At 34.4% G+C, this 57,671-nt stretch carries 56 protein-coding genes, 1 pseudogene and 3 riboswitches (1 of these 60 running past the window's edge); of the genes and pseudogenes, 42 read left to right on the forward strand and 15 right to left on the reverse strand.

All coding sequences use genetic code 11. The annotated features are described in order from the left end of the window. Nucleotides 1–136 precede the first annotated feature (136 nt). Nucleotides 137–910 carry a TerC family protein gene (locus FDO66_RS15280; protein WP_141433527.1) on the forward strand — a complete coding sequence of 258 codons (774 nt, stop codon included), beginning with the start codon at nucleotides 137–139 and terminating at the stop codon, nucleotides 908–910. Nucleotides 911–1,141: 231 nt separating this feature from the next. After that, the gene (locus FDO66_RS15285) at nucleotides 1,142–1,552 is read left to right on the forward strand and encodes a hypothetical protein (protein WP_141433528.1); all 411 of its coding nucleotides are present in this window, start codon (nucleotides 1,142–1,144) and stop codon (nucleotides 1,550–1,552) included. 81 nt (nucleotides 1,553–1,633) lie between these two features. Here FDO66_RS15285 and FDO66_RS15290 read toward each other — a convergent pair whose 3' ends face one another. Continuing rightward, entirely contained in the window at nucleotides 1,634–1,825 is a 192-nt protein-coding gene (locus tag FDO66_RS15290; RefSeq protein ID WP_181444599.1) for a hypothetical protein, read from the reverse strand. Nucleotides 1,826–2,173: 348 nt separating this feature from the next. Here FDO66_RS15290 and FDO66_RS21305 point away from each other — a divergent pair. The 7 genes and pseudogenes from FDO66_RS21305 to FDO66_RS15320 form a co-directional block, all read left to right on the forward strand. Then, a pseudogene (locus tag FDO66_RS21305) lies at nucleotides 2,174–2,248 on the forward strand (hypothetical protein); the annotation flags it as partial. Nucleotides 2,249–2,612: 364 nt separating this feature from the next. Continuing rightward, nucleotides 2,613–3,884 (forward strand): cation:dicarboxylate symporter family transporter, encoded by a 1,272-nt coding sequence (locus tag FDO66_RS15295; protein WP_141433530.1) that lies wholly within the window; start codon nucleotides 2,613–2,615, stop codon nucleotides 3,882–3,884. A 24-nt stretch (nucleotides 3,885–3,908) separates the two neighbouring features. Beyond that, on the forward strand, nucleotides 3,909–5,348 hold the full coding sequence (gene aspA / locus FDO66_RS15300; protein ID WP_141433531.1) for an aspartate ammonia-lyase: 1,440 nt from the start codon (nucleotides 3,909–3,911) through the stop codon (nucleotides 5,346–5,348). 106 nt (nucleotides 5,349–5,454) lie between these two features. Beyond that, entirely contained in the window at nucleotides 5,455–6,756 is a 1,302-nt protein-coding gene (locus FDO66_RS15305; protein WP_141433532.1) for an ATP-binding protein, read from the forward strand. Between the two features lie 4 nt (nucleotides 6,757–6,760). Then, nucleotides 6,761–7,693 carry a response regulator gene (locus FDO66_RS15310; protein ID WP_141433533.1) on the forward strand — a complete coding sequence of 311 codons (933 nt, stop codon included), beginning with the start codon at nucleotides 6,761–6,763 and terminating at the stop codon, nucleotides 7,691–7,693. A 222-nt stretch (nucleotides 7,694–7,915) separates the two neighbouring features. After that, nucleotides 7,916–9,358 (forward strand): NAD(P)H-hydrate dehydratase, encoded by a 1,443-nt coding sequence (locus FDO66_RS15315; protein WP_141433534.1) that lies wholly within the window; start codon nucleotides 7,916–7,918, stop codon nucleotides 9,356–9,358. Nucleotides 9,359–9,778: 420 nt separating this feature from the next. Then, nucleotides 9,779–11,074: a coiled-coil domain-containing protein gene (locus FDO66_RS15320; protein WP_141433535.1), complete on the forward strand. Its 1,296-nt coding sequence runs from the start codon at nucleotides 9,779–9,781 to the stop codon at nucleotides 11,072–11,074. 228 nt (nucleotides 11,075–11,302) lie between these two features. Here the strand turns inward: FDO66_RS15320 and FDO66_RS15325 are convergent, their stop codons facing one another. Together FDO66_RS15325 and FDO66_RS15330 are read right to left on the reverse strand one after the other, a co-directional pair. Further along, entirely contained in the window at nucleotides 11,303–12,265 is a 963-nt protein-coding gene (locus FDO66_RS15325; protein ID WP_141433536.1) for a D-2-hydroxyacid dehydrogenase, read from the reverse strand. Between the two features lie 208 nt (nucleotides 12,266–12,473). Beyond that, on the reverse strand, nucleotides 12,474–13,382 hold the full coding sequence (locus tag FDO66_RS15330) for a MerR family transcriptional regulator (protein ID WP_258535746.1): 909 nt from the start codon (nucleotides 13,380–13,382) through the stop codon (nucleotides 12,474–12,476). 320 nt (nucleotides 13,383–13,702) lie between these two features. On the opposite strand from FDO66_RS15330, the gene FDO66_RS15335 reads away from it, so the two are divergent. From FDO66_RS15335 to FDO66_RS15345, 3 genes are all read left to right on the forward strand, one after another. Then, entirely contained in the window at nucleotides 13,703–16,210 is a 2,508-nt protein-coding gene (locus FDO66_RS15335) for an SH3 domain-containing protein (protein WP_141433537.1), read from the forward strand. A 442-nt stretch (nucleotides 16,211–16,652) separates the two neighbouring features. After that, entirely contained in the window at nucleotides 16,653–17,102 is a 450-nt protein-coding gene (locus FDO66_RS15340) for a hypothetical protein (protein ID WP_258535747.1), read from the forward strand. 290 nt (nucleotides 17,103–17,392) lie between these two features. Then, a complete protein-coding gene (locus FDO66_RS15345; protein ID WP_141433539.1) occupies nucleotides 17,393–18,025 on the forward strand; it encodes an HAD-IIIA family hydrolase in 633 nt (210 codons plus the stop codon). Between the two features lie 66 nt (nucleotides 18,026–18,091). On the opposite strand, the gene FDO66_RS15350 is transcribed toward FDO66_RS15345, so the two are convergent. Next, nucleotides 18,092–18,715 carry a LysE family translocator gene (locus FDO66_RS15350; protein WP_141433540.1) on the reverse strand — a complete coding sequence of 208 codons (624 nt, stop codon included), beginning with the start codon at nucleotides 18,713–18,715 and terminating at the stop codon, nucleotides 18,092–18,094. A 214-nt stretch (nucleotides 18,716–18,929) separates the two neighbouring features. On the opposite strand from FDO66_RS15350, the gene FDO66_RS15355 reads away from it, so the two are divergent. The 8 genes from FDO66_RS15355 to FDO66_RS15390 all read left to right on the forward strand — a co-directional run bounded on the left by FDO66_RS15355 (nucleotide 18,930) and on the right by FDO66_RS15390 (nucleotide 25,561). Further along, nucleotides 18,930–19,337, forward strand: coding sequence for a GntR family transcriptional regulator (locus FDO66_RS15355; RefSeq protein WP_141433541.1), 408 nt, complete (start codon nucleotides 18,930–18,932; stop codon nucleotides 19,335–19,337). After that, nucleotides 19,312–20,214: an ABC transporter ATP-binding protein gene (locus FDO66_RS15360; protein WP_141433542.1), complete on the forward strand. Its 903-nt coding sequence runs from the start codon at nucleotides 19,312–19,314 to the stop codon at nucleotides 20,212–20,214. The genes FDO66_RS15355 and FDO66_RS15360 overlap by 26 nt, the downstream gene beginning before the upstream one ends. Continuing rightward, on the forward strand, nucleotides 20,186–22,147 hold the full coding sequence (locus FDO66_RS15365) for a DUF6449 domain-containing protein (RefSeq protein ID WP_141433543.1): 1,962 nt from the start codon (nucleotides 20,186–20,188) through the stop codon (nucleotides 22,145–22,147). Before FDO66_RS15360 ends, FDO66_RS15365 begins: the two co-directional genes overlap by 29 nt. 19 nt (nucleotides 22,148–22,166) lie before the next feature. Continuing rightward, nucleotides 22,167–22,394: a hypothetical protein gene (locus FDO66_RS15370; RefSeq protein WP_141433544.1), complete on the forward strand. Its 228-nt coding sequence runs from the start codon at nucleotides 22,167–22,169 to the stop codon at nucleotides 22,392–22,394. Nucleotides 22,395–22,504: 110 nt separating this feature from the next. Then, a riboswitch (SAM riboswitch) is annotated at nucleotides 22,505–22,611 on the forward strand. Nucleotides 22,612–22,738: 127 nt separating this feature from the next. Continuing rightward, nucleotides 22,739–22,900, forward strand: coding sequence for a Fur-regulated basic protein FbpA (locus FDO66_RS15375; RefSeq protein WP_258535748.1), 162 nt, complete (start codon nucleotides 22,739–22,741; stop codon nucleotides 22,898–22,900). Between the two features lie 25 nt (nucleotides 22,901–22,925). After that, nucleotides 22,926–23,759 (forward strand): alpha/beta hydrolase family protein, encoded by an 834-nt coding sequence (locus tag FDO66_RS15380; protein WP_141433546.1) that lies wholly within the window; start codon nucleotides 22,926–22,928, stop codon nucleotides 23,757–23,759. A gap of 156 nt (nucleotides 23,760–23,915) precedes the next feature. Continuing rightward, the gene (locus FDO66_RS15385; protein ID WP_141433547.1) at nucleotides 23,916–24,680 is read left to right on the forward strand and encodes a DeoR/GlpR family DNA-binding transcription regulator; all 765 of its coding nucleotides are present in this window, start codon (nucleotides 23,916–23,918) and stop codon (nucleotides 24,678–24,680) included. 11 nt (nucleotides 24,681–24,691) lie between these two features. Further along, the gene (locus tag FDO66_RS15390) at nucleotides 24,692–25,561 is read left to right on the forward strand and encodes a Cof-type HAD-IIB family hydrolase (RefSeq protein ID WP_141433548.1); all 870 of its coding nucleotides are present in this window, start codon (nucleotides 24,692–24,694) and stop codon (nucleotides 25,559–25,561) included. Between the two features lie 54 nt (nucleotides 25,562–25,615). On the opposite strand, the gene FDO66_RS15395 is transcribed toward FDO66_RS15390, so the two are convergent. Beyond that, nucleotides 25,616–25,816 (reverse strand): hypothetical protein, encoded by a 201-nt coding sequence (locus FDO66_RS15395; protein ID WP_141433549.1) that lies wholly within the window; start codon nucleotides 25,814–25,816, stop codon nucleotides 25,616–25,618. Between the two features lie 174 nt (nucleotides 25,817–25,990). Between FDO66_RS15395 and FDO66_RS15400 the strand changes: the two genes are divergently transcribed. The 3 genes from FDO66_RS15400 to thiT all read left to right on the forward strand — a co-directional run bounded on the left by FDO66_RS15400 (nucleotide 25,991) and on the right by thiT (nucleotide 28,619). Continuing rightward, the gene (locus FDO66_RS15400; RefSeq protein WP_141433618.1) at nucleotides 25,991–26,578 is read left to right on the forward strand and encodes a lysophospholipid acyltransferase family protein; all 588 of its coding nucleotides are present in this window, start codon (nucleotides 25,991–25,993) and stop codon (nucleotides 26,576–26,578) included. Between the two features lie 161 nt (nucleotides 26,579–26,739). Continuing rightward, complete coding sequence (locus tag FDO66_RS15405; RefSeq protein ID WP_141433550.1) at nucleotides 26,740–27,750, forward strand: DUF4003 family protein; 1,011 nt, start codon at nucleotides 26,740–26,742, stop codon at nucleotides 27,748–27,750. Between the two features lie 91 nt (nucleotides 27,751–27,841). After that, nucleotides 27,842–27,943: riboswitch (TPP riboswitch) on the forward strand. A 73-nt stretch (nucleotides 27,944–28,016) separates the two neighbouring features. Beyond that, entirely contained in the window at nucleotides 28,017–28,619 is a 603-nt protein-coding gene (gene thiT / locus FDO66_RS15410; protein WP_141433551.1) for an energy-coupled thiamine transporter ThiT, read from the forward strand. 50 nt (nucleotides 28,620–28,669) lie between these two features. Here thiT and FDO66_RS15415 read toward each other — a convergent pair whose 3' ends face one another. Beyond that, entirely contained in the window at nucleotides 28,670–29,458 is a 789-nt protein-coding gene (locus FDO66_RS15415; protein ID WP_181444601.1) for a thermonuclease family protein, read from the reverse strand. 182 nt (nucleotides 29,459–29,640) lie between these two features. On the opposite strand from FDO66_RS15415, the gene FDO66_RS15420 reads away from it, so the two are divergent. The 3 genes from FDO66_RS15420 (at nucleotide 29,641) to FDO66_RS15430 (ending at nucleotide 31,750) form a co-directional block, all read left to right on the forward strand. Further along, nucleotides 29,641–30,789, forward strand: a complete 1,149-nt coding sequence (locus FDO66_RS15420) for an acyl-CoA dehydrogenase family protein (protein WP_258535749.1) — start codon at nucleotides 29,641–29,643, stop codon at nucleotides 30,787–30,789. 107 nt (nucleotides 30,790–30,896) lie between these two features. Beyond that, nucleotides 30,897–31,076, forward strand: coding sequence for a hypothetical protein (locus tag FDO66_RS20930; protein ID WP_181444602.1), 180 nt, complete (start codon nucleotides 30,897–30,899; stop codon nucleotides 31,074–31,076). Nucleotides 31,077–31,219: 143 nt separating this feature from the next. Further along, nucleotides 31,220–31,750 (forward strand): YfiT family bacillithiol transferase, encoded by a 531-nt coding sequence (locus tag FDO66_RS15430; protein WP_141433553.1) that lies wholly within the window; start codon nucleotides 31,220–31,222, stop codon nucleotides 31,748–31,750. A 102-nt stretch (nucleotides 31,751–31,852) separates the two neighbouring features. Here FDO66_RS15430 and FDO66_RS15435 read toward each other — a convergent pair whose 3' ends face one another. From FDO66_RS15435 to FDO66_RS15445, 3 genes are all read right to left on the reverse strand, one after another. Beyond that, complete coding sequence (locus FDO66_RS15435; RefSeq protein WP_141433554.1) at nucleotides 31,853–32,713, reverse strand: DUF421 domain-containing protein; 861 nt, start codon at nucleotides 32,711–32,713, stop codon at nucleotides 31,853–31,855. A gap of 17 nt (nucleotides 32,714–32,730) precedes the next feature. Further along, a complete protein-coding gene (locus FDO66_RS15440) occupies nucleotides 32,731–32,937 on the reverse strand; it encodes a DUF1657 domain-containing protein (RefSeq protein WP_141433555.1) in 207 nt (68 codons plus the stop codon). A 71-nt stretch (nucleotides 32,938–33,008) separates the two neighbouring features. Then, nucleotides 33,009–33,212, reverse strand: coding sequence for a DUF1657 domain-containing protein (locus FDO66_RS15445; protein ID WP_141433556.1), 204 nt, complete (start codon nucleotides 33,210–33,212; stop codon nucleotides 33,009–33,011). A gap of 243 nt (nucleotides 33,213–33,455) precedes the next feature. On the opposite strand from FDO66_RS15445, the gene FDO66_RS15450 reads away from it, so the two are divergent. From FDO66_RS15450 to hxlB, 9 genes are all read left to right on the forward strand, one after another. Next, nucleotides 33,456–34,013, forward strand: a complete 558-nt coding sequence (locus FDO66_RS15450; protein WP_141433557.1) for a GNAT family N-acetyltransferase — start codon at nucleotides 33,456–33,458, stop codon at nucleotides 34,011–34,013. A gap of 272 nt (nucleotides 34,014–34,285) precedes the next feature. Next, on the forward strand, nucleotides 34,286–34,861 hold the full coding sequence (locus FDO66_RS15455) for a hypothetical protein (protein WP_141433558.1): 576 nt from the start codon (nucleotides 34,286–34,288) through the stop codon (nucleotides 34,859–34,861). Nucleotides 34,862–35,086: 225 nt separating this feature from the next. Next, nucleotides 35,087–35,869: a sugar phosphate isomerase/epimerase family protein gene (locus tag FDO66_RS15460; RefSeq protein WP_141433559.1), complete on the forward strand. Its 783-nt coding sequence runs from the start codon at nucleotides 35,087–35,089 to the stop codon at nucleotides 35,867–35,869. Continuing rightward, nucleotides 35,851–36,810 carry a sugar kinase gene (locus FDO66_RS15465; RefSeq protein WP_141433560.1) on the forward strand — a complete coding sequence of 320 codons (960 nt, stop codon included), beginning with the start codon at nucleotides 35,851–35,853 and terminating at the stop codon, nucleotides 36,808–36,810. Before FDO66_RS15460 ends, FDO66_RS15465 begins: the two co-directional genes overlap by 19 nt. Nucleotide 36,811: 1 nt before the next feature. Beyond that, the gene (locus FDO66_RS15470) at nucleotides 36,812–38,095 is read left to right on the forward strand and encodes an MFS transporter (RefSeq protein WP_141433561.1); all 1,284 of its coding nucleotides are present in this window, start codon (nucleotides 36,812–36,814) and stop codon (nucleotides 38,093–38,095) included. Between the two features lie 57 nt (nucleotides 38,096–38,152). Next, complete coding sequence (locus FDO66_RS15475; RefSeq protein WP_141433562.1) at nucleotides 38,153–38,815, forward strand: bifunctional 4-hydroxy-2-oxoglutarate aldolase/2-dehydro-3-deoxy-phosphogluconate aldolase; 663 nt, start codon at nucleotides 38,153–38,155, stop codon at nucleotides 38,813–38,815. 76 nt (nucleotides 38,816–38,891) lie between these two features. Further along, on the forward strand, nucleotides 38,892–39,890 hold the full coding sequence (locus tag FDO66_RS15480; protein ID WP_141433563.1) for a LacI family DNA-binding transcriptional regulator: 999 nt from the start codon (nucleotides 38,892–38,894) through the stop codon (nucleotides 39,888–39,890). Nucleotides 39,891–40,033: 143 nt separating this feature from the next. Beyond that, complete coding sequence (gene hxlA, locus FDO66_RS15485) at nucleotides 40,034–40,687, forward strand: 3-hexulose-6-phosphate synthase (RefSeq protein ID WP_141433564.1); 654 nt, start codon at nucleotides 40,034–40,036, stop codon at nucleotides 40,685–40,687. Next, a complete protein-coding gene (gene hxlB, locus FDO66_RS15490) occupies nucleotides 40,674–41,222 on the forward strand; it encodes a 6-phospho-3-hexuloisomerase (RefSeq protein WP_141433565.1) in 549 nt (182 codons plus the stop codon). The genes hxlA and hxlB overlap by 14 nt, the downstream gene beginning before the upstream one ends. 361 nt (nucleotides 41,223–41,583) lie before the next feature. On the opposite strand, the gene metH is transcribed toward hxlB, so the two are convergent. From metH to FDO66_RS15510, 4 genes are read right to left on the reverse strand one after another with little or no spacing between them, the layout of a single operon-like run. Further along, nucleotides 41,584–45,033 carry a methionine synthase gene (gene metH, locus FDO66_RS15495; protein ID WP_141433566.1) on the reverse strand — a complete coding sequence of 1,150 codons (3,450 nt, stop codon included), beginning with the start codon at nucleotides 45,031–45,033 and terminating at the stop codon, nucleotides 41,584–41,586. After that, nucleotides 45,026–46,879 (reverse strand): bifunctional homocysteine S-methyltransferase/methylenetetrahydrofolate reductase, encoded by a 1,854-nt coding sequence (locus FDO66_RS15500; protein ID WP_395939793.1) that lies wholly within the window; start codon nucleotides 46,877–46,879, stop codon nucleotides 45,026–45,028. The genes metH and FDO66_RS15500 overlap by 8 nt, the downstream gene beginning before the upstream one ends. Nucleotides 46,880–46,884: 5 nt before the next feature. Further along, nucleotides 46,885–48,060: a cystathionine beta-lyase gene (gene metC, locus FDO66_RS15505; RefSeq protein ID WP_141433568.1), complete on the reverse strand. Its 1,176-nt coding sequence runs from the start codon at nucleotides 48,058–48,060 to the stop codon at nucleotides 46,885–46,887. Next, nucleotides 48,057–49,169, reverse strand: a complete 1,113-nt coding sequence (locus tag FDO66_RS15510) for a methionine biosynthesis PLP-dependent protein (protein WP_141433569.1) — start codon at nucleotides 49,167–49,169, stop codon at nucleotides 48,057–48,059. The genes metC and FDO66_RS15510 overlap by 4 nt, the downstream gene beginning before the upstream one ends. Nucleotides 49,170–49,398: 229 nt before the next feature. Further along, a riboswitch (SAM riboswitch) is annotated at nucleotides 49,399–49,517 on the reverse strand. Nucleotides 49,518–50,066: 549 nt separating this feature from the next. Between FDO66_RS15510 and FDO66_RS15515 the strand changes: the two genes are divergently transcribed. Together FDO66_RS15515 and sucB are read left to right on the forward strand one after the other, a co-directional pair. Beyond that, entirely contained in the window at nucleotides 50,067–52,865 is a 2,799-nt protein-coding gene (locus FDO66_RS15515; protein ID WP_141433570.1) for a 2-oxoglutarate dehydrogenase E1 component, read from the forward strand. A gap of 208 nt (nucleotides 52,866–53,073) precedes the next feature. Then, on the forward strand, nucleotides 53,074–54,303 hold the full coding sequence (gene sucB / locus FDO66_RS15520; protein ID WP_141433571.1) for a dihydrolipoyllysine-residue succinyltransferase: 1,230 nt from the start codon (nucleotides 53,074–53,076) through the stop codon (nucleotides 54,301–54,303). 117 nt (nucleotides 54,304–54,420) lie between these two features. Here sucB and sda read toward each other — a convergent pair whose 3' ends face one another. After that, nucleotides 54,421–54,552 carry a sporulation histidine kinase inhibitor Sda gene (gene sda, locus FDO66_RS15525; RefSeq protein WP_141433572.1) on the reverse strand — a complete coding sequence of 44 codons (132 nt, stop codon included), beginning with the start codon at nucleotides 54,550–54,552 and terminating at the stop codon, nucleotides 54,421–54,423. Nucleotides 54,553–54,890: 338 nt separating this feature from the next. On the opposite strand from sda, the gene FDO66_RS20935 reads away from it, so the two are divergent. From FDO66_RS20935 to crcB (FDO66_RS15545), 5 genes are all read left to right on the forward strand, one after another. Continuing rightward, complete coding sequence (locus tag FDO66_RS20935) at nucleotides 54,891–55,046, forward strand: hypothetical protein (RefSeq protein WP_181444603.1); 156 nt, start codon at nucleotides 54,891–54,893, stop codon at nucleotides 55,044–55,046. A gap of 134 nt (nucleotides 55,047–55,180) precedes the next feature. Continuing rightward, the gene (locus FDO66_RS15530) at nucleotides 55,181–55,585 is read left to right on the forward strand and encodes a gamma-glutamylcyclotransferase family protein (RefSeq protein ID WP_141433573.1); all 405 of its coding nucleotides are present in this window, start codon (nucleotides 55,181–55,183) and stop codon (nucleotides 55,583–55,585) included. A gap of 76 nt (nucleotides 55,586–55,661) precedes the next feature. Next, complete coding sequence (locus tag FDO66_RS15535) at nucleotides 55,662–55,865, forward strand: DUF6501 family protein (protein WP_141433574.1); 204 nt, start codon at nucleotides 55,662–55,664, stop codon at nucleotides 55,863–55,865. Nucleotides 55,866–56,024: 159 nt separating this feature from the next. After that, the gene (crcB, locus tag FDO66_RS15540; RefSeq protein WP_181444604.1) at nucleotides 56,025–56,429 is read left to right on the forward strand and encodes a fluoride efflux transporter CrcB; all 405 of its coding nucleotides are present in this window, start codon (nucleotides 56,025–56,027) and stop codon (nucleotides 56,427–56,429) included. Further along, nucleotides 56,416–56,781 (forward strand): fluoride efflux transporter CrcB, encoded by a 366-nt coding sequence (gene crcB, locus FDO66_RS15545; RefSeq protein ID WP_141433620.1) that lies wholly within the window; start codon nucleotides 56,416–56,418, stop codon nucleotides 56,779–56,781. The genes crcB (FDO66_RS15540) and crcB (FDO66_RS15545) overlap by 14 nt, the downstream gene beginning before the upstream one ends. A 118-nt stretch (nucleotides 56,782–56,899) precedes the next feature. Here crcB (FDO66_RS15545) and yidC read toward each other — a convergent pair whose 3' ends face one another. Further along, a protein-coding gene (yidC, locus tag FDO66_RS15550; protein WP_141433576.1) for a membrane protein insertase YidC crosses the window boundary here: on the reverse strand, nucleotides 56,900–57,671 show its 3' portion. The gene runs 14 nt beyond the window's last position; only the last 772 of its 786 coding nucleotides appear in the window; its start codon lies beyond the right edge, outside the window; the stop codon is at nucleotides 56,900–56,902.

The raw sequence follows: 57,671 nt of genomic DNA on the forward strand, positions 1-57,671 counted from the left end.
GGGATAAAACCTTTAAAATTAATTTGGAGATTCAACAAAATTTTCTGGTATTAAAAAAATAACTAAAGGAGGTGAGTACTGGTCATTTTATGTTTTGTTATGAATTGTTATATTTTAATATGACCAGGACGAATATATGGATATTCTTCAACAAATTTTATCAACTTATGCTGCCTTTTTTGATTGGAAAATGTGGATAGAAGTTTTATCTGATCCTGTATCATGGGGATTTATTGGTACTTTGATCATTTTAGAAGGTTTATTATCAGCGGACAATGCGCTTGTATTAGCTGTAATGGTAAAGGACCTTCCTCAAAATCAAAGAAAAAAAGCATTGACATATGGGCTGTTTGGAGCCTTTTTTTTTCGATTCCTATTTATCGGAATTGGAATGTTCCTCATCAAATTTTGGTGGCTTAAAGCTTTAGGTGCTATCTATTTGATTTGGCTTGTCGTGAAGCATTTTTGGCTTGGTGAGGATGAAGATGAAATGAAGGAATTGAAAAAAGACAATTGGTTTATTCGTACCTTTGGTTTATTTTGGGCAACGGTCCTATCAGTAGAATTAATGGATGTCGCTTTCTCAGTTGATAGTATTTTGGCTTCCTTTGCAGTTTCAGAAAAAGTCTGGATTTTACTTATCGGTGGAATGCTTGGAATCATTATGATGAGAACGGTAGCTAGATTTTTCTTAATTTTGATTGATAAAGTTCCAGAGCTTGAAAACACAGCGTTTATATTAATTGCGATTATTGCGATTAAGATGTTCATGAGTGTCTTAGGATTTGAATTAAATCATTTTATATTCTTCGGAATTATATTGGCATCTTTTCTATGTACGTTTGTTGTTCATTACTTTCATTTGCACAAAAAATCACTTAAAGAGATTGCAGCATCTAAGGATCGTTAACTTACCCTTAACCAAATAACAGAATATAAATATAAAAGTGACCTTAAAGGGGCTGCGAGCCTCTTTAGGTCACTTTTTTTCTATACGTATTAAGGAGATCGGATTTATTTGACAATGATAATCATTTTCATTTATTATAAAACACATATAATAACCTCATTTAAAAAGGAACACATGGAAAATACCTTAATTCAAAATCTACAGATAAAAAATATCAATTGGAGGATTCAAATGAATCAAAAGTTTATATTATTAAGCAATTATCAATATCAAATGGAATGCACTTGTACGAATCCAGAGCATATTCTAGTTATTCAGCTAAACAAATGGGATACTTTAACTCTTTCAAAAGGGAAAAAATATATCGATGGCATTGGCTGGTGTTACTCAGTAGTAATTAATCGTGATCGTCAGCTTTATATGTTTAGCCTTGAAGTTGATCAACTTTATTTGGATGGAGTTATTTGTTCCAAGACAGATCTGCTTTTAAAAATCAATTATGCAACGTATAAAGTAAATCAATCTCTAGATCATAAGGATAAAGCTTTATTTAAACTATATGCAGAAGAATTAGAACAATTAAAGGAGATTGAGGAGATATCAAATTGTAAGTATTCTATAATTTCTTACGAATATATGTAAGAGAAATAAAAAGAAGGAGGCTATTTACAGATACAGCCTCCTTCCTTTCATTAATTGAAGCGACGGACTACGTAAAGAAATTTATTTACTACCAAAAAATGCTGCATCCGCATCTTTTTTTACGTGAACGTTGTCTTTGGCACCCGCAGCCTCCTCTACAAGGACTGCTTTCGTTGCGCCATACTTTACGATTATGATCATCTTCAAAACTTTGAATAAAACTTCTACCGCATTGGAAACAACGATTATTGAAGAAAGGATCTCGTCGATCATCTTTTTTATCAAAAAAATCTCTTTCCCCTAGAACATCACTTCGACGCTTCTTACGATTATTACAATCAAAAAAATCAGGATCAAAAAAGTCTCTATCACATCTTGATGACATATTTTCACCTCCGGAAATGAATTCATGATAAGATATTAATTTTTTTCAAAAGTGTACAAGCAGAAGCCTAAATTAAACACAATTTCTTAAAATAAAAAGCTTGCCATTCGAAAACAACATGCTTTTCACTTAGAGTAAGATAAGAATATAGAGTGACATTTTCTGCAGCAGATTAATCCATAAGCTGTAAATATAGAACTTGGATCGATTTAACAAAATACTGTAGGCTTGATACGATGGTTACCGTCGTTGATGCTAACCGATTTTGGTATGATTATGCTTCAGGAGAATCACTCCTTGAAAGAGATCAAACTGCTTGAATGTTTCGGATATTTAGGCTGTCGACGTCGGCAGCCGTATTTTTTATGTTAATTAATCTTCCGCAAAATAATAAAGTGTAAAAGGATCTTAGTTTATTATTTTATCAACAGAAAAATCGAGTTCGATTCTTTGGGAATTTGTAAATATTAAGTTAAGTAAGCGTACATATTTAAAGCTAAATGTTAGATTATTTCCAGATTATTTCATCATTTTTATATTTTTTTTAGTATTAAAAGTTTTTTTTTGTAGGTTTTTGTTCAGTTGTGTAGAGCGGATTGTAAATTGTAAATTATAGATTAACTTCATGTTTTAGATGTAAAGAAACATAATACTTTTCAAAAAGGAGGAAAACAATTGAAAAAATTTGGTTTAGCTGTGCAAATTATCATTGCACTTATTCTAGGAGTCATTGTTGGAACGATTTTTCATGGGAATGAAACGGTGGTAGCGATTATAACACCTATTGGAGACATTTTTATTCATTTAATTAAAATGATTGTCGTTCCAATCGTGATTGCTGCATTAATCGTTTCAATTGCTGGAGTCGGTGATATTAAGAAACTAGGAAGACTTGGTGGGAAATCAATTCTTTATTTTGAAATTGTAACAACGATTGCGATTGTCGTTGGAATTCTTTCGGCTCATATATTTAATCCTGGGGCAGGACTCGAGGATAATCATTTACAAAAATCTGATATATCAAAATATGAAGAGTCTTCTAAACAAGTAGAACATGGCGGTTTGGCAGAGACGATTGTCCATATTGTGCCAACTAATGCGTTTGCTTCAATAGCAGCTGGTGACCTTTTGCCAACTATTTTCTTCTCAGTTTTCTTCGGATTAGCGATTGCCGCAATCGGAGAAAAAGGAAAACCTGTCCTTTCATTTTTTGAAGGAGTATTAGAAGCAATGTTTTGGGTTACAAATCAAGTAATGAAGTTTGCTCCATTTGGTGTATTTGCACTAATTGGTGTAACGGTAACAAAATTTGGAATAGATACACTTATTCCATTAGGGAAGCTAGTTATTGCTGTTTATATTACGATGGTGTTTTTTGTTATTGTTATATTGGGGATCATTGCTAAAATAGTAGGGATTAATATTTTCTCTCTTATCAAAATCTTAAAAGATGAATTAATTTTGGCCTATAGCACAGCTAGCTCTGAATCAGTTCTTCCAAGATTGATGGACAAGATGGAGAAGTTTGGATGCCCAAAATCGATTGCTTCTTTTGTTATTCCGACAGGCTATACCTTTAACCTTGATGGATCAACGATTTATCAAGCACTAGCCTCCCTCTTTATTGCTCAAATGTACGGCATTGATTTGTCTATTATGCAACAAATTACGTTAGTGCTGATCTTAATGCTTACATCAAAAGGAATTGCCGGCATTCCAGGTGCATCATTCGTAGTAATTTTAACAACTCTGACTACTATGAATATCCCAGCAGAAGGTATTGCTGTTATACTAGGAGTGGATCGTATTTTAGATATGGTTCGAACTGCAGTAAATGTCGTTGGAAATGCATTAGCAACTATCGTTGTGTCTAAATGGGAAGGTGAATTTGATAAGGAAAAAGCAAAAAACTATTTATCTTCATTCAATCAGAAAAAAGCTGCATAATAGCATTTGTATGAAGGAGTAAATATGACAAATCCTAATTTTAACGAAAACCAAACAAGAATTGAAAAAGATTTTTTAGGTGAAAAGGAAGTGCCAGTTTTTGCTTATTATGGGATTCAAACTTTGAGAGCTGCTGAAAATTTTCCGATTACCGGTTATCAAGTTCATGAAGAATTAATAAAAGCATTAGCCATTGTAAAGAAAGCAGCTGCTCTTGCCAACATGGATATAAAAAGACTGTATGATGGCATTGGAAAAGTCATCGTGCAAGCGGCTGATGAAGTGATTGCTGGAAGATGGCATGATCACTTTATTGTAGATCCAATTCAAGGCGGCGCAGGAACCTCCATGAATATGAACATGAATGAGATCATTGCAAATCGAGCCCTTGAGTTGCTTGGGAAAGATAAAGGATCTTATTCAGAAATTAGCCCGAATACGCATGTGAATATGTCGCAATCAACAAATGATGCCTTTCCGACAGCTATACACATTGCAGCGTTAAAAATGTTAAATCAGCTTCTCAATACGATGGAAGATATGTTAAATATTTTTCAAAAGAAAGCAAAGGATTTTGAGCCAGTTATCAAAATGGGAAGAACTCATCTGCAGGATGCTGTTCCCATCCGTTTAGGGCAAGAATTTGAAGCTTATGCCAGGATGATTGCAAGAGATATTAAACGAATTAAACAATCAAGACAGCATTTATATGAAGTGAATATGGGAGCAACAGCTGTTGGAACGGGACTAAATGCTGATCCTAAATATATTAAGAATGTTGTAAACTATTTAGCCGACATTAGTCAATTGCCATTATTCGGAACAGACCATCTAGTCGATGCTACACAAAATACAGATGCTTATACAGAAGTGTCATCTGCATTAAAGGTATGCATGATGAATATGTCAAAAATTGCGAATGATCTACGTCTAATGGCTTCAGGACCACGTGCAGGATTTGGTGAAATTTCATTACCTGCAAGACAGCCTGGATCTTCCATTATGCCTGGAAAGGTTAATCCTGTTATGCCAGAATTAATCAATCAAGTAGCCTTTCAAGTCATTGGAAATGACCATACGATTTGTCTTGCTTCAGAAGCTGGTCAGCTGGAATTAAATGTTATGGAGCCCGTACTCGTTTTTAATTTGCTCCAATCTATTAGCATCATGAATAATGGTTTTCGTGCTTTTACAGATTATTGTCTGTCAGGAATCGAAGCAAATGTTGAGCGCTTGAAAGAATATGTTGAGAAAAGTGTTGGTATCATAACAGCTGTGAACCCTCATTTAGGTTATGATGTTGCAGCTCGTATTGCAAGAGAAGCGATCATTAAAGGGAAATCGGTACGAGAGTTATGTCTTCAATATGATGTATTATCTGAAGAGGAGCTAGATTTAATCTTAAATCCTTTTGAAATGACAAAGCCTGGCATCGCAGGAGCTTCTCTTTTAGAAAGAGATTAAAAGAAATGTTGAACCGTTCAGTTCTTTAAAGCTAGACATTCGTCTAGCTCTATTTTCGTTTTAGGCATAATAAAACTGGATTTAAAAACAGCTAGGAAGTGATGGCATGAAGATGATTCAATTACTTAGAAAAGATCAAATGTTAATACTCTTAATGATCATATTGGTTCCTCTTGCAGGTGAGATTAAGTTTTATCCATTTAATGATCAATATAGAGTAGGCTTTGGTTCAGCCATTTTTTTCTTTTTTCTTTTATTAATTAGAAAAAATCGCTCCATTCTTCCCGGTATTCTCACAGCAATCGCTGTTTTATGGTTTCGGATTGGATTTGATTTGATCACCCTTTATTCAATAAATGTGACTGAATCCATCATACACCGAATTCCAGCTTTTCTTTATTACGTGATCTATACCGTTCTTTTTCAAGTTCTGAATGTAAATCGATTTCATAATAAACCCTTAATGATTGGGATCATCGGTGTTCAATTAGAAATAGTTGCGAGCTTTACTGAATTATCGATTCAGCATCTTATGGTAGGAGGGGCTTTCAGCTTTTCATCCTTTTCACAAATTATTATTATTTCTATTTTTCGCAGTTTTTTTGTGATTTCCTTATTTAGTATAATGAAGTTATATGAAGGGCAGCTAAGAGAATTGGATATGCAAAATAAAAATCATCATTTACTAATGTTATTATCTAATCTATACGAAGAAACGGTTCACTTAAAAAAAACATTAAAGAATGCAGAGAATATTACAAAAGAATCGTATGATTTATACAGAAGTTTATTTAGTTTGAAGACAGAGAATCCTGATATTGAAATGCTTGGTCAAAAAGCATTGCGAATTGCAGGAGAAATTCATGATGTGAAGAAAGATAATCAAAGAATATTTGCAGGTCTTTCAAAGTTAATTTCAAGCGAGAATCTTTCAGACTTTTTGGAAGTAAATGAATTAATGAATATGATTATTCGCTTAAATGAAAAATATTCCCAATTATTAGGGAAATCAATATCATTTTCTTATTCCATCTCTGGAGACCATCCAAAATATCATGTTTATCATGTTCTATCCATCATAAATAATTTAGTTTCTAATTCAGTCGAAGCTATTGAAGAAAGTGGAAACATCCATATTTCTGCACAACGAATTGGCAATGATGTGATCTTTCAAGTACAGGATAATGGGCCAGGCATTCCTGAAAAATATGTAGATATGATTTTTAAACCTGGGTTTACCTTAAAATATGATGCTTTGGGAGCACCTTCAACTGGGATTGGTCTTTCATACGTGAAAGAAATCATGAGTGAACTCGATGGGAATATTGACTATAAAGAATATGAAAATGGCAGCGGGGTAATATTTACGATTACCTTATCGATTGATAGCTTGATACAGAAAGGATGATAAGATGCGTTTTTTCCTTGTGGATGATGATGAGGTAATTCGGTCGATATTACGACATATTATTGAGGACGAAGATTTAGGTGAAGTGACAGGGGAAGCTGATGATGGTTCCTTAATTGATGAGAAAATATTGATGTACAAACAAGTAGATATATTGATTATCGATTTATTAATGCCTGAAAGGGATGGAATTGAAACGGTCCGACAGCTAAAAGGAAGCTTTTCTGGGAAAATAATTATGCTCTCTCAGGTTGAAACAAAAGAACTCATAGGAGAAGCATATTCTCTTGGTATTGAGTACTATATTATGAAGCCCATTAATCGTTATGAAGTATTATCTGTCATAAAGAAAATAACAGAGCGTATTCGAATGGAACGTTCCATTCAAGATATTCAAAAATCATTAAATTTAGTATTATCTGGAAACAATAATGAGGTTTCTCCACCTATTGTTAAAGAAAATACCATTTTTTCTTCTGGAGAATTTTTATTATCCGAATTAGGGATCGTAGGTGAAAGCGGCAGTAAGGATTTATTAGAAATATTACAATATTTATTTCGCAATGAAAAACATAATACATATGAGCATCATTTCCCTCCGTTAAAAGATATTTTTGAACAAATAGCCATTAAAAAACTAGGAGATTCTGCCTTTTCTGATGATATGAAAAAAGAGATAAAAGCCTCTGAACAAAGAGTAAGAAGAGCGATTTATCAATCTCTCGTTCATTTAGCGTCCATTGGATTAACAGATTTTTCGAACCCTAAATTTGAGAATTATGCACTTAAATATTTTGATTTTACGAATGTCCGCAAAAAAATGACTGAGCTTCAAAAAGGAACAGACGTACATCATTCACACATACGAATAAATACGAAGAAATTTATTCAAGTGCTGTATTTTGAAGCAAAGCGTTTAATTTTAGAGGAGAATTAAGAAAAGTGCAAGCGCCTTGATCAGTCCTGAAGAAAAATGTTCCATTGGCTCATAAAGCGCTTTTTGCACTAAAAGACAAGGGGTATTTTTCACAAGGGCTAGGTGCTGGTCGATGCCACGTCCTGTGGCAACATCGGCACTAGTACATTCTGTACGTCGGAGCGAGACACCAATTTACCTTCAAAAAATTTATACTTTTCTTCAATAAAATGAGGTGGATAAATGTTTATTTACACTAGTGATCAAATTAAAAAAATCGATCAGGAAGCTGAACAGAGTGGAATGTCTCCTTTTTCATTAATGGAAAATGCAGGCAGTGGATTGTATAGAAAAATCATTACGAATTTAAGCGAAGATGACAGAATTCTTATTCTGGCTGGAAAAGGAAATAATGGGGGGGATGGGATCGTACTATCACGGTATTTAAAGAATCAAGGTTATGTTGTGGACCTAGTTTTTCCTATGGGAATGCCGAAAACAAATGCTGCTAAAAGCCATTTATATTATTATCAAGCATGTGGATATCTTATTAATGAGTTTAACCAAAGTGAAAAATACGATGTTGTTATCGATGCTATTTTAGGGGTCGGTGCAGCATTGCCTCTAATGGATAATCTTTCAACGATCACGAAGTGGGTGAATGAGCAGAAAGCAAAAATCATCTCTATTGATATCCCTACAGGGGTTTCCTCTAATAGTGGAGAGGTAGACGCTTATGCAATCAAATCAGATATTACGTATTGTTTACATGGATATAAGCCCTCTGCTTTTTTATTTCCTAGCTCAGATTATTATGGAGTAATGGATGTTGTAGAGATTGGCTTAAAGCATAATAGCAATTGGAAAGTATGGACAGAGAAGGATGTTATACATTCCTTGCCGAAACGAGAAAAAAATACTCATAAAGGAACTTATGGGACTGGTTTATTGATTGCTGGATCGGATGAAATGCCTGGAAGTGCCGCGCTTGCAGCTATTGGTGCGATTCGTTTTGGTATTGGAAAGCTTTCGATTGCAACGACAAAGCACGCCTCTACCATTATTGCACCTCTTGTACCAGAAGCTACATACTATTTTCGAGAAAAGAATGATGTAATAAATGCAAATTTTTCATGTGTAGCAATTGGTCCTGGATTGACACCAGACGATGAGCTTGAGGATATTATCTCATCTTACATAAACAAAGATGTTCCTTTAATTTTAGATGCTGGGGCATTAACAAAAAGAATCTATGAAGATAGAAATAGTTCTATCATTTTAACTCCTCATCCAGGTGAATTCAGTCGAATGACAGAAGTAGAAAAGTTAAACCTGCAACAAAATCGTATCCAGCTTGCTTCTGAATATGCTGTTCAAAATGGGGTTACTGTTGTATTAAAAGGCCATAATACGGTGATTGCTTATTCGGATGGATCGGGAGTGATTAACTCAACAGGGAATACGGGCTTAGCAAAGGGTGGAACTGGAGATACGCTCACGGGTATGCTGCTAGCTAGCTTAAGTAATGATCAGAATATTAAATCTGCTATAGCAAATGCTGTATTCCTTCATGGCTATTGTGCTGATGAATGGATAAAAACGAATGGAGAAAGAACACTTACTGCACACGATTTCCATACTCTTCTTGCAAAAGTTGTAAAAAGGATAGAGGTTTTATCATCATGATTCGCCAGTTCTGTTATATACAGAGCAGGCTTTTTTTTTATTGAAAAAAATGAATATAAATAAAAGGAAATTTTAGTTCGGAAATTAACATATTTCGATGTATATGTTAAATCTTTATTGACGATTTGTAAATAATTTCTTTTAATTCCCTTTTAATGTATTTTATATTATAAATCTTACAATGTAATAGGATATTTGAAATATAATTGTAATATTCCTATTACTGTTTTGACAAATTTCGATGTTATACTTCTATTTGTGATGAGAAAAGTCTTATTTTGATTCAATACATAAAATATTGTCGCATTAACAAAATATTTAAAATATTATAATAATTTTAATTTTATCAATATGCTTAATAATAACTATACATAAAAAATAAAATCCGAGATTAGAACGTGAATTAGAGGAGATGGAGAGTTGAAAAAGAAGTTAGTAGTATTGAACACAACATTTGTACTTGGGTTAAGCAGTACATTTGCTCTTCCAAGTGTAAATGCAGAATCTATTAGTAACCTTCAAAAGCAAAAATCATCTATTCAAGGTCAACGTGCAGGTTTGCAAGCAAACATTTCAGCAGCTGAAAAGAAAATTCTTGATGTACAAGCTGAGCTTTCAGACTTAAATGAACAAATTGCAAGAGTAGAGCAAGCGATTAATGATAATCAAAATCAAATTAACCAAACAGAAGCAAATATCGAAAAAACAAATGCAGAAATTGCAGCACTAGAAAACGAGATTGCGATTATTAAAGATAGAATTGAAAAACGAAATGAAATCCTAAAAGCACGTGCACTTTCTTTCCAAGAAAGTGGTGGTAACGTTAAATACATAGATGTCCTACTTGGAGCAGAAAGCTTTAGTGATTTTGTAGACCGTGTTGGTGCTGTAACTTCTATTATGGAAGCTGATAAGGATATACTAGAGAAGCATGAAGCGGATAAAAAAGAAGTTGAAGCAAAACAAGCAGAAGTAGAAAAGAAATTAGCTGATTTGAACGGGATGAAAGCTGAGCTTGAAGGCATGCAAGCTCAAATGGTTGAGCAAAAAAATCAAAACGATCAAATGAAAATCGAGTTAAATCAAAAACAAGCAGCAAATGAAGCTTTGATTGCAGATTTAAAAAGTCAAGATAGTTCACTTGCATCGCAAATTGCGTCTATCCAACAAAATATTGCGACTGCACAAGCGCAGGCTCGAGCACAAGCTCTTGCACAAGCGCAAGCACAAGTGTCTCAAGCATCATTCAAAGCATCTTCAGCACCTGCAAGTTCAGGTAATGCTACTCAAAGCAATGCACCAGTTGCGTCCACTCCTGTAAAAGCAAATGGCAATATTGCAGACGTGATTAGTGCAGGCTATAAATATATAGGGAAATCTGTCTATGTATTTGGTGGAGGAAGAACTGCTTATGATATTGCAAATGGTCGATTCGATTGCTCTGGCTTCGTTCATTGGGCATTCAGTCAAGCAGGTATTTCTGTTGGTTCAAGCACCGATTCATTAAAATTTGCAGGAACCCAAGTACCAGCAGGGAGCATGCAGCCTGGAGATCTTGTATTCTTTAATACATATAAAACGGATGGTCACGTTGGAATCTACATTGGCGGCGGGAAATTTATAGGTTCTCAAAGCTCGACTGGAGTTGCGGTTGCAAATATGTCGAGTGGATATTGGAAAGACACTTTCAATGGGCGTGTTGTTCGAGTGAAATAAGAAAAGCGGAAGGCGCCCGTCTATCGGCGAAAAGCATAAGACGAATCACGCAGAAAATCTTAATTTTTGGAGAGATTTGGCTTATGACTCGAGCCGATGGCGTCTGTAGCTTGACACCAATCGTTATATCTATTCAAAAAAAGAGGCTTCTACCTATGTATTCTCATTGGTAGAAGCCTCTTTTTTCGATTTTAATAGAATCTGTTTCAGTCTAAGAAATAAATTTTACTAATACCCTTTAGAATAATCAACAAGGTTGATTGATAATGCTTTACTTTGAATATATTGTTTTAAATTGGGGATGAAAATATTTTCTATGACCCTTTTTGTGTAGTAATCTGTTAAGCCTGAATTATGCGGGGTAATGATAACATTATCCAGCTCCCATAAAGGACTTTCTTGACTTAAAGGTTCAGTTTCAAATACGTCGAGCCCAGCACCGGCAATTTCTCCATTTATTAATGCTTTTATTAAGTCATCCTCTACAACGGTTTGTCCGCGTCCAATATTAATAAAGAAAGAGGAAGGCTTCATAAGCTTAAATTCCTTATCACTAAATAAATGATAAGTATCTTTTGTAAGCGGAAGAGTGACCACTACATAATCACAAAGTGGGAGCATGTTATGTAATTGATTAGAAGAATACATTTTATCTACATATTCTTCATCCTTCCCTGAATGACGAACACCTAGTACAGTCATGCCAAATGCTTTAGCAATTTTGGCTGTTTCTTTTCCAATTTCACCGACACCTATTATTCCTACTGTTTTTTCATGAATTTCTTTCATTGAAATCGAGTCAGACCAAATCTTCTTTGTTTGATTTTTAATATATGTATGTAAGTTTCTTGTAAAAGTGAGCATGAATCCAATAATGGTTTCGGAAATTGGATACGCATGTACTCCTTTTGCACTCGTTAACTTAATTTCTCTTGAGGAAAAATCATCGACTGGAAATGTATTAACACCTGCGCTCCATGATTGAACCCATTTTAGCTTTGTTGGTTGATGAAAAATCTTTGTTCCAATCTCATTAGTCCATCCCACAATCACTTCTGATTCTTGGATGTGATCGGGCCAAATTGATCGATCGCTATCGAGTACCACATCCCAATCTGGTACTATATCTTTAATTTGTTGAATATAGTTTTGATCGATGTCATGAAGGATTAGCATTTTTCTATTAGACAATGTTTCTCTCACTCCTTAAATGTATGAATCTGTTTATGATCTAGATATAGTGCGTTCTTCTTCATTATTATCCATTATTGAAAGAATTTTCACAATCATTAAGCTTTTTTATCGATAAAAACTTGCAGCTAGAAAAAACGTCTCAATATGATTGGAGAGGGTGCCAAATATGTTAAAGGCACCCTCAATAGGCTCGAATGAAATGCACTTATTTCCAAAAAGCCCACCATTTTTTTTCATTTTCCTCGGATTCCTCGGCTGCTGAAGCTTTACGAAAGCTTTGTACTAAGTCTTGAAAGATATCTTCTCGTTGTTTGATCTCCATTTTTAATTGTTCTCGATCTCTTTTTATTGTTTCAATGTAATATCTTCTTTCTTTATTAATGGCTTCCACTAAACTATTGATTTCCTGATTGGTTAATTCAGTTGTGTCAGATACGCGCTGAACAAATTCTTTTAATTCCTCAGATGCTGTTTCTGACGCATCTTTTATCGTATTAGAAAAGGCTTTGAAAACTTCAGAGTTATGTTCTGACGTTTTTTCAATTGATTTTGTTAGTTCTACCATCCCAGTGTTTGTTTTTTCCGTAGATTTATAAATTGAATCGGATAATCTTTTAATGGTTTGAAGAGATCCATTAGATATTTCCTTTTTTACTTCGACTAACAGTTCATTTTGAATCCCGTTGCGAATTTCTTCTTTTACATCTTTTAACAATGTTTCACGGTAATTTTCCATTGCATCAAAAAATTCGATGATATTTTCTTCAAAATTATTTACAGAAACTGATGATTCCTTCGGATGATCTTTTAATTCAGGAAGAAATGGATATGATGTTTCGATTGGTTCGGAATATACTTCCGAATCTTGGGTTAAATGCTTTTCGAATAAATCACGAATCATGTCCATGCCTAAGTTTTTATCGCGCATCTGTTTTATTTTTTCCAAAAGTCCGATTTCATAATCTGTGAAAAACCTTGAGCCTTGTTTCGAACGAGGGATGATGAGTAAGCCGTCTAAATCTTTTTCCCATTGTCTAATTGTCCCTGATGGAATATCAATTTTTTTGGAAACTTCACTAATCGAATAGGCCGTCATAAATTGATTCTCTTCCATTATCATTTCAACCCCTTCATATTTTTAAGTTCTGAAATGTTCGAATGTAGGTTGCGATTACAGATCCAATTATCTTTCTTTAAAGTTAATATTCCTCATCTCCCATCTGTTTTTCCTGCTAGTTGACAAAGGTTGTCAAAAGAAACGGGTATTCTTCAGAACTTCTAAAAAATATACAATCTTATTGATAATCTTTTTCTATCATATTGTTAAAATTGTGTTATTTAGGTAATTTTATAGACAAATTATGATAAAATAGGATTTATTCTCTATGTTTTGAGAGTAGTAGACCATTAAAGAATCATTTAAAGGAGAATGATATGAAAAGAGTCATTTTACCAAGTTTTTGTTTTGCAGTTCTGTCCACAGCAGCATTTGAACACACTGTCCATGCTGCCCAAACTCAGACACCAGCAAAACAAATGTATACTTTAAATCAAACCAGCATCAAATATGTTTCGATTCAAAATAATTCAAACTTAAATGTACGGACAACGCCATCAACAAATGGTCTAATAATCGCAAAGCTCGGAAATGGAAGTGAAGTAACCGTTTATTCGGAAGCAAACGGTTGGACAAAGATTAACGCAAATGGAAAAGAAGGCTATGTAAGCAGTCAATTTCTTTCAGCTGCAAAAAAAACACCAGCACCAGTAAAAGAAACACCAAAACCAGCCCCAGTGTTAGTACCAACTAAGAAATATGTTAACGTACAAGCGGGTTCAAGCTTGAATATGCGTACAGGAGCGACAACGAGCGCTCAAGTCATTGCAAAACTTTCAAGCGGCAGTGAAGTATCCGTCATTTCAGAAGGAAATGGATGGGCAAGGATTAACGCAAATGGAAAAGAAGGCTATGTAAGCAGCCAATTTCTTTCAGGTGCAAAAGAAACACCAGAACCGGTAAAAGAAACACCAAAACCAGCTCCGCCGCCAGTACCTACTAAGAAATATGTCAACGTGCAAGCAGGCTCAAACTTGAATTTAAGAAACAATCCTTCTGTTCACGGATCGATTATCGTGAAGCTTTCAAGAGGATTAGAGGTATCCGTTTTATCTGAATCGGTAGGATGGGCTAAAATACAAGTTTATGGGAGAGAAGGATACGTAAGTTCTAGTTTTCTATCAACTGATAATCCTACCATCCAAAAAGAAGACCCTCCTAAAACCTCAATAACAAAATATGTTCATATTGAGGCTAATTCAAGTTTAAATATGCATTTGACCTCATCGGCAAATGGTCAAATCATTGCAAAGCTATCAAGAGGAGATGCAGTTGCTGTTTACTCCGAACAAAATGGTTGGGCGAAGGTAAAAGTAAATGAGAAGGAAGGATATATTAGTACACAATATTTAAGTAAAGAAATACCAATTAAATCAGAGAGTACTGAAAATCATCTTAAAGAATCTACGAAACTAGTAAATGTTAATCCAGGCTCAAGCTTAAATATGAGAAATAATCCTTCCATAAATGCTTCAATCATTATTAAACTAGCTAGAGGACTTGAAGTAACCGTTTTATCAGAATCAAATGGATGGTCAAAAATCAAAGCTTACGGACAAATAGGATACGTGAATACTGCGTTTTTAGCTGATCTGCAAATTAATAACAGTCAAGAATCGACTCCTGGGAACAATTCAAATGATGGGTCACAAGGGAAACCTACAGAGAATCAAGGGATTATAAAATATGTTGCTGTTAATTCCAGCTCAAGTTTAAATTTACGTTCTGAGCCATCAGCCGCTTCATCTATTCTATTAAAGCTTCAAAGAGGAGTCGCTGTAACAGTACATAATGAATCTAACGGATGGTCTAAAGTTTCTGTTAATGGTCAAATGGGATATGTTAATTCACAGTATATTTCTACTGTAAATCCTGCTGACTCAGCACCATTAAAAGTGACTGTGAATGAAACCAGTGAGTTTATTGATATGACTTTAGATGAAATGACAGCTATTCAAATGAAAGCAAACCCTCAAACAGATAAAAAATATAAGACATATATTAGGGAAGATGCTCTTTTATTTGACCCTGCTACAGCACCAACTAATGCAATCGTTAAAGGCTCAGGCTGGAATGTAAGGGGAGGAGCTGGGACTAATTATTGGGTAGTTGGAAAAATAGATAATGGAGAAGCTGTGAAAATTAATTCGGTAATAAAAGGTGAGGATGGTTATAATTGGTATGAAATAAATTTTAATCGTAATTGGGTAAATGCAAGCCCAAATGATGTAAAATATTATTTAGATGCTAATAATTTCAAACAAAACCCTTTAGATTCCTTCCAATTTTTAAAGCTATCAAAAGCTACGAATCTAAATGCAACAGAGGTAAATGATCGTATACTTACTGGTAAAGGAATATTAGAAGGAAAAGCAGATCCTTTCATAGCAGCTGGTAATTTGTTGGGGATTAATGAGATGTACTTAATTTCACATTCTTTACTTGAAACCGGAAATGGAAGCTCTACTCTTGCTAATGGGGTTCAAATCAATGGGAGAACAGTTTATAATATGTATGGAATAGGCGCTTATGATGGTGACGCTATTGCAACAGGAGCACAGTACGCTTATCAGGCGGGATGGTTTACACCAGAAGCAGCGATAATTGGAGGAGCAAGTTTTATCTCAAAAGGGTACATTCATGCAGGACAAGATACGATCTATAAAATGAGATGGAATCCAAACGGTGCAATTACAACAGGAAAAGCAACCCATCAATATGCAACAGATATTGGTTGGGCTTCAAAACAAGTGAATCAAATCTATAATCTATATAGCTTATTAAATTCATACGACCTTTCATTGGATATACCAAAATATAAATAATCTTTTTTAAAAAAGGCTGTTTTCTAAAAGTTTGTTGTTTTTTACATAAAACATTTGGAAAAGTGTTTCTTAGCAGCCTGCATACACGTAGACTCCTGTGGGAATGCGAGAAAGACGAGACCCCGCAGAAGCGTATGCTACGAGGAGGCTTGACGCTCGCCCACGGAAAGCGAAGTGTATGCAGGCTGCGGGTTTAAAAGCAACAATCTATACGAAAACAGCCTTAAAAAAATAAGGTAATAAAAATCTCCAATGATTTCAACAAGGATTAAGAGACCAGAAAATCGAAATTGATTTTTCTGGTCTTTTTCTATTTAGGTCACTCGTTTTATTAGAGAAACAATTGGATATTACGCTCATTCTCAATATTATTGTTTAAACATGTTAGATAAGTATTTTTCTTTTATAAAAAGGAAAAGAAATGTAAAATATGTATAGAATCATGAGAATAAAGTATAGGTATAATCCGGAGGTCAAACAAATGAAGTCAACTCATAATTTAAAAAATCAAAAACAAATAGAAGAAGTTTTAAAAGAGATGGTAGAAGAGGCATTTGAGCAAATAAAAGATGAACCGATCCTTCTTTGCATGGAATGCTGTGATGTTGATTTATTTGTCGCTGCAAGCTACCATGAAGAATTTCAAGATGCGATAAAAATTAATTTTGAGCTAGATCAATTTGGCGAAATTTTAGATCAAGAAAAATACAATGAACTTATGAAAGAACTTGATCAATATTATGTGGAATTGCATATTTCAAGTGGATTATTTGATTATTTTCCGTCTGGAATCTATGAAATCGATGGAGAAGAGAGAGAATCGGAAACAGATATGCTTGCGCCTAAAGGATTCTTTTTTGCCCCATTTGATGATGCTAGATTTAAAAAATAAAATCCCTCTATTTCCATGGAGGGGGCAATTATTTCTCGGGAAAGCGCAGAATCAGACATTTCCTGCTATGCATTTTATTATTTCATTCGAAAAAGATGAGAATTTTAGATAAAATGTCGAATGATTTAGAAATATCAAAAAACTATTGTCGAATATGTAGAATAATTTTTCACTTATAAAGAGAAATAACTTATTTCTATTTTTATTATGAGGTTATTTTTTCATCATTTCCCTGATTACACAAAAACTAGTGGAAATAATATTGATTCTATTTGGATAGGAGAAACTCAATGCTAAAATCCGTTATTTTTGATTTTGATGGTACTCTTGTTGATTCTCTAGAGGTATTTATTTCAGCTTTTAACAAGCTTGCAGATAAGCATCATTATAATAAAATAAAAGTAGAAGAATTGGACCATTTAAAATCTTTATCAATAAAAGAGCGTTGTGTGTATTTAAATTTCCCATTATATAAAATACCATTCATTTCTCCAGAGCTTCTTAGTCTTTATAAGCAGGCGATTAAAGATATATCATTCATGGATGGAATAAAAGAAATGTTAACACAATTACATGCAGCTGGCTATGAACTCGCGATTATTTCATCTAATGCTGAAAAAAACATACAAGAATTTTTATTGCATAATGACATTCAACACATTTCAACGATCATGTGTTCCAATAAAATTTTTGGGAAACATCGAATGATCACTAAATTTTTGAAAAAGAAAAAATTAGACTCATCTCAAGTAATCTATGTAGGGGATGAAGAAAGAGATGTTGTAGCAAGTAAAAAAAGCGGTATAAAAGTTATTTGGGTAGGTTGGGGATATGACAGCTTAGAAATCGCAAAGAAAGCGAGACCCGATTTTGTAGTAGACCAACCAAACGAAATTATGAGCGTTTTGGAATCTTTAAAATGAAGTATAACAAAAAGGTGCCAGTTATAGCACCTATTAGATGGGGCGGCTATGCTTTAGTCACCCTTTTTATATGGATAAAACGATTGAATATAAGGATGTCACACCAAATACAAATATGATGAGTCCAGATAAACGATTGATCCATAGTAACATTGCGGTATTCAAATGTTTTTGTATCAAGCTAACAACACTGCATAGGAGAATCCACCATAATGCTGATCCAAAAAATACACCTAGAACTAATATAGAAGGAGTAAAATGATTTACTTGTGAGTTTGAAATTCCCAACCCTGCAAAAATGCCAATAAAGGAAAGAATGGTCATTGGGTTTGTCATGGTTAAGAAAAAGATAGAGGTGAAGGCATCGAAAATACTTTTTCTATCGTTTGAAACAGATTGAGCAGATGCTTTTGATCGAAATATTTTGAATCCAAAATAACAGAGGAAAATTCCGCCTCCTAACCGCAACCAAAATTGCTGTTCAATAAGAAAATTCGAAATAAAAGTTAAACCATACCCTGCAATTAACCCATAAAGCGCATCAGCTGCTGCTACACCTATACCTGAAACCACACCATATATTTGCCCTTGTGCCAATGTTCTTCTAATACAAAGTAATCCTATCGGACCAACAGGTGCTGCAATCGAAAATCCCAAAATAAGTCCTTTCAATAAATAAATAAAGTCCATTATTAATTATCTCCTTTGTAAATTAATAAATAGCCATAATAATACAAATAAAATTAATTAATTATAGATTATCACATTATTAAATTATGTATATATGATAATTTACAAAAATAAATAAAATTTTATGGAATTATCTTTTCATTTTCCTGATATTATCATATAATTCAACTGTATTAATAATCGTAGTACACTTAATACAGTTAGGAGGTTGATTATGTTTGATCTTGATTTAAGGAGCAGAAAACCCATTTATGAACAACTGGTTGATAAATTAAAAGAATTAATTGTAAATGGGGTAATAAAAGCGGATCAACAGCTTCCTTCTGTTCGGACATTAGCAAAGGATTTAACGATCAATCCAAATACGATACAAAAAGCATATCGAGAGCTGGAAAATCAAGGATATATTTATTCCATAAAAGGCAAAGGAAGCTTTGTTAATTCTTCCTTTTATATAAGAGATGAGGAAAAAATTGCGGAACTTCTCAAGCAACTGGAGAAATTACTTTCTGAAGCATTATATCTTGGAATAACAGTACAAGAGCTTCACACATTTATTGCTAATTTTGATCAATTGAAGGGAGGAGAATCCGAGTATGATTCAAATGAAAAAAGTAAGTAAAGCTTTTAATGGTGAAAAAGTAGTCGATAATGTCCACTTTTCAATTGAAAAAGGCTCTATCTATGGATTATTAGGGTCGAATGGTGCAGGGAAAACAACCATCTTGAAAATGTTAAGTGGCATCTATCGTCAAGATTCAGGAGAAATATGGATAGATGGACAACGAGTCTATGAAAATAATGACACAAAAAAAAGACTGTTCTTTATTCCTGATACTCCGAGCTTTCTTTCACAGTATACATTGAAGCAAATGGCCAAATTTTATCAATTAATTTATCCAGGCTGGAATCATAATCGATTTGTTGAACTGTCTCGAATATTTGATATCCAATTAAATAAGAAATTACATACTTTCTCAAAAGGTGTTAAAAGGCAAGCTGCGTTTATTTTAGCATTTTCATCTATGCCTGATGTCCTTATTTTAGATGAACCAATGGATGGTTTAGATCCAGTTGTGCGGAAAAAAGTAAAAAACTTACTCATTCATGATGTTGCAGAAAGAGAAATGACCGTTCTGATTTCTTCTCATAATTTAAGAGAAATTGAAGATTTAAGTGACCACGTCGGAATTTTACATAATGGGAAGATTCTTCTTGAAAAGGATTTGGATGATCTGAAATCAGATGTTCACAAGGTTCAAGTTGCGTTTAAAGAGAGTATTCCACATACATTTTTTAAGGAAGTAAACTCCATTCATACTGAGCAAAGAGGGAGTGTGATTCTGTGCGTTGTTAGAGGAAAAGAAGAACAAATTTCTAAAACAATAGAAACGTATAACCCTATACTTTTTGATCTTCTTCCACTCACACTCGAAGAAATTTTTATTTACGAAATGGAGGATGTTGGCTATGCCTTCACAAATCACTTGGTGGAATAAAGAAATCTTCATACACATAGTAAGAAATGTTGGATGGGTTGGATTTCTTTACTTAATAGGATTGGTTTTTGTTATCCCTTTAGAAATAAGTATGAATATTAGTAAAATAAATAAGTCATTAGAGGTTCAAAGTCTCTTTGAGTATAACCGTGAAATTCAATTGGTATTATTTATGATTATTCCTGTTCTTTTAGCTGTTTTCTTGTTCCGTTTTTTACATGTTAAACAACAGGCTGATTTTATTCATAGTCTGCCGATTAATAAAGAAAAGATTTTTCATCATTATGCTCTTTTTGGATTAGGGATCTTATTAACCCCTATTATCTTAACAGGTACTCTCATATTGGTATTACATCGTACGTTACAGCTTGAAATCTATTTTGGAATTCATGATATTTTTTATTGGATGGGTGTTACGATCCTCTTTAATATTCTTTTTTTCCTGGCAGCGGTATTTGTTGGGATGTTTACAGGGATATCTGCTGTTCAAGGAGTATTAACCTATATTTTTTTATTTTTTCCGGCTGGAATGATTGTGCTTTTGTTTTATCATGCTTCATTTCTGTTTACAGGATTCCCAATCGATTATTTCACTCAAAAATATTCCCATTTGCTTTTTCCTATTACTTATACACAGCTGATTAATGGTTCGCATTTAACATGGAAGGTAGCATTTGGATATCTGTTAGCATCGATCGTTCTCTATTATTTTTCACTTTATTTTTATAAAAAAAGAAAAGTGGAAAATGCCTCACAAGCCATAGTATTTTCGAGCTTAAAGGAGGTTTTTAAATATGGGACAACCTTTTGCACGATGTTATTTGGAGCTATGTATTTTCGAGAGGTTCAAGGACAGTTAAGCTGGACTCTTTTTGGCTATATTAGTGGAGCCGTTATCGGTTATTTTATTGCTGAAATGGTGCTATTAAAAACGTGGAGAGTATTTAAGCATGTTAAAGGCTTGATGATTTATTCAATTATCATTGTCGCCTTATCGATTGGAACACAATGGATGTTTTCAAGCTACGAAAAGAAGGTTCCTAAAATTAATACAGTTCAAAGTGTTTTATTTACAGAGTTTCTTCCTGAGCGAAATCAAAAAGAGGCTGCTATATATATGCCAATATCCTTGAAAGAAACAAGAAATATACAGGCAGTACTTGATTTACAACAAAGAATTGTTTCTGAAAAAGCAAAGCAATACCAAGCTACAACTGATCAACAGAGTTATTATTTTGAGTATCAGTTGAAAAATGGAAAAAAACAAATTCGTCAATATTTTGTAAATCCTGATGAATTTTCAACCTTTCTGAAAAAAATCTATGAGTCAGAAGAGCATAAGATAGCGACAAATCCTTTCTTAAGAATCGTTGGGAAAGATGTAGACCGAATCCTTATTAATTCGCCTTACCCAAAAAACAAAAGTGTTTCTATAACGGATATAGAGGATTTAAAAGAAGTATCTCGTCTTTTAAAGATGGACGTTCTTGAAGAAAAATATGACACAAGAAGGGATGAAAGAGGGTTCAATTCTGATATTCAAGTTTTATTAAAGAACAATAAGCCATTATATGTTAATTTAAAACCCACTTACAAACATTTTAATAACTGGCTAAAGCAGAATAATTTATATCAAGAGACTAATATAACAGCCGATGATTTATCTTACGTACTTGTTGCAAAGAGAGAAGATCTTCAATCGAATAATGTGTATTACTTATCCCAGGAGGAGATATTTAGTCAGTTAAAATTGTTGCCACAAGCTGAAAAAGTAACGAATAAAGATGAAATTACTCAATGTATCATAAATTCAAGTTGGAATCTGGAAGAAGAATACATTGCAGCATTTTATTTTGAAAAAGAAGAACTCCCGGATATTAAAGCTTTTAGTCAAAAGGATTTACCGAAATTTTTATCTCAGCAATTTAAGTAATTTGAAAGGTGAGTGACGAATGGTGAAGAAAAACAATCCTAATATAAAATCATTCGTCACTTTATATGCAACGAAGCTTTTTCAAATTGCTTACGGGATAACAAGATGTAAACAAGCCTCTGCTTCAATTGTTCAAGCGTCGTTTATTGAGTTAGCAAAAAGAAAAATCCCGCCTGCAGAAAATGATCTAGAAAAGTGGTTAATAAGAGTTGTAACACAAAAAGCAATTGAAAATCGAAACATCTAAATGGAGAAAAGTATAAATAGGGATATGAAACTGTACATTCCTTTTTCCAATCTTTTCATGAAATTGTTGACAATATTATATTATTCCTGTATATTTTATGTTAACTTAAAATCTTATCGAGAGAGGTGGAGGGAATTGGCCCAATGATGCCTCGGCAACAGACTTTACAGAAGCACTGTGCCAATTCCAACAAGCTCAATGCTTGAAAAGATAAGGCGTGATCAATTTGCCGACAGCAGCCTCATCTTATTGAAATGGAATATTCGGTAAGAAGGGGTTTTTATTTTTACATAAAAACTCATTAAACGTATCGGAATTATTTGATTTGAAAGGAGAATAAAATAGTGTATTTTTTCAAAAATGATAAAAATAAAGAAGATATTATCAATGAGCTGCTGAATTTAGGCATTTATAAAAAAGGAAATTATCATCTATTTGAATTATCAGTCGATGAATTATTGCAGGAATATGAGCAACAATTAAAGAACAATGAACACTATGAATAAGTAGAAGAAGGGGATGTACAAAGAGATGAAAAATGTGATGATTAAGTGGAAAAATGAACAACTAACTGCTTCAATTGATTACCCCTCCTCCTTTAACGAAAATCGAATGTTGAATAAGCTTTATCCATTGGTCATTATTTGCCATGGATTTATTGGTTCGAGGATTGGTGTCGATCGGTTGTTTGTGAAAACAGCTAATGAACTTACCTTGGATGATTGCATTGTCTTTCGCTTTGATTACGCAGGCTGTGGAGAGAGCAGCGGAGAATATGGTTCTACAGGATTGACAGATTTAATTGAACAGACAGAGAAGGTTATCGATTTTGCCTTTACACTTGATTATGTTGATTTTGAAAATGTATTTTTATTGGGACATAGCCTAGGGGGAGCAACTGCCGTATTAACTGCTGCAAAAGATAGCAGAATTCAAAAGCTGATTATCTGGTCAGCTGTCGCTCATCCATATAAAGATATCGTCCATGTCATTGGAGAAGATAAAATAAATGAACTGAAAGACGAACCATATATTGATTTCTCAAGCTTTGCCTTTACAAAACGTTATCTCGACTCTTTAAAGCCTTATTATCCCCTGAAGGAACTCGTGACCTTTTCGGGTGATGTATTGATTTTACATGGTACAAGCGATGATTCTATCCCTGTCAGCTATTGTCATGATTATCATAATGCATTTTCTAGTAGAGGATATGGAACAAGTCGTGTGATTGAAATTGATGGAGCAGATCATACGTTTTCAAATATGGGCCATTTTAAACAATTAATTGCTGAAACAAAAAAATGGACTTTGGATCATATCATTAGACATCATGAAAGAAAAGAAGTAAAACAAGGCAAATATTAATAGATCGATTAACTTATGGAATAAGCCAAATACTGCGTTTGGCTTTTTTTTTTGCATTTTACCCTTATTTTAACTTGTGCTATTTAAGTAAAAAAATTATAATTACTTATATAAAAGAATATCATGTAACAATTAATAAGGAATAAAGGTGAATAAATGTTTCAAGAAGAAAGATTGTGGTCGATATTAGAATATTTAAAGCAAAATAATCGCATATCAGTTGATGAAATTTGCTCTTTTTATGATGTATCAAGAGATACTGCCAGGCGCGATCTTGTAAAATTAGAAGAGCAACATCAGATCATTCGAACGCGAGGGGGAGCTATTTTATCAACAACGCATCATGAAATAAAAGATTATAAAAACAGATTAGAAACAGTATCAAAGGAAAAAAAAAGAATTGGGAAAAGAGCTGCAGCCCTAATAAAACAAGAAGATTCTGTCTTGTTAGATGCATCTACTACCGTTCAAGCATGTGCTGAATTTATAGAGCAGTTCCCATGTACAATTATTACAAATTCAATTAATCTAGCGGATATACTTTCAAACAAAAGTGCTGTGCAAATCCATCTATTAGGCGGAAAATTTCATAAAGACCATCGTTACTTATATGGTCCCTCTATTATTGAAAGGTTAAATGATTTTTTTGTAGATAAAGTTTTTATTGGAGTCGTGGGTATTTCTGAACATGGATTGACCAACGCTTATGAAGAGGATGGTGCTGTAAAACGAAAAATGATGAAACAAGCAAAACAAGTCATTATTCTTGCTGACCATTCAAAAATTGGCGTTACGGGTTTATACCGGTTTGCTGATCTATCAGAAGTAGATCTATTCATAACAGATAAAACTCCGCCAGAGCCTTTTATAAATCTATTAGAAAAAAATCATGTTGAATTATTAATTTGTGATGAGGATTAGGAGGAAATAAAGTGGGGAAATTAATTGCAATTGATATGGATGGTACATTATTAAATCATGAGAATCGAATTAGTGATAAAAACTTAAATGCGATTAAACAAGCAATGGCCTCAGGAATAGAAATAGCAATCGCAACTGGACGTTCCCATTTTGATGTACAAGAAATCTTGAAAGAAACTACAATAAAGCCGTGGATTATTGGAGCGAATGGTGCAACTATACATAAACCGAATGGAGAGCTGTTTCACTCTATCCCAATAGATAAACAAAAGGCGATGCTTGCTTTAAAATGGCTGGAGAAAAATGAGTTTTATTATGAGGTATCGTGTAATGATTCTCTATTTTCACATGAAAAAGCGAGAGAACTAATGTCAATCGAGATCGATCAAGTAAAAACAGCTAATCCTGATTTTGATGAGGCTATTCTCCATCATGCAGCTGCAAGGCAATATAGTCAATCTGGTTTCGCGTTTATTTCCTCTCTTGATGAGCTGCTTCACGATTCAATTGAGATCTATAGTATTTTAGCGTTCTCTTTTCATGAAAATAAAAGGCAAAAAGGCTGGGAGTATTTTTACACCCATTCTGATATTACCCTAGTTACCTCTGGGCCACATAATTTTGAACTAGAGCATCTTGAGGCTTCAAAAGGAAATGCTCTTGAAAAATTAGCGAATGAGCTAAATATTTCAATTGATGAGACGATTGCTATGGGAGATAGTATGAATGACCTATCAATGATTACGAAAGCAGGCAGAGGAATTGCAATGGGAAATGCACGAGAAGAGCTAAAACAAGCGAGCCAGGAAGTAACCTTAACGAATAATGAAGATGGGGTGGCACACGTCATTCATCAATTAGTTCATTCTATAAAAAATTGAATTATTCAGAGATAGAAATCTTTGATTTTTATCATTGATTTCTATCCTTTTTTATTAAGATAGAGAGGAGTGATCATGTATATTTTTTGTTTCATGGATCATTTGTTCAACGTAAATTCTTTCAGATGTAGAAACATACCTTTCATTTTCTTCTGGATTAGTTTGAATTCCTCTTCTTTTATAAACCCAGTCAGTAACGATCCCAAAACCTATAAGTGCAGCAATAATTAGAATTAAAAAGCTAATGAGATTCATTTAATATCCTCCTTTTAAATGAAAAGATGATACTGGATTCTTTTCCATATTTTATATTACATTACTATAAAGGTAAAGTTTCAAATGCCTAATTTTTTATGTTCAAAAATCATTACCAGATCCTAATAACTGATGATATAATGTTGCTAATATGATAAAGGAGGCTTTTTTATGATTTACAGCCTTATAGCTAATTTTGCCAAAGTGATATTTATTATTTTTGGACGTAAGAAAGTGATAGATAAGCACCACATTCCGAACGATACAGGATTTGTCGCCGCATGCACTCATAATTCGTGGCTTGATGTTGTTGCATTAGGTACTTCACTGTTACCAAAGCAAATTAATTTTATGGCAAAAAAAGAATTATTTTCAACTCCAAGATCAGATCAATTTTTTCGGAGTATAAATGCTTTTCCAGTTGATCGTGAAAATCCAGGGCCAAGCAGTATTAAAACACCCGTTAAACTCTTGAAAGAAAAGAAGGTTATAGGGATTTTCCCAAGCGGTAGAAGAACGACAGAGGATGTTCCATTAAAAAAGGGGGCAGCGACTATTGCAAATTTGGCAAAGGTTCCGATTCTTCCAGCTGCTTATACAGGTCCAACGAATATTAAGGAATTATTTTCAGGAAAGAAAATGAAAGTTATTTTTGGTGAACCGATTCAATTAAAAAAGGAAGATGGCACGAAAAAAGACGTAGAAGCTCTAACACAAGAACTATCCGAAAAATTGAACGAGCTTCAATCTTTAATAAAATAATGGAAATTTCTATTGGATAATCAAAAGAGTCTTCACATTTTTATGAGTAAATGTGGGAGGCTTTTTTGATTTTCCTCCTTATTTTTCTCATTATTTGAAACTTTCTCCTAGTTTATTTCGTATTATATAGTATAGAAAGTTTTTTAAGAGGAAGTGATGTAATGCTATCGGAAAAGCTGCAAAGTAAGGTGGATTTGTATAAGATGATCTATTTTCATCTGAAAAATAAGATGAAATGGAAAATAAGTGATTCTCGTATCTTGGTCGCTATTGCCTCTCTGTACGTAATTAACAACCGCTCACTTGATCTTTCCCGTTTTATGCATTTGAGTCACTACATAAAAAATAATGTAGATATCTGTTCGACATTAAGATCACAACATCGCTTTACGGTTGCTTCTATGCTCGATGTACGGTTTAACAACCCAGAAAGCAAATTTCATGAATGTTTAGAAATTTACAAAAAAATGATTCGGAAAGGGTTTGCCAGAGGAGAGTTCACTTATCTTGCTGCCATTATAATGTTGTCAAATACTATCGAAAAGGATATATATGATCACATTATAGATCGGTCATTGGAAATATATAGAGGTATGAGTCAGAAGCATTTCTTTTTAACCTCTAAGAGCGATTATCCACTTGCTGTCTTATTAGCTTCAAGAAATGAATCAAATGAAAATGTTCTACATAATATTGAAGAAATATATGAACGGTTAAACAAAACTGGATTTTCAAAGGGAAATGATCTTCAGTCTTTAAGCCATATTCTTTCCTTAGAAAAATATACAGATACAAATTTGTTAATTGATCGGTCGATTCAGCTCTATCAAGCCTTGGACAAGTTTGATTTTAATCCAAGTCCTATGCATTATTCATCTATTGGAATGCTTGCGTTACTAAAAGATGGAATCAGTGAGCTAAATACCATTCAAATTATGATGAATCAGTTGAGTTTGGAAACGCAATTTAAATGGAACAAGGAAATGAACTTTATGATCGCAGTAAACTTATTAATGAGTACAAAATTAGATAATGCTTATATGATTGAAACAGGTATTTACTCTTTAATGGATGCCATTATTAAAGCTCAGCAAACGGCCATGCTTGCTGTTGTTAGCTCTAGCTCAATTTCTGCAGCTATCCAAGGAAGTGATTCATCTCCAAGCTATTAGATCTATAGTTAATGAATGAAATGGTTATTATTACATTTTTTTCTACCACTCAAATTAATTTTGTTATATAATTTGTTAGAAATAATAGAAGTGAAACCACAAGGGGAGCGTCTTGCTGAGATTGGACATTGATTGTTCTGACCCTTTGAACCTGTTAGTTAATGCTAGCGTAGGGATGTGGATAAGAAAGTATCATGATAACTTATTGCTTTATTCTTTGATGCTTCTCCTTGCGGTTTCCTTTTAGGAAATAGGGGAGATTTTTTGTGAAAAAATTAAGCTTAGTCGTATTAATTGAAGCAGCCTTTTTTGCAGCTTTTGCGCTCGTGCTCGATTTGATTCCGTCCATTAAGCTGACACCGATGATATCCATATCAGCTGCCATGATTCCGATTTTTATTATTGCTTATCGTTGGGGGTTTAGGGCAAGTATACTTTCAGGATTTTTATGGGGTGTTCTTCAATTAGTCGTTGGAGATATTTATTTCCTTAATATCTTTCAATTTTTAATTGAGTATTTTATCGCTTTCGCATTCATTGGATTTGCTGGTCTTTTTTATCAGGTTATTCAAAAGCAATTGCTTAACAATCAAAAAGGGAAAGCTGGTTTGTGGATAGTTGTTGCTACATTGACAGGGAGTATCGCTCGTTATGTTTGGCACTTTATTGCAGGGGTTATATTCTGGGGAAGTTATGCTCCTGAAGGCATGTCGCCGATCATCTATTCATTAATGGTGAACGGTGGAACCATGATAGGATCTGCCATTTTATGCTCTTTTATTCTTATATTACTTACTCTTACTGCGCCAAGATTACTTCTAAAAAAACCAATAGCTTCTACAACAACACAACATAGCTTGCAAAAATAAAGGGAACGCCTCTTCAACATTATTTGAAGAGGCGCTTTTATTTAGTTTAATTATTGTTTCGGAGAATGGAACCCTGCTTCCTGTGCTTCCGTTTCACTGCAAAACCAAGCCTCTGGCTTCGTTTGTGAATACCAACGAGAATTAGGCAAGTGATAGATTTTATCTCCTTTAGAGTTAATATTCCCTTTAATATTGCACATTTTATTTTGATTTTTGGATGAATAATTGATACTTTGTTGATCACTAGGTGAGATCATCTTTGGATGAAATCCATCCTTCTGGGAGTAATTTTCTACCTTCCATATCCCGATCCCTTTTTTTTGACTTTCCTTTTGAATCAAATTGAATTGATCTATGTAACGTGTGTTTGGAGGATATACGTATGCGACTCTAGCCAAGCCTTCCTTAAGAAGCTCTTCTTGTACCATTTTTCCATCAGCGTAAACATAGGCTAATAATCTCGAGTATTTATCATGTTTTGGCCCTATATCAAACTCTAATTCAATCATTTTTGCTTTTTCAACCACAGCTCGAGTGAAATTCTTAGCATCCTCTCCATATGGCTGTTTTCCAAGGCGTGGATGCGAGGTTTCAGGAGTATCAATCAGCAATAATCGGACTTTTTTATTTGAACCTTGATACATTACCTCAACTGTGTCACCATCAATAGGCTTAATTAACTTAACCTTCACACGTTTAAATTCAGTCTGCTGATCTTTGTTTTGATTAAATTCTTCTTGTACTTCATTGCTATTTTTTTGATCGTTGCTGTGATCTGTTGAGTAGATAGAACATCCGCTTATCATGACCATAAAAAGGACTGCAGAGAGCCATTTCATTTATACTTACCTACTTTCATTCATATAAAGATAAGAACTTGTGTTCAAAATCGCCTATACAAGTTTATCAGTTTGAATGGGTATCTGTCACTATTGATGTCTCATCCTTGATATGAGTTAGTTTTTAATGGATAATATATTTAATCATAAGTGTTAGAAAGCAGTAAAGGAGAAGATGGCAGTTGAATTTTCATGAAACAAAGACATTAGCAGAAAGATTAGAGCTAATGAGTAAGATTTCAGATCCGTTTTTGACAAGAGCAGAAAAAATCGATTTAGAAGGAGGGTTTCCTTTTCGGAATATTGAAGATTTAAAAAATTCAGGTTATACTGCACTTACTGTTCCCAAAAAATATGGTGGAATGGAAATTTCAATATTTGAGTTAGTTTGTTTACAAGAAAAAATAGCAGAAAAAGACGGTGCTACGGCTCTATCAATTGGTTGGCATATGGGGTTCATCAAAAATTTAAGTGAGTATCTCACATGGGAGGAAGACTTATTTCAAAAGCTATGCATGGAGGCTAAAAAGGGTGCTTTAGTAAATGCAGCAGCAACTGAACCGAAAACAGGTAGTCCGACTCGAGGGGGAAAGCCTCAAACAACAGCAGAAAAACAAGGGAAGGAATGGGTCATTGAGGGACGAAAAACCTTTACAACGATGTCTCCTATCCTGGACTACTTTATTGTTAGTGCCACAATTAAAGATACAGACCAAGTAGGCAATTTCCTCATTCATCGTTCCTGTCCAGGTGTATCCATTGAGGAAACATGGGATTCCCTTGGTATGAGAGGAACAGGCAGTCATGATCTTGTCTTAAGAAACGTGAAAATTCAAGAGGAATGCTTTGTTGAAGCTTTTAAGCCAGGAAAGAAAAAACCAAATGCGTCTTTACTACATATTCCATCATGTTATTTAGGCATTGCACAGGCTGCTCAAGCATATGCTATTCAATTTGCTAAAGAATATGCTCCTAATAGCATTTCGGGTGCTATTATTGATATTGCAACTGTACAGCAAAGAATCGGAGAGATGGAATTGGAATTGATGAAATCAAGACATTTCCTCTATTCAGTTGCCAAGATGTGGGATAGTGCCAGCAAAGAAGAAAGAATAAAGCTTCAACCCGAATTAAGCGCAGTAAAGCATGCGGTTACAAATAGTGCGATTAAGGTTGTGGATATTGCGATGAGAGTGGTGGGAGCAAAAAGTTTATCAATGCAGAATCCTTTACAAAGATATTATCGAGATGTCCGCGCTGGCCTGCATAATCCTCCAATGGATGATATGACGATTCAAACTTTAGCATCTTCTGCCATTCAAAAACAATGAAATTAGTTTTCAATATAGTGGTAAAACTTTTTGCGTTTTTTCATTAGAACCTGCTTTTATCGATATTTTTTAAAAAGCGTTTGAAAAATAGCGCTAATGCAATTCCAATGACTTTACTCTTTATAATGGTCGCTCTTATTATTTTTATGAGCCTAGAGGATTTTGTAGGGTTGATGCCAATTGGTGGACCATTTACATATCGTTTTAAACTGAACATTATTGCTTCTTCTAATATAAACAAAATGATAACGGGAGAAATAATAAGAATGAACCATATCCACATCTAAATCAGCCTACTCTCATAAAATAAATAGTTATTGAAAATGGTAGATTTATATATTTTTGTCTTACATTGGTTTCAGTAATAGTTATTTACCCGTTGTATGAAGCTCATAAACTGCTAGATAAATATTTTTTAGGATGTGATGATATGGATCAATTAAAATATCCAATTGGACAATACAATTCACCTGTAGAAATTACGAAAGAACATCGAGAAGAATGGATAAAGGTCTTGGCTGAATTACCTGTTTTATTAAAAAAATCTGTAATGAATTTAAATGAAGAGCAGCTAAATACTGAATATAGACCAGGTGGGTGGACCATTAGACAAGTGATCCACCATATCGCTGACAGTCATATGAATTCGTTTATCCGCTTTAAGCTTTCCCTAACCGAGGATTCTCCAATTATTAAGCCCTATGATGAAAAGAAATGGGCTGAACTATATGACACTCGATCGGCTCCGATTGAGATTTCACTTGCATTAATAGAATCGTTACATGAGAGATGGGTATTGTTATTAAATTCTTTAAATGAAAAACAATTTAGCCGTTCATTTATACATCCAGAAGATCAAAAAACCATCCCATTAGATAATGCTTTAGGATTATACGCTTGGCATAGTCGTCATCATTTGTCCCATATAACAGAATTACTTAAAAGAATGAATTGGGATTAATAAAAATATAAACATACAGATTAAAAAAAGATATCACTCCTTATTTTCACAGTGTTAATAAGAGGGGATATCTTTTTTATTGTGGATAATCCATTCAATTGGTTACCCATTTAAATACGGTTTTAATTTTTCAATAACATTTAGAAGCTTTTTAGAATTGCGATTGTACATTTTTTTTGCTTTGTCAGAATCTGTTTCCAAAGCAAACATTTCTAAGTCAGCTTGACATTTCTTTATCATCGTCATTAATAACGGTCTTTGCTGTGGACTTGGTATGGCCAAGCTATCATCAAAAACATCAATGTGCAATTCTCCATATGAATCAATTTGTCCATAGAAAACATTATCTAAAAGAACCCCTTGTTTTTCTAATTCTATATTAAGCCACTCTCTGGTTTTTCCTGCTGCTGTAAGAGAATCGTTAATAATTTGCCCATCCATAATAACGGTTTGAGATTCTTTCTCTTGAGCAACTTTTAAATTGAGAACTTTTGGAGTTAATGGAAGGTTTTCCTTTTTAAGAAGAACACTAAGATCCCCACTAGATTCCAAAACGGCGAATTCTACATCGGCTGTATTGAATACATTTTTCTGCCGTAATAATTTATTTAGTTCATCAATTGAATATTTTTCTTTTTTTAAATTATCCTCTAGGATTTTACCATCTTGAATAAGTGGTGTTGCTTTTCCTTCAACCAAATCCCGAAACTTTTTACTTTTTAAAGCGATTAAATCAACTATTAGAGTAATGAATCCAAAAATAAGGATGGCTACTACTCCATGAGCAATATTTCTTTCAAGTCCCATGATAACTTCAGCAGCAATGCTTCCAATTGTAATACCTGAAACATATTCAAAAAAGGAAATTTCGGAAATTTGCTTTTTTCCTAATATTTTTGTCATTAATATTAAGATTACAATAAAGATGATAGAACGGATGAAAATATCTGTCCACTCAGACATTTTTATGTCACCTCCTGTTAGGAATCTTTGTACTGAGGTTCTTCAACTTCTATTTCCGTTACGCGAGCTTCTAGATCTCTTTTGATAGTATGTATTTCAAGCATCATCTCATGAAAGGTTTTTTGTGCCATTTTTTCACGAGAATTTAATGCTAAAGTGGATAATTGTGCTTCAATTCCATTAATGGTTGCTACACATTGCTTAACATTGGAAATAATCGTCATTTTTCTTCTTCCTAACATTATAAAATAATTTTAACGGTTGACCACTAAGTCAACCGTTAAAAGCAATTCAATTACTGGTTATATTGAGGCTCTTCCTGCACGATTTGCTGCAGACGTGGTTCAATACTATCAATAATAGCTTGTGTTTGTTTTGCTGCATCTTGGTATATTTTTTTGGCAGATTGGTTTTCTGTTCCTAATGAAAAAGTTTCAAAACTTGCTTGTGCGCTTTTTAGTCCTGCGATTGTCTGCTTAATTTGGCTTCCAACTGTCATTTGGTATAAACCTACTTTCGTGTGTTATTGTATTACAACTTGTATTTTTTCTATTTTGAAAGGAGTTATGTATTTCAAAAAATGGAAATTATATTTTTCTTTTCCTCTTTGACTCATGAAAAGAAAGGGAATTTTATTTTTTACAGAAACTAAAATCTTTCTTCCTCATGGTTTATAATCATAATATAGAGACATAAAAAATGAAAAAACAGCTAGCTGTTTTTTACTTGTAGGTGAAAAATAATGAAGCATCGAGTTATTATGAAGATAAAACTTGCAAGTCAAACTGTCGAAACTAAAGGAATGAAGCCTGCAAAATGTAGAAATATTAAAGAGACTGATGAATATTTTCTTGGAAAATTAATGTACGAAGGATACAAAAATAGTATAGATGATGAGGGAAAAACATTAAATGGATATATTACCGAAATGAAAGCCACTATAAAGGGGTTTTATGGACCAATGCTAAAAAACTGTTCTTATGTTCTTGAACAAAACGGAGTACTAATTTCAGCTGCTATTGTGACAGTACATAAGAAAATTCCTCTATTAACGTATGTTGTAACTCATCCTTCCTATAGAAATAAGGGATATTCGACTTTATTAATTAATGAAACGATTAATTCATTATATCAATGTAACTATAAAGAATTATATCTTGCTGTAACAACTGGTAATAACCAAGCTCAACATCTTTATAAGAAAATAGGATTTAAAGAAGTTAGGACGAGGAGATTAAATATACTCGATGCAATTAAACGTTTTAGCTTTCCTAAAAAACTTAAAATGAAAACAAAATAGGCAAAATGGAAAAAAGGATCGTCATAATCAACGAATATTAAAATTAATTCGTACTATGATTCTACTTTTGGTATAATTTATATATAAATTTTTTGAAAAATCAAGCTTAGTTGCATTCCTGGAACTTTTGTCTTTAGCTTTTTTTGGTATACTGATACATATTATATAATGAATTTGCGTTTTTGGAATTTTATGCTTTTTTCGTTATTCTACTATGCGAATTTAGATAAATGTTGACGACTGTCATTTACTATGGGGGAAACAATAAAAGTATGAGTATGTATGAGAAAATATTAGAAATTCTGGATAAAAAAGGGCCTTTGTCAATTCCTATTATTTGTGATGAAATTAATCAAAATGCAAAATCATTTGGAGAAGATGAAAAACCTGTAAAAGAAGCGCATATTAAATCTGTTATCTCACGGAAAAAAGAATTATTTACTGTTAAAGATGATATTGTCTCTATTTTACCTGAAAAAGAGTTTTTATGTTTAAAAGTCGTTCAGGAAATGTCTGGTTCATGGCAGAAATTAAATGTAGATTTTATTAAAAGTCGTTTTATTGTTTTTGAATGGCATTCTGAACAATTCCAATCATTTTCAACTCCTTCAGAAACAATTGGTTCTGTTGATGAGTTAAAAAAAGAACTATATCGAATGAAAATATGGGATTGGGAATCAAATGATGAGCAAGCAAAAAATGTGCAAGATGAGCTAAGATGGTCCATTAAGCTTGAAACAAAGGGAAAGACATTTATTAAAAATGGAATTCAAACACACCCTAAAGAATGGAAGAAGCTTTGTCAATCCATTTCTAAACTAATTGGAAAATCATTTTCAAGAATTTAAAAAAGAGGGAAAAGGATCACTCTAATCGAGCTTCCTTTTCCCTTTTTCTATAAGCTGTTACATACAAGTAATAGCTTTAAGATCTTGATAAATAATACATAAAATCGGTGGGCTTGTTTTTATAAATAGATACAAATTCCTATTGTAAAGCGCTTACATAAATCATATACTTTATATAAACCGATTTACTAAACCGATTTATTAAAATGAAAGGTGCGAGCAAAAATGAATACGATTGTTCCTTTAAATGCTTTTGATGTAAAAGAAGTCATTGAAAAGGGTCAGGACAAATTTATTTCGAGTATTTTCAATGCCGGTGCACAAGGAGTTGAAATTCGGAGAGAGCTTTTTGCTACACATTCACCTAATTTAACATTAATTAAAGAAAAACTTACAAAATATTCATTACTAACCGTATATTCTGCACCTATTCCATTATGGAAAAAAGATTTTTCATTCAACATAGAAGAGGTTCAAAAAGTATTTGCTGAAGCAGAAATAATAAATGCTAGTTGGGTAAAGCTATCATTAGGACATTTTGATAGAAAGAACTCAAATTTAACTGAATTGAAATCATTTCTAGAAAAATATGATGCCATTACACTTCTAATAGAAAATGATCAAACAGTTGAAGGAGGAAAGATAGAACATCTCGCATCTTTTTTTGAAAGCGCTTATACTAATGAAATTCCTTTGGGAATGACATTTGACATCGGCAACTGGAAATTTGTATCAGAAGAGATCGAAATCGCGATACAAAAATTAGCTAGATTTGTTCAGTATATTCACTTAAAGCATGTTGAAGAAGGTGAAACAAATTTAATTACTTTACCTATTCCGCTTGAAATGAATGCAAATTGGATGAAAATCGTTAAACAAATCCCAAACTATCAAATGATTGGTCTGGAATTTCAAGTTAAATCAGAAAAAATACTTGAAAATTATATTCAATTCCTTCAATTTAGCCATACGGCAAAGGAGCGATTCAAATGCAAAAGCTTAAAGTAATTACCTTTGGAGAAGCAATGGCCATGTTTATGGCTGCTGAGCCTGGACCACTATCCAAAATAAGCAGCTATATTCGTGAATTAGCAGGTGCTGAAACAAATGTTGCAATAGGCTTGGCTAGACTTGGTATAGAAGTTGGATGGGTCAGTAAAGTAGGAAACGATTCCTTTGGAGAATTTATTATCGACAGACTAAAGAATGAACATGTAAATATAGAAAATGTCATGATCGAAAAGGGTTTTGCGACCGGTTTTCAAATTAAGTCGAAAGCAAAGTACGGAGATCCAGAGGTAGAATACTATCGTAAAGGGTCTGCCGCAAGTCAGCTAAGTATTGATGACTTTGATGAACGTTATTTTTTACAGGCTGATCATTTGCATGTTACAGGAATTCCGTTAGCAATATCACAAAAGACAAAATCTTTCGCCCAGCATGCTGTTCATTTTATGAAAAAACATGGGAAGTCTATTTCATTCGACCCAAACCTGAGATCAAATTTATGGGCTTCCATTGATGAGATGGTGAAAGTAACGAACGATTTAGCGATAGAAGCTGATTATGTGATGCCTGGTTTAAATGAAGGGGAAAGATTGACAGGTTGTAAAAATCCGAGTGATATCGCTTCTTTTTATTTAGATAAAGGAGTAAAGCTTGTCGTCATAAAGCTTGGGGAAGAAGGAGCCTATTATAAAACAAGTGAACAAGAGGGCATTGTAAATGCCTTTAAGGCAAAGCAAGTAATTGATACAGTTGGGGCTGGGGACGGATTTGCAGTCGGTTTTATAAGTGGAATGTTAGAAGATTGCCCTATTCAAGAAGCAGTTGAAAGAGGGAATGTCATTGGATCACTTGCGGTTCAGTCACAAGGAGATCATGAAGGCTATCCAACAAGACTACAATTATCAGAATATATGAAGAAATCCATACAGGGAGTGAAATAGGATGGTTCAAACGAATGCAAAACAAAGATGGATTCGACTTATTCCGATGGTTTTCATTACGTATAGTCTTGCTTACTTAGATCGTGCTAATTATGGTTTTGGTGCAGCTGCAGGACTTGCAGAAGACTTGCATATTACACAGACTACATCTTCTTTACTCGGTTCTTTATTTTTCCTTGGGTATTTCTTTTTTCAAATTCCGGGTGCTCATTATGCTGAAAATAAAAGTGCAAAAAAATTAATCTTTTGGTCTCTTATTCTTTGGGGTTTATTGGCAACAGCTACGGGTCTTGTTTCAAATATCTATTTTCTTTTTCTGATTCGCTTTTTATTGGGAGTTGTTGAAAGCGCTGTTATGCCAGCCATGCTTGTCTTTTTAAGCCATTGGTTTTCGAAATCGGAACGATCTCGTGCTAATACGTTCTTAATTTTAGGAAATCCGGCAACGGTTTTATGGATGTCCATTATATCTGGTTATTTATTGCATGCATTTGGCTGGAGGTGGATGTTTATTATCGAAGGAATTCCTGCGGTCATTTGGGCATTTATTTGGTGGCGACTCGTTAAAGATGAGCCTAAAGAAGCTCGATGGCTATCTCAGGAAGAAAAAGAAGCTTTTTATGAGCAATTAAAAAAAGAGCAGGAAGGGCTAAAACCCGTTAAAAATTATCGAGAAGCATTTAAATCAAAAACAGTGATTTTACTTAGCCTTCAGTATGCTTTATGGAGCATTGGTGTTTACGGTTTTGTTATGTGGTTGCCATCTATTATCTCCGCTGCTCCAAATATGAGTATTGTGACAACAGGATGGCTAGCGTCCATCCCATATATTTTAGCAGTGATCCTCATGCTTACAGCATCCTATTATTCTGATAAAACATTAAAAAGAAAACAATTTGTTTGGCCATTTTTATTAGTAGGAGCTTTATGTTTTTATGGGTCTTACCTAATTGGCACAAGTAATTTTTGGTTATCCTTTGTTATGCTAGCCATCGCAGGTGGAGTAATCTATGCTCCATACGGGCCATTTTTTGCGATCATTCCAGAAATTCTTCCACGTAATGTTGCTGGTGGAGCTATGGCATTGATTAATAGTATGGGAGCATTAGGATCCTTCATTGGCGCATATTTAGTTGGTTATTTCCATGATATTACTGGCGGGTATGGAACTTCTTATCTATTCATGGCTGGATCATTATTAGCTTCAGCTGTAATAACAATGATTGCTACTAGTAAAAGGAAAAAAGTTCAGAAAAAAACTACTGATGTAATAGCAAGCGTATAAATGAAATCGATTGTGTCCTTTTGTTAAAAGCAAAATCCATGATAAGGAGAGAACAAAATGGATATTGAAGAGATTAGACAAAGGTCTGTCATAGCTATTTTACGTGGAGCTTCCCTTCAATCGATTATACCAATTGTGAATGCGCTGCAGGAAGGAGGAGTATCAGCAATCGAAATTACGATGGAGGCACCAAAAGCGCTTGCCGTCTTAGAAAAAATTACAGAATACTTTGCCGATGATGTATTTGTAGGAGCAGGAACAGTATTAGATCCTGAAACAGCTCGTGCAGCTATATTATCCGGTGCGAGGTTTATATGTTCTCCTACCGTTAATCGAAAAACAATTGAAATGACTAAACGATATGGGGTAATTAGTGTGCCTGGTGCTTTTACACCTACTGAAATTTTAACAGCTTACGAGTCTGGTGGAGATATAGTTAAAGTTTTTCCAGCAGCTGCGAACGGCCCAAACTATATTAAGAATATTTCCGGTCCTTTACCACATATTCCATTAATGCCGACAGGAGGTATTGATCTGTACAATGCGAGGGATTTTATGATTGCTGGGGCGTGTGCTATCGGAATTGGAAGTACATTAGTAAATACGAAGAAAGAAGTGAATTCTAGTTTCTTATCACAGTTAACTGAAAATTCTATACAGCTTCTCCAATTAGTTAAAGTAAAAGATGTAAGAAAGTTAATATCGAAAACTAAGCATTAGTCGTTTTAACATACTAGATTCTGTCCTCTTTTATCGTTAAAATAAAAGGAACAATTTGATAAAAGAGGACGATAACATGCAGAAAGTAACTATGGCTGATGTAGCAAAAGAAGCAGGTGTATCTAAAAGTACAGTCTCACAGTATCTTAATAAAAGGTATGAATATATGAGTGCACAGACAAAAGAAAATATAGGAGAAGCTATCGAGAAGCTAGGCTATCGACCGAACATCTTAGCTCGTGGATTAAAACAAAAACGTACTTCGATGATCGGTGTGATTGTTGCCAATATTATGAACCGCTTTTCAACGGAGGTTAGTCGATCCATTGAAGATTACTTCTATCAATATGATTTTCAAGCAATTGTTTGTAATGCGGATGATGATGCTGAAAAAGAAAAGAATTATATTGAAATGCTTAGAGCTAAACAAGTAGACGGTTTAATTATTTTCCCTACTGGTAAAAATCTTGAATTATATAGACAGATGGTAAATGAAAAATACCCAGTTGTATTTATGGATAGAAAAATTGAAAACCTAGATGCCACCTTTGTTTTAACAAATAATGTTGAAGCTTCTTCTGACGCTGTTCATCAATTCATTCGCAAGGGGCATGAAAGAATAGCCATTGTTACACAGCCTTTAACTATCAGTCCAAGAATAGATCGTATCAATGGATATAAAAAAGCATTACATGGATACGGAATTCCATTGAATCCTAATTACATGATTCATACTGATATACACAATATAAAGGATGCACTTTTACACTTGTTTCAGCTGCCTAAACCGCCCACAGTTCTATTAGCAGGAAATGATTTGGTTTTTCTAGAAGTTTTAGAATTCGCTCAACTAAATAAGATCAAAATTCCAGAGCAGCTTTCTTTGGTTGTATTTGATCATGTTCCTTTTGCTCATTTGGTCAATCCGACGATTTCAACTATTGCGCAGCCTTCCTTTGAAATGGGTAAAAAAGCTGCTCAAATTTTACTTGAAAAAATAAATAAAGAAGTGAATGAACAAATAGAATATACCTTTCCATGTCAGTTTATCGATAGAGATTCGACCATTCTATAAGTTTAAACAAATGTATTAAGCTCCTTTGGAATTAAAATAAAACATAATGATATTACATTGAAAAACACTTATTGTCTAATTATAATAATTTATATAAATCGGTTTAGTAGGAAGGGACTATATTAAGAAAGAGGTCTCAAGAAATGAAAATTCAATTAGCATTAGATCGTTTATCCGTATCTGGAGCCATTCAATTAATTAAAATGGTAGAAGATTATATTGATTGGATTGAAGTTGGAACTTCATTAATTAAAGAATATGGAATGAGTAGTGTTCAAAAAATTAAAAAGACGTTTCCGAGCAAAAAAATAGTTGCAGATATAAAGACCATTGATAATGCTGTCTATGAATCTCAAATTTGCTTTCGAGCTGGTGCCGATATTGCAACAGTTATGGGTGTAGCGCCTGATATTACGATTGATGCTTTTATACAAGAAGCTGAAAGTTTGAACAAAATGGTGATGATTGATTTATTAAATACATCTGAGGATAGGAAAAAAGAGCTATTGAAATATCATAAAGCTATTTTTTGTATGCATGTAAGTAAAGATGAACAAGAGTTAGATGGAAGAAATTCAACAAAGCAATCGTTTAAAAGTTCACTACAATCTTTTGATGTAACGATTGCTGTTGCTGGTGGGCTATCAATTGGATCTCTTGATGAGCTAGTAAATCAAAATATAGATATTGCAATTATTGGTACTGCAATTACAAAAGCGAAAGATCCAAGGAAAGTAGCTAAGCAATTTTATGATGAAATTCGTAAAAGGAGGTTAAGCTTAGATGAACAAGAGTGAATTGATTATTGAAGAAATACAGTCCGTATTAAGAAACATAGATGAAAGCCATCTCTTACAGCTCGCTTCAGTCCTTAATCAATCAAAGCGAATATTTGTCATTGGAGAAGGCCGATCGGGTTTAATGGCAAAATCATTTGCTATGCGATTAATGCATTTGGGTGCAACAGTATATGTAATAGGGGAAACGATCACTCCTTCGATGAAAAAGGGAGATACTCTTTTGGCTATTTCAGGATCAGGCCAAACAAAAAGTGTTGTTTGGGTAGCTGAAAAGGCTTCATCAATTGAATGTAAAGTAATAGCTATTTCGACTGCTGAAGAATCACCACTATCAAAACATGCCTTAAATGTAATTATTATTCCAGCAGCAACTAAATTTAGAAAAGAAAATGAGACGAAAACGATCCAGCCTCTTGGCTCGCTGTTTGACCAATGTGCTCATATCCTATTTGATACTGTTTGTCTTTATTATTCAGAGATGAACGAGATAAGTAATCAGCAAGCACTCCAGCTCCACAGTAATATGGAATAATCTATTTTAAGGAAAGCACAAGCGCTTTGATCAACAGCGACAGACATATGACACAATAAGAGAAAATCCTGATTTATGGAGGATTGAGGCTTACGATCCGAGCGGCTAGGAGATGTAGCTAGACATCAGTCTACCTTCCAGAAACTTAAACTTTCTTGCTTTAAAAAAAGCGCAACTGAAAAATTTTCAGCTGCGCTTTTTATAATTGATAAGAAAGCATTAGTTGAAAGTAGACGAGTGTCTACATTAGTGCCTAGCCCTTGTGAAAAATAACCCTTTGACTCTAAAAGTAAAAAACACTTTTTGAGCTAAATGAACATTTTTCTTCAGGGCTGTGCAAGGGAGGTTCCGCTTTTCTTAATTAAAGTACATTAAAGTATCTTGCCTCTGGATGTGCAAATACCATTGCAGAAACAGATGATTCTGGTTCCATCATAAAACCTTCTGTTAATTCAACACCAATATCTTCTGGTCGAATGAGTTTAAACAATTTTTCCTGGTCTTCCAAATTAGGGCAGGCAGGATAGCCGAATGAAAAGCGTTGCCCTTGATATTTAGCCGCAAATCGATCCTTCATTGTAAATTGAACAGGATCTGGGAAGCCCCATCGATCTCGAATTTGACGGTGAACGAACTCAGCAAAGCCTTCTGCTGTTTCTAAAGCTAAAGAGAGAAGGGCATGGCTTTCTAAAAATTGCCCATTTGCTTTCAGATCTTCAGAGACGTGTCTAACTCTTTTTCCTGCAGTTACGGTAAAAAAGCAAACATAATCCATTTCACCACTATTAACTGGCTTTAGATAGTCAGCTAAGCAGAGGAATGGTGCCTTTTCTTGTCTAGGAAAATCAAAGGTTTCGATAATCTCTTTCGTATTATCTGGGTTATAGATAATGACTTTATTATCTTCAGACTGAGCAGGGAAAAATTGATAGACTGCTTTTGGTGTAATCCAGTCTTTCGTTTTAGCTTCTTCTAATAATTCATTGACGACATTATTTATCTTTATTGCTTTTTCATCCCCAGCTTCAATTAACTGTTGAATTTTCCCTTTTAATCCTAGATGATGACCAATGAGCATTTGTCTATTAATATAAGGCTCAATATGGTCGAGAGAATAGGACTTCAGTAAATGTCTCTTCGTATCCCTCGGGATAAATACAGGGACATTCGTATTAATGGTTGGCTTAGGGATAACAGCAGTAGTCGTTGTTGCTTTTTCAAAAGTTAATGACGCTATATGTTCATGCTTTGCTTGTTGTTCTTTCATTTGAACCTTAAGCTTTTCAACTTCTTCAGGATCTTGAAGCTGATTGGCTAAAGAAAGCCCGTTCATCGCATCTTTTGCATATAATACAAGTCCATCGTATTCTTTTGAAATTTTGGTTTCGGTAAACTTTCTCGAAAGTGCTGCACCACCAACTAAAATAGGAATATCAATTCCAGCTTGCTTCATATCCTGAGCAGTAATAACCATTTGTTGAGCTGATTTAACTAGAAGTCCCGACAAACCAACCATATCAGGTTGTTCTTTTTTAATCGCTTGAACAAGCTCAACAGGAGGGACCTTGATTCCTAAATCGACAACCTTATATCCATTGTTGCTTAAAATGATGTCGACTAGGTTTTTCCCAATATCATGGACATCTCCTTTTACGGTGGCCAGGATAATCTTTCCTTTAGATGCTGATGCATCACCTTTTTCCATATGCGGCTCTAAAAAGGATACTGCTGCTTTCATAACTTCAGCACTTTGCAGTACCTCTGCAACAATTAGTTGATTGTCATTAAAGAGGCGTCCAACTTCCTTCATTCCATCCATTAATGGCCCATTAATGATATCAAGTGGAGAAGAATAAACTTCAAGTGCAGCAGCTAAATCAGCAACTAAGCCTTCTTTTGTTCCTTCAACAACGTAATAGGAGAGACGCTCATCGAGAGTCATATCAGGCATCATACTTTTTTGTTCTTTTTTCTTTCCTCGATAGAACTCAGTAAATTCAGCTAAAGATTCATCTGTTGTTTCAAATAACAGCTTTTCTGCAAGAGCAACTTCATCCTTTGAAATGGACGCAAATCGTTCTAGCTTTTCTGTATTTACAATCGCATAATCAAGACCTGCTTGCGTACAATGATAAAGAAACACTGAATTTAGAATTTCTCTTCCCACAGGAGGGAGGCCAAAAGAAACATTACTGATTCCTAATATGGTTAATACTTTAGGACAAGCATCTTTAATCATGCGTATTCCTTCGACTGTTGCTTTTGCAGAGCCGATATATTGCTCATCACCAGTCCCAACTGGAAAGACTAGCGGATCAAAAATAATATCTTCAGGCTTGATTTTATATTTGTTAACAAGCAAGTCATATGATCTCTTAGCAATTTCGACCTTCTTATCAGCCGTAACACCCATTCCTTTTTCATCAATCGTTCCTACGACGATAGCTGCGCCATATTTGTGTATAAGAGGAATGATCGCTTCAAAACGTTCCTCTCCATCCTCCAGATTGATGGAATTAATGATGGCTTTCCCTTGGGAATAGGATAAAGCCTTCTCAATAACAGCTTCATCTGTGGAATCAATAACAAGCGGTGCTTTAATCTTTTTCCCAACTTCTTTCATAAACGATTCCATATCTTGAATTTCGTTTCGGTCAGGGTCTGCTAAGCATATATCAATGACATGAGCACCACCTTTAACTTGTGCTCTTGCAACTTCAGATGCTTCCTCATATTTTCCTTCACTAATTAATCTTTTAAACTTTCTAGAGCCAATAACATTTGTTCTTTCACCGACCATGATCGGTCTTAGTGTAGGATCATCATAAATGAATGGTTCAATTCCAGACACCATATGATGGTTGTTGATCTCTGCTTTTCTTGGTTCATATTTGTCCATTGCATCTTTGATAGCTTTTATATGAGCAGGGGTTGTTCCGCAGCATCCACCAACTATATTTAGCCATCCTTCAGAGGCAAAGCCAGATAATTTCTCTGCTAGTGATTCAGGTGTCTCATGATATTGGCCTTCTTCATCAGGCAAACCCGCGTTCGGATAGCAGCTGACTGCACTTGTTGCTAAATGTGATAAAGATCGTATGTGATCCTGCATAAATTCCGGTCCAGTCGCACAGTTTAATCCAACTGCAATAGGATTCATATGCTGTACCGAGATATAGAAGGCTTCAATCGATTGCCCAGCTAGTGTTGTTCCCATCGGTTCAATCGTACCTGAAATCATGAGTGGAAGTGTTTTCCCTGTTTTTTCAAATGCACGCTGAATACCAATAAAGCCAGCCTTCACATTCAATAAATCTTGACTTGTTTCAAGCAGAAGAAGGTCCGACTGACCATCAATTAATCCACGTGCTTGCTCCTCATAAGTGTCAATTAGTGCTTCGAAGGTCGTTCCTCCTGTGACACTTAACGTTTTTGTTGTTGGACCCATTGCTCCAGCAACATATCGTGGCCACTCATCAGTGGAGAATTGGTCAACCGCTTTTTTTGCAATGGAGGCTGCAACTTTATTTAATTCATATGCATGCTCTGAAAGTTGATATTCATCTAACACTAGGCTTGTTGCACCGAATGTGTTTGTTTCAATGATATCTGCTCCAGCCTTTAAATACTCCACATGGATGTGTTCAAGGACATCAGGTCTTGTAAAAATTAAATTTTCATTACAGCCTTCATATTGCTCCCCGCCAAAATCTTCAGCAGTTAAATTGGCTTGTTGAAGCATGGTACCCATTGCACCATCCATAATAAGAATTCTCTTTTTCAGTTGTTCCGTTATGGAAGCTTTAGGCATGGATATTCCTCCTCTTACGCGCTTCATGTTGATTTGCATACTTTGAAAGTTCGACTGTTAGCTCATACCGCATAAAAGGGGTAATTAAGTAAATACCATTAAATAATTCAGCCGCTGCATCGATTAAGGATTTTGTAATTTCAATTCCTTCGCGAGCTGCTTGGATTGGATCATCCTTTAATGCACTCATTCGACCACGAATTGAATCTGAAATCTTAATTCCAGGGACCTCATGGTGTAGGAAATCAGCATTCTTGCTGCTAGTTAAAGGCATAAGCCCTAAGTAAATAGGAGCGTTTAAATGCTTTGTTGCTTCATGGATTTCAATGATTTTTTCCTCAGAATAAACTGGCTGAGTGATAAAATAGTCAGCACCATGTTCTAGTTTTTTTTCTAATCGTAAAACGGCTTTATCAATATATTTAACATTCGGATTAAAGGCAGCAGCAACTGAAAAATTCGTTTGTTGTCCCAAATCTTTTCCAGATATAGATTGTCCTTTATTAAGCTGTTTTATCATGGATATTAATTCAAATGATGACATATCATAAACAGATGATGCGCCAGGGAAATCACCAACTCTTGCAGGATCACCAGTAATGGCAAGGATATCATGTAATCCAAGCGTATGAAGTCCCATTAAATGAGATTGTAACCCAATGATATTGCGGTCACGACATGTGATATGAACCAAAGGACGCATGCCAACTTGAGTTTTGACTAAATGACCAAGCGCTGTATTGCAAACCCTTGGAGAGGCTAACGAGTTATCAGCCATCGTAATGGCATCGATCCCCGCTTCCTTTAATGCTTTAGCTCCTTTAAAAAAGCTTGTCGTATCTAATTTTCTAGGCGGATCTAATTCAACAATAACAGAAGGACGTTCCTTAACAATTTCTTGTAAAGAGGGAGCTCCTTGTTTTACCTCTATTATTTTGGTAGATATTTCAATTTTTGGTTGTTTAATTGATTTTTCTATTATAGGCTTTAAACCGCGTAATTCTTCTGCAAATGCCCGTATATGCTCAGGGGTTGTCCCGCAACATCCACCTAATAAACGTATACCTTCTTGCCTAAATTCATTAGCAGATTTTCGAAAATATTCAGCATCGCCTTTATAATGAAATTTCCCATCGGTATAAGCAGGGATACTAGCATTTGGATAAGCAGAGAGAAACGCTTTTTTCGGTAATTGGACCTGTTCCAATGCTTTAAGCATATGATGAGGTCCCAGGCGACAATTTAGCCCAACAACATCTGCACCAATATCTTCTAGACGATTAAATGCAACAGAAAGAGGGGTTTGATCTTGTAAAACACCTGTCTCATGTAGAGAAACTTGTGCGATTAAAGGTAAATCCGTTTCTTTTCTAGCGATGGAAAGTACGGTTTCAAGCTCCTCTAAATCATAAAAGGTTTCAAAGAGAATTCCATCAACACCTTCTAATAGAAGGCAATACAATTGTTCGCGAAAACTTCTTTTAATTTCTTCTATTGTAATAGATTTAGGCTTAATACCACGATTTCCGCCAATCGTGCCTACTACATATGCATTTTTTTCCACTGCTTTTTTGGCAATTTTAACGGCAGCGCTATTGATTTCTTTCACTTGATCCTCTAAACCATACCTTTGCAGCTTTAAATAGTTAGCTGCATAAGTGTTGGTTTGAATTAGTTGTGCTCCGGCATCAACATAAGCTCGATGAATACTTTCAATTCGTTCTGAATGAGAAAGGTTTAATTCTTCGAAGCAGCTATCTTTGCCATACGAATAAAGCAATGTTCCCATTGCTCCATCCGCTATTAAAATTTGATTTTCCATTAATTTAAGGAAACTCACAAACATCATCCTCAGTTGTAAATATAGTTAGTCGAAAGCTTATGATTTAATGCAAGATTAAAATCATGAATCAGATCTTCAGGATTTTCTAATCCGACTGATAGACGGAGTAAAGTGTTTGAAATGCCTCGTTGTTCACGTTCTTCTTGCGGCATTGCAGCATGTGACATTTTTGCTGGATAGGAGAGAATGGTTTCAACCGCTCCTAAGCTCACAGCAAAAACAGGTAATTTTACATTCGAAACGAACGTACGGAAAACTTCTTCATTTATTAGTTCAAAGGAGAAAACGGCTCCAGCACCCTTTGCTTGTGCATTTTGTAATTCGTATTGTGGATGATCCTCTAATCCAGGATAATAAACATTTTTCACTAATGGGTGTTTAGCTAAATATTTAGCTATTTTCAAAGCAGCGTTACTTGAATGATCAAGACGAACATTCAGTGTTTTAATTCCACGCATTACTAGCCAAGCATCTTGGACACCAAGTACAGCTCCAAATGAATTTTGTAAAAAGTAGAGCTTATCTGCCAATTCAGGATCTTTCACAACCGCGAGTCCTGCAAGTACATCACTATGACCTGATAAAAATTTAGTAGCACTATGAAGTACAATATCTGCACCTAATAAAAGAGGCTTTTGCAGGGCAGGAGTTAAAAACGTATTATCGACAAAAGTCCAAGCATTATTTTCTTTTGCGAGTTTACTAATCGCTCTAATATCGGTAACCTTCAATAATGGGTTTGAAGGAGTTTCAACATAAAAAACCTTTGTGTTTGGTTTGATCGCATTTTTTACTTCATCTAAATTTGTCATATCAACAAAGGTATGTTCAATTCCTAATCGTGTCAAAACTTGAGTAACCATTCTAAAGGTTCCGCCGTACACATCTTCAGTGATAACGACATGATCGCCTTGAGATAATAGAAGAAAAGCAGTTGAAATGGCTGCCATACCAGAAGCAAAAGCAAAGCCTCTTGTACCTTCTTCAAGGTCTGCAATCACTTCCTCTAATGCTTCACGAGTAGGATTTAAACTTCTACTATAGTCGTATTTCCCAAATTGATCAATATCTTTTTGATGGAAAGTGGATGCATGCTGGATTGGTACACTAACTGCACCAGTTTCTGGATCAAATTTATATTTATTGTGAAGTAGTTTTGTTTCAAAAGAATAATGTTCACTCATAGTAAAACCTCCTCTTTAACTTTTGCTAAAGCTTGCTCAAGATCTGCTATTAAATCATCTGCATCTTCAATTCCAACGGAGAAGCGTAATAGTCGGTTACAAACGCCTGTTTCGATTCTAACTTCTTCTGGAATATCTGCATGTGTTTGTGTGGCAGGGTAGGTAATAAAGCTTTCAACTCCACCTAAGCTCTCTGCAAATGTGATAAGGGATAAGCTTTGTAAAAACGGATTGACCCATTTTTCATCATTTATTCTAAATGAAAGCATGCCCCCGTTACCTGGATAGAGAACATCCAAAATAGCGTCGTGCTCTGCTAAATATTCTGCAATTTGCTTCGCATTTTTTTCGTGTTGCTTCATGCGAAGAGAAAGAGTTTTCATACCTCTCATTAACAACCAAGAATCAAACGGGCTTAAAACGGCACCAGCCCCATTATGATGAAGGAATAGCTCTTCACAAAGTTCTTTTCCTTTTGCAACGATCAAACCAGCTAACACATCATTATGTCCACCTAAATACTTTGTAGCACTATGGATGACAATATCCGCACCCTGATCGATAGGTTTTTGTAATATTGGAGTATAAAAAGTGTTATCTACAATTAATAGTAAATTGTGCGTTTTTGCAATGGAGCTTACTTTAGAAATATCCGTTTGTTCCATAAGAGGATTAGTCGGAGTTTCAATAAAGATGGCTTTTGTTTTTGGGGTAATTGCTTGTTCTATAGCTTCATAATCACTTGTATTTACGTAGCTACATCGAAGTCCCCACTTTTTATAGCCTTGCTCTAGCAGTCGGTATGTGCCGCCATATAAATCTTTTGAAACAATCCACTCGTCTTCACTTTTAAAAAGGGATAGAATGGTCATAATCGCAGCCATCCCTGAGCTGCAGGCAAAGCCCCGATCCCCATTTTCTAGATCAGCAATAGCATTTTCAAGAATTTCTCTTGTAGGGTTACCGGTTCTAGTATAATCATAACCAGTTGATTGACCAATTCCTTCATGACGATAAGCGGTTGAAAAGTAGACAGGAGGATTTACTGATCCTGTTGTTTTTTCACTTCGGTTTCCAATTTGAGCTAACTTTGTGTCTATTTTGTACATTGACTTTCACTCCTTGATCAATAATCTTTTTTTAATGACTGAGTAACATGCTTTTTTATTCCTATGGATATCTTGCGTACATATAGGAACTTGTCCAATTGTACGTTGAATGAATATATGATCAATATACCCATTCAATAAGGAACTATAGAGCAGTTATGTAGTTTTGTATAAATAAAAAAGTCTCCTTTCCTAAGAAGAAGACTTGGTTAAAATTTATCAGTCATTCTTCTTATCTTCCAAGTTTTCGAAAAACTTGCTGGAATTAGCACCTTTTCAATGATAACTATACCATTGTCGGTTGCTGAGGCGTCACAGGGCCATACCCTCGACCTCTCTTGATAAGAATTCAATTTTTAAATAATTTACTACAATATATCTATAATAGCAATCTTTTTTAATAAAATATACATTTTTTTATTTTCGCACACTGATTTTCTGTTTTTTTCGATAAAAAAATTCGAAGGGAGGTCAAACGGGGAGCTTAATAGAACTACAAAAAGCTCATATCGCTTTCAACGGAATTTTATTAAAATAATTTACAAACTCTTCATATAATAATGCCAGTAGCTTCATTAATCCGATATAAACTATATGTAGTCTGTTGGCAGAAATTCTAGTTGAATCCTGCTATGGATCAATCAAATTTATTATCCGATTTGGTTCAAATTTTAGGAGGTTATTTTTTCTATTTAAAGAAAAAATGAATTTACATTTAATTGTGTATTTTCTTTGTCGATCATCTGGAAGAGTGTTAAAATAATAAATGTAAACGGTTAAATTTTTTATTTACCGGATTAAGATATTTGTGTTACATAAGTATAAAGAAGGGGCATATGTAGAAAGGGGAACAAATACAATGGATATGGAATATTTCCATTATGGGGAGGAAATTTCATGGTGAATTCAGCTACGAAAGATTTTTTTGGACCCAATCTAGGCTATGTTGTTGAATTATATGATAAATATTTAGAAAATCCTCAATCTGTAGATGAGGATATGCGTAGTTATTTCCAAAAATGGGGATCCCCAATAAAAAAGAGTGAAGTGAATGCCCATTCAAAAGCCTCGCCTCAGCAATTGGAAAAAGTTGTTTCTGCTATTAAATTAGCGAATAAAATTAGAGCATATGGTCATCAAGCAGCAAATATTTATCCTTTACACGATCATAAACCGGAATTTGAGTTATTTGAACTAGAAAAGTATGATTTATCAAAGGAAGATTTACTGCTTATTCCAGCAGAGATTATTTGCCCTACAACTCCAGAACATGTAACGAATGGGCTTGAAGCAATTGAGTATTTAAAGACAGTATACACAAAGACGATCGCTTTTGAATTTCTTCATGTAAATGATGTGGACGAAAAGAACTGGCTCCAAAACATTGTTGAATCTGGTAGTCTATTAACGTCCTTTTCGACTGAAAAAAAAATTAAACTTTTAAAAAGGCTGACGGAGATAGAAAATTTTGAATTGTTTCTGCACAAAACCTTCGTAGGTCAAAAAAGGTTTTCCATAGAAGGGTTAGAGACCCTTGTTCCACTACTTGATGAAGTGATCTCAGAATCTGTCAAGAATGGGGCAAAAACGATCAATATTGGCATGGCACATAGAGGAAGACTAAATGTCCTTGCTCATGTATTAGAAAAGCCGTATGAAATGATTTTTGCAGAATTTCAACATGCACCTAATAAAGAATTAGTTCCTTCAGAAGGGTCAATTGGAATAAATTTTGGCTGGACAGGTGATGTAAAATATCATCTAGGACTTGATCGACAATTAAATGGAGAAAGTACAAAGAAAGTTAGAATTACGCTTGCAAATAATCCAAGCCATTTGGAGTTTGTTGGATCTGTGGTAGAAGGGTTTACAAGAGCTGCTCAAGACGATCGTTCGCAAGCTGGATATCCAAATGAAGATCAAAAAACTGCTTTGGCTATTTTAATTCACGGTGATGCAGCCTTCCCTGGTCAAGGAGTCGTCGCAGAAACTTTAAACCTTAGCAGGCTAATTGGTTACAGAACTGGAGGAACAATCCACGTTATTGCCAATAACTCAATCGGTTTTACGACTGAATCTTATGATTCTCGATCAACTAGATATGCAAGTGATTTAGCAAAAGGGTTTGAGATCCCAATTCTTCACGTTAATGCAGATGATCCAGAGGCTTGTATTAAGGCAGCAGAGCTAGCATATGAGTACCGAGCTAAATTTAATAAGGACTTTTTAATTGATTTGATCGGGTACCGCCGATTTGGGCATAACGAAATGGATGAACCGATGACCACCAATCCATTAATGTATAGTATTATTCATCAGCATCCAACTGTCAAGACACTTTATAGTGAAAAGCTTCAAGAAGAAGGGATTACAACTGAAGCATTTATAGCAAATGTTGAACATTCTGTTTATCAAAAGCTGCAAGCAGCATACGAAAAAGTTGACCATAAAACGAAGGATGCGTATGTAAATAATCCTCCCTTGATTGTTGAACATGGGATTACTAGTGTGGATACCTCGGTTCCGTTGCCTGAGCTGATAAAATTAAATGATGAGCTGCTTGCGTGGCCAGACCGTTTTAACATTTTTCCTAAGCTAGCAAAAATACTTAACCGCAGAAAAAAAGCATTTGACCAGAATGGAACTATTGATTGGGGATTAGCTGAAACATTGGCATTTGGAACGATCTTAAAGGATGGAACTCCTATTCGTTTATCAGGGCAGGATTCAGAAAGAGGAACCTTTGCACAGAGAAACATTATCTTACACGATATAAAAACAGGAGAGGCTTTCTCTCCTTTACATCAGCTTTCTAATGTAAATGTTTCCTTTGCAGTTCATAATAGCCCGTTATCTGAGTGCTCGGTTCTTGGGTTCGAATACGGCTATAATGTATTTGCACCTGAAACCCTTGTTATTTGGGAAGCACAGTATGGAGATTTTGCAAACGCAGCACAAATCATGTTTGATCAATTTATAGCAGCTGGAAGAGCAAAATGGGGACAAAAATCAGGGTTAGTCATGCTGCTTCCTCATGGCTATGAAGGACAAGGACCTGAACACTCAAGTGGAAGGGTGGAGCGTTTTTTAATATTAGCAGCTGAAAATAATTGGACGGTAGCGAATTTAACAACTGCAGCTCAATACTTTCACATTTTACGGAGACAAGCCGCAATATTAACTAAAGAAGAGGTTCGTCCTCTCGTTATTATGACTCCAAAGAGTCTTTTAAGAAATCCACTTGTTTCATCGACAGGTAAAGAATTAAGTGAAGAAAAATTTAAATTAGTACTTGAACATCAAGGACTAGGTAAAGAATATAATAGAGTAGAAAGAATTATTTTATGTTCCGGGAAAATTGCGATCGATTTGCAAGAAAAGTTAGAACAAATAAATGACTATTCTTGGCTCCATATTTTAAGAATAGAACAAATCTATCCATTTCCGTTAGATAAAATCACTGAAATTTTCAATCGATATCCGAACGTAAAAGAAATTGTTTGGGTTCAGGAAGAGCCGAAAAACATGGGTGTTTGGAATTTTGTTGAACCAAGATTAAAATATTTAGCTCCAAAAGGAGCAGAGGTATCTTATATCGGACGACGACGAAGATCCAGCCCGGCAGAAGGAGATCCACTCGTGCACAAAAAAGATCAATTGAGAATCGTTAGAGAAGCATTAACTCGGAGTAAGTGAGTAAATTCGCTTTAATAGTGAGAAGCGTTAATAAATAAGGTGGAGAGCTTTATCCACCTTATCCTAAGCTTATGATTAAAAAAGAGAAAATGCTCAGACTTTGTCGTGCAATTGGGAGCAATCAGAGTATGACTAGACTAACAAGTCAGTCAAAACGGTCATCTTAATTCATACTTATCCTTGCCTATAATAAAGGGGGAAAATGACGTTGTCAGAAATTAAAGTTCCGGAATTAGCTGAATCGATTACAGAAGGGACAGTGGCACATTGGTTAAAAAAAACCGGAGAGTTTGTTCAAAAGGGAGACTACATTGTTGAGTTAGAAACAGACAAGGTAAATGTAGAAATTATCTCTGAAGAAACAGGCGTACTCAAAGAATTAAAAGCAGCAGAAGGAGATATCGTTAAGGTGGGTGAAACAATCGCGATTGTTGATGAAAAAGTAAATCCTATCGAAAATCGAATAGAGACTCCTGTAATTGAACAAAATATTCAAATTGAAAAACCTCAATTAGAAAATGTAAAGCCCGAAACAGAAAAAGTTCATCGGAAGGTTGCATCTCCAGCTGCTCGAAAGATGGCAAGAGAAAAAGGGATTGATTTAAATCAGATTCCGACTATGGATCCACTAGGGAGAGTTCGTGTTCAAGATGTTACATCATATCAAAATACACAAGAAACGAAATTGAGTCCTGTACCTGTTTCTCAGGAAGTCGCGTTGATTGAAGAGAATGAGAAACCAACTCAAAGAATACGAATGACTAGAAGGCGACAAACGATTGCTAATAGATTATTAGAGGTAAAACAAACCACTGCCATGTTAACTACCTTTAATGAAGTTGACATGACAAACGTTATGAATCTTCGTAAACGGAGAAAAGATCAATTTTTCGAAGAAAATAATGTAAAGCTTGGTTATATGTCTTTCTTCACAAAGGCTGTTGTTGCTGCGTTAAAGAAAGCACCGTTATTAAATGCTGAAATACAAGGTGATGAAATAGTTCTTAAAAAGTATTATGACATCGGAATTGCCGTTTCAACGGATGACGGACTGATTGTACCAGTTGTTCGTGATTGTGAACGGAAAAACTTTGCTGAAATTGAATCAGAAATTATGGATTTGGCTAACAAAGCCCGCTCCAACAAGCTCTCTCTAAAAGATCTACAAGGAGGGACGTTCACCATTACAAATGGAGGGATATTTGGTTCTTTATTATCAACTCCGATTCTTAATGGACCACAGGTTGGTATTTTAGGAATGCATAGTATACAGCTTCGTCCAGTTGCGATCGATAAAGAAAAAATGGAAAACCGTCCCATGATGTATATAGCACTATCCTATGATCATCGAATTGTGGATGGAAAAGAAGCTGTCACTTTCCTTAAACGCGTTAAAGAATTAATTGAAGATCCAGAATCCTTATTATTTGAAGCTTAAAGAAGAAAAGAGGAGGCGCCACCATTCTTATCGTAAATAAAAGACAGATTGAAAGTGATTCAATCTGTCTTTTATTTCATACTCTTCATTCGTTTTCTTTGTGATCGGCAGAAAAATTTAATCTTTAATCGCTTTTAATCCTCGTCTTTTTATTTCCCCTTTTAATATTCGAACCCATTCCTTTTCCTTATCAGACTTCAATGCATCACGATACGAGACAACCAACTGTTCATTACTCATAATTTTCATTTTGCAGTCCTCCTAATAAATTAAATGGATTGAATATTCTTACTTTTCATTATTTTAATGCTTTTTTCGAGCTTTGAAAACCCGAAAGGACAAAAAAGTGTAAAATGAGTCTTTTGAATGGTTATAAGCTTTAGGCATTCCACGATCTTGAAAATATTCAAGACTAAATAACCTATTTATTGAAATCTTATATTCGTTTACTTATAAAATTTAAGAATAAGAAAAATCAGTACGTTTTTTTCTCATTCAAAAGATGTAGATGAAATCCTACATCATGCCAATGTGTTCATCTCTTTTCTTTTCTACAATAAAGAAAAAGGAATGAGAGGAGAAATATCATGTTCGATCAAATGTATGTGCTTGAAAATTTACAACAAGAAAATCTGAAAAAATTACAAAAAATTTATGTGGATGAGGAGATGAAAGAAGGAAATAAAACAAAAATAATATGTACAATTCCATTTGTTAAAAATTTAAACATATGCAAATGTTAATTTATGTTGATAACTTTCATAGCAAAATGAATATATATCCTTAAACCGAATTTAAGTCACTGTTCTAACTTACTGGACTGATTTCATGATAATATCGAAGCATATGGAAGAAGTTTTCGCAGGAGGAAAAAACGATGGCTGATTCAATCCATGTTTTTGTATATGGAACATTGAGAAGAGGAGAAAAAAACCATTATTTAATGAGTGGATGCACCTGCATAGCAGAAGAAGCTTATATTGATGGTAAATTGTATGATTCTAGATTCGGTTACCCATTTTTAACGACTAGTTCTGGAATAAGGGTATATGGAGAGTTGTATAATGTACCGATCGAAAAATTACCTTTTTTGGATGAATTAGAGGATTATACTCCCAATAGGGAAGATAATCTTTATGAAAGGGTGGTACATCCGATTTATATTGGACAAGCAACTGTCCAAGCTTACGTATATATTTCCAATCGTCCTGATTTACACGGTACTTTAATTGAATCAGGCGATTGGAAGCAATACAATGCAAATAAAGAAAAATCAAGTTAATCCCCTTAAAAATAATAAAAGGTTGAGGGTTCCGCTTCCATTCATTATACTAATAGAGAAAAAAGGAGGGAAAGAAATGATACATAAAGTTTGGGACCAGAAAGAAACTGGGAAAAAAGTACAGTGTGTTCATACGAATGCTAAAAAATATATCGTCAATCATGCCTTAACAGAAGGTAAATTTTATGATGTAAAAAATGAAACAGAAGAGTTTTACTTTGTTATTGATAATACTGGTAAAGTTGGCGGATTTTATAAAGATTATTTTAAACTGGTTTAAAGTATCTTTTTTTAGTGAGGGGTATTTATCCCATGTAAAATATAATAAGCATTTGTTTCAAAAAAGGATAACTTTTAATTGAGGCAAATGTTTTTTATTTTTGTTTTTATTAGTGAAAAGCAAGAAGAAAGTATGTAACTTCACGTAAGGATGATTAATATGTCGACATATGTATACATTGGATTAGGCGGCATTGTAGGAAGCTTGCTAAGATTCTTAGTTTCTACACTATGTGTTTTATTATGGGGAAATCAATTTCCAATTGGAACCTTGATTGTAAACTTAATTGGTGCCTTTATTCTAGGATGGTTAACAAAAGGAGTTTTTTCTAGGAAAAGCTTTGATCCTAGGATGAGTGCTGCAATTGGTACAGGAATAATAGGTTCCTTTACAACGCTTTCTACTTTAAGCATGGATATGATAAAACTGGTTGATCAAGGCTTTTTCCAAAAAGCAGTTTTTTACATGTTCATTAGTTTATTTGGAGGGCTGCTTGCTGCAAGTAGTGGCTACTTTTTAGGTGAAAAGCAACTGGAGAGGGCAAATGAACATGATAGGGCTTAATTGGTTATTGGTTGCTGTGGGCGGGTTTTTTGGTGCTATTTGCCGCTATGCCATTATCAATTTCATAAAAAATGTACACCATTCCTCATTTCCGCTTGGTACATTATGTGTAAATCTATCTGGTTCGTTTTTATTAGGTATATTAAATGGAATGATGTTAAATCATTATTTTATGTCTTTTCTTGGAATTGGTTTTATGGGTGCTTTTACAACCTTTTCAACTTTCAAGCTGGAAACAGTCCAATTAATTGTAGATCGCCACTATTTTGCCGTTATAAATTTACTACTGACTTACATAGCTGGAATTGGATTTGCTTATCTAGGAATTATCTTAGGAAAGATAATCATTTAAGTTTCTTTTACTAAATCCTATGTTTATTAAGTCATTTTCTCTATAAACATGAAAAAACTCCAGAAAGTTTGCTCTCTGGAGTTTAACAGGGGTTAAAAACATCTTAAGGTATTCTAATTTAATTCTTTTGAACCTTTACGTTAGATACTTGCACTGGAATTTGATACAATTTTTTACCTAACAAGGATTGGAGGATTAAAAAGATCCCCCCAACTGTCCAATAGAGTGGCAATGCGGCTGGTGCATTTAAAGATACCATAACAATCATAATGGGAGATATAAGCCCCATAAATTTCATTTGTTTTTGCTGTTCATCTGTTAAATTAGATTGTGATACTTTAAATTGAAGGTAATAGACAATCCCAGCAATCGCTGTAATCCAAATATCAGAATGACCTAAGTTAAACCAAAGAAATGAATGGCTTGCAATTTCTGCTGATCCTCGAATGGCATAATAAAAACCCATTAATATAGGCATCTGTATCAACATAGGTAAACATCCCATATTGAGTGGGTTCACACCGTGTTCCTTATACAGTCCCATCATTTCTTGCTGAAGCTTTTGTTTTTCAGCAGTTTCTTTTGCGTTCTTTAATTTCTTTTGGATACGATCCATTTCTGGTTTTATTTTTTCCATTTTTTCTTTCATTTCTTGCTGCTTTTTGTATTGCTTTAGCATAAATGGCATTAATACTAGGCGAATGACCAATGTGATTGCGATAATCGCAAGTCCATAGCTGCCATGGAAGAATACAGCTGTTTCATGAATGATATGTGTAAATGGTAAGACAAAAGTATGATGAAACCATCCTGTATTTTGACCGCTCTGGGAAGAACAGGCCGTTAAGAGAATGGCACTAATGGACAGCATAAGCAAAAGCAAAAAATTT

It is taken from the genome of Bacillus sp. 03113, assembly GCF_006546985.1.
Classification (GTDB): Bacteria; Bacillota; Bacilli; order Bacillales; family Cytobacillaceae; genus VATK01.

Bases quoted from the DNA above. Each gene is read 5' to 3' on its own strand.
- FDO66_RS15280 (WP_141433527.1), top strand. From the start codon at position 137: ATGGATATTCTTCAACAAATTTTATCAACTTATGCTGCCTTTTTTGAT.
- FDO66_RS15285 (WP_141433528.1), top strand. From the start codon at position 1,142: ATGAATCAAAAGTTTATATTATTAAGCAATTATCAATATCAAATGGAA.
- FDO66_RS15290 (WP_181444599.1), bottom strand. From the start codon at position 1,825: ATGATCGACGAGATCCTTTCTTCAATAATCGTTGTTTCCAATGCGGTA.
- aspA (WP_141433531.1), top strand. From the start codon at position 3,909: ATGACAAATCCTAATTTTAACGAAAACCAAACAAGAATTGAAAAAGAT.
- FDO66_RS15305 (WP_141433532.1), top strand. From the start codon at position 5,455: ATGAAGATGATTCAATTACTTAGAAAAGATCAAATGTTAATACTCTTA.
- FDO66_RS15310 (WP_141433533.1), top strand. From the start codon at position 6,761: ATGCGTTTTTTCCTTGTGGATGATGATGAGGTAATTCGGTCGATATTA.
- FDO66_RS15315 (WP_141433534.1), top strand. From the start codon at position 7,916: ATGTTTATTTACACTAGTGATCAAATTAAAAAAATCGATCAGGAAGCT.
- FDO66_RS15330 (WP_258535746.1), bottom strand. From the start codon at position 13,382: ATGGAAGAGAATCAATTTATGACGGCCTATTCGATTAGTGAAGTTTCC.
- FDO66_RS15335 (WP_141433537.1), top strand. From the start codon at position 13,703: ATGAAAAGAGTCATTTTACCAAGTTTTTGTTTTGCAGTTCTGTCCACA.
- FDO66_RS15340 (WP_258535747.1), top strand. From the start codon at position 16,653: ATGAGAATAAAGTATAGGTATAATCCGGAGGTCAAACAAATGAAGTCA.
- FDO66_RS15345 (WP_141433539.1), top strand. From the start codon at position 17,393: ATGCTAAAATCCGTTATTTTTGATTTTGATGGTACTCTTGTTGATTCT.
- FDO66_RS15350 (WP_141433540.1), bottom strand. From the start codon at position 18,715: ATGGACTTTATTTATTTATTGAAAGGACTTATTTTGGGATTTTCGATT.
- FDO66_RS15355 (WP_141433541.1), top strand. From the start codon at position 18,930: ATGTTTGATCTTGATTTAAGGAGCAGAAAACCCATTTATGAACAACTG.
- FDO66_RS15360 (WP_141433542.1), top strand. From the start codon at position 19,312: ATGATTCAAATGAAAAAAGTAAGTAAAGCTTTTAATGGTGAAAAAGTA.
- FDO66_RS15365 (WP_141433543.1), top strand. From the start codon at position 20,186: ATGCCTTCACAAATCACTTGGTGGAATAAAGAAATCTTCATACACATA.
- FDO66_RS15370 (WP_141433544.1), top strand. From the start codon at position 22,167: ATGGTGAAGAAAAACAATCCTAATATAAAATCATTCGTCACTTTATAT.
- FDO66_RS15380 (WP_141433546.1), top strand. From the start codon at position 22,926: ATGAAAAATGTGATGATTAAGTGGAAAAATGAACAACTAACTGCTTCA.
- FDO66_RS15385 (WP_141433547.1), top strand. From the start codon at position 23,916: ATGTTTCAAGAAGAAAGATTGTGGTCGATATTAGAATATTTAAAGCAA.
- FDO66_RS15395 (WP_141433549.1), bottom strand. From the start codon at position 25,816: ATGAATCTCATTAGCTTTTTAATTCTAATTATTGCTGCACTTATAGGT.
- FDO66_RS15405 (WP_141433550.1), top strand. From the start codon at position 26,740: ATGCTATCGGAAAAGCTGCAAAGTAAGGTGGATTTGTATAAGATGATC.
- FDO66_RS15415 (WP_181444601.1), bottom strand. From the start codon at position 29,458: ATGAAATGGCTCTCTGCAGTCCTTTTTATGGTCATGATAAGCGGATGT.
- FDO66_RS20930 (WP_181444602.1), top strand. From the start codon at position 30,897: ATGACTTTACTCTTTATAATGGTCGCTCTTATTATTTTTATGAGCCTA.
- FDO66_RS15430 (WP_141433553.1), top strand. From the start codon at position 31,220: ATGGATCAATTAAAATATCCAATTGGACAATACAATTCACCTGTAGAA.
- FDO66_RS15435 (WP_141433554.1), bottom strand. From the start codon at position 32,713: ATGTCTGAGTGGACAGATATTTTCATCCGTTCTATCATCTTTATTGTA.
- FDO66_RS15440 (WP_141433555.1), bottom strand. From the start codon at position 32,937: ATGACGATTATTTCCAATGTTAAGCAATGTGTAGCAACCATTAATGGA.
- FDO66_RS15445 (WP_141433556.1), bottom strand. From the start codon at position 33,212: ATGACAGTTGGAAGCCAAATTAAGCAGACAATCGCAGGACTAAAAAGC.
- FDO66_RS15450 (WP_141433557.1), top strand. From the start codon at position 33,456: ATGAAGCATCGAGTTATTATGAAGATAAAACTTGCAAGTCAAACTGTC.
- FDO66_RS15455 (WP_141433558.1), top strand. From the start codon at position 34,286: ATGAGTATGTATGAGAAAATATTAGAAATTCTGGATAAAAAAGGGCCT.
- FDO66_RS15460 (WP_141433559.1), top strand. From the start codon at position 35,087: ATGAATACGATTGTTCCTTTAAATGCTTTTGATGTAAAAGAAGTCATT.
- FDO66_RS15465 (WP_141433560.1), top strand. From the start codon at position 35,851: ATGCAAAAGCTTAAAGTAATTACCTTTGGAGAAGCAATGGCCATGTTT.
- FDO66_RS15470 (WP_141433561.1), top strand. From the start codon at position 36,812: ATGGTTCAAACGAATGCAAAACAAAGATGGATTCGACTTATTCCGATG.
- FDO66_RS15475 (WP_141433562.1), top strand. From the start codon at position 38,153: ATGGATATTGAAGAGATTAGACAAAGGTCTGTCATAGCTATTTTACGT.
- FDO66_RS15480 (WP_141433563.1), top strand. From the start codon at position 38,892: ATGCAGAAAGTAACTATGGCTGATGTAGCAAAAGAAGCAGGTGTATCT.
- hxlA (WP_141433564.1), top strand. From the start codon at position 40,034: ATGAAAATTCAATTAGCATTAGATCGTTTATCCGTATCTGGAGCCATT.
- hxlB (WP_141433565.1), top strand. From the start codon at position 40,674: ATGAACAAGAGTGAATTGATTATTGAAGAAATACAGTCCGTATTAAGA.
- metH (WP_141433566.1), bottom strand. From the start codon at position 45,033: ATGCCTAAAGCTTCCATAACGGAACAACTGAAAAAGAGAATTCTTATT.
- FDO66_RS15500 (WP_395939793.1), bottom strand. From the start codon at position 46,879: ATGTTTGTGAGTTTCCTTAAATTAATGGAAAATCAAATTTTAATAGCG.
- metC (WP_141433568.1), bottom strand. From the start codon at position 48,060: ATGAGTGAACATTATTCTTTTGAAACAAAACTACTTCACAATAAATAT.
- FDO66_RS15510 (WP_141433569.1), bottom strand. From the start codon at position 49,169: ATGTACAAAATAGACACAAAGTTAGCTCAAATTGGAAACCGAAGTGAA.
- FDO66_RS15515 (WP_141433570.1), top strand. From the start codon at position 50,067: ATGGTGAATTCAGCTACGAAAGATTTTTTTGGACCCAATCTAGGCTAT.
- sda (WP_141433572.1), bottom strand. From the start codon at position 54,552: ATGAAAATTATGAGTAATGAACAGTTGGTTGTCTCGTATCGTGATGCA.
- FDO66_RS20935 (WP_181444603.1), top strand. From the start codon at position 54,891: ATGTTCGATCAAATGTATGTGCTTGAAAATTTACAACAAGAAAATCTG.
- FDO66_RS15530 (WP_141433573.1), top strand. From the start codon at position 55,181: ATGGCTGATTCAATCCATGTTTTTGTATATGGAACATTGAGAAGAGGA.
- FDO66_RS15535 (WP_141433574.1), top strand. From the start codon at position 55,662: ATGATACATAAAGTTTGGGACCAGAAAGAAACTGGGAAAAAAGTACAG.
- crcB (WP_181444604.1), top strand. From the start codon at position 56,025: ATGTCGACATATGTATACATTGGATTAGGCGGCATTGTAGGAAGCTTG.
- crcB (WP_141433620.1), top strand. From the start codon at position 56,416: ATGATAGGGCTTAATTGGTTATTGGTTGCTGTGGGCGGGTTTTTTGGT.